This window comes from Thioclava kandeliae (assembly GCF_040297545.1).
Classification (GTDB): domain Bacteria; phylum Pseudomonadota; class Alphaproteobacteria; order Rhodobacterales; family Rhodobacteraceae; genus Thioclava; species Thioclava kandeliae.
Map to the genome: position 1 here is coordinate 1 of NZ_JAYWLC010000002.1, position 56717 is coordinate 56717.

Annotated in this window: 50 protein-coding genes, 2 pseudogenes and 1 riboswitch (1 of these 53 running past the window's edge); of the genes and pseudogenes, 31 read left to right on the forward strand and 21 right to left on the reverse strand. The window is 62.1% G+C overall.

The features are described from left to right. Nucleotides 1–159 (reverse strand): annotated as a pseudogene (locus tag VSX56_RS02670) (IS256 family transposase); the annotation flags it as partial. 809 nt (nt 160–968) lie between these two features. Here VSX56_RS02670 and VSX56_RS02675 point away from each other — a divergent pair. Further along, a pseudogene (locus VSX56_RS02675) lies at nt 969–1151 on the forward strand (IS256 family transposase); the annotation flags it as partial. A gap of 214 nt (nt 1152–1365) precedes the next feature. Here VSX56_RS02675 and VSX56_RS02680 read toward each other — a convergent pair. Beyond that, nucleotides 1366–4470 (reverse strand): valine--tRNA ligase, encoded by a 3105-nt coding sequence (locus VSX56_RS02680; protein WP_339113722.1) that lies wholly within the window; start codon nt 4468–4470, stop codon nt 1366–1368. A gap of 79 nt (nt 4471–4549) precedes the next feature. Then, a complete protein-coding gene (locus tag VSX56_RS02685; protein WP_350934670.1) occupies nt 4550–6511 on the reverse strand; it encodes a bifunctional 2',3'-cyclic-nucleotide 2'-phosphodiesterase/3'-nucleotidase in 1962 nt (653 codons plus the stop codon). A gap of 374 nt (nt 6512–6885) precedes the next feature. Here VSX56_RS02685 and VSX56_RS02690 point away from each other — a divergent pair, with 374 nt between their 5' ends. After that, on the forward strand, nt 6886–8028 hold the full coding sequence (locus VSX56_RS02690) for a type III PLP-dependent enzyme domain-containing protein (RefSeq protein WP_350934672.1): 1143 nt from the start codon (nt 6886–6888) through the stop codon (nt 8026–8028). On the opposite strand, the gene ubiG is transcribed toward VSX56_RS02690, so the two are convergent. Next, entirely contained in the window at nt 8029–8772 is a 744-nt protein-coding gene (ubiG, locus tag VSX56_RS02695; RefSeq protein WP_339113719.1) for a bifunctional 2-polyprenyl-6-hydroxyphenol methylase/3-demethylubiquinol 3-O-methyltransferase UbiG, read from the reverse strand. 67 nt (nt 8773–8839) lie between these two features. Here ubiG and pip point away from each other — a divergent pair, with 67 nt between their 5' ends. The 5 genes from pip to infB all read left to right on the forward strand — a co-directional run bounded on the left by pip (nt 8840) and on the right by infB (nt 15369). Beyond that, nucleotides 8840–9811, forward strand: coding sequence for a prolyl aminopeptidase (pip, locus tag VSX56_RS02700; RefSeq protein WP_350934676.1), 972 nt, complete (start codon nt 8840–8842; stop codon nt 9809–9811). A 170-nt stretch (nt 9812–9981) separates the two neighbouring features. Continuing rightward, the gene (gene rimP / locus VSX56_RS02705; protein WP_339113717.1) at nt 9982–10575 is read left to right on the forward strand and encodes a ribosome maturation factor RimP; all 594 of its coding nucleotides are present in this window, start codon (nt 9982–9984) and stop codon (nt 10573–10575) included. Beyond that, nucleotides 10575–12188 carry a transcription termination factor NusA gene (gene nusA, locus VSX56_RS02710; RefSeq protein ID WP_339113716.1) on the forward strand — a complete coding sequence of 538 codons (1614 nt, stop codon included), beginning with the start codon at nt 10575–10577 and terminating at the stop codon, nt 12186–12188. Before rimP ends, nusA begins: the two co-directional genes overlap by 1 nt. 23 nt (nt 12189–12211) lie before the next feature. Then, a complete protein-coding gene (locus VSX56_RS02715; RefSeq protein WP_339113715.1) occupies nt 12212–12844 on the forward strand; it encodes an RNA-binding protein in 633 nt (210 codons plus the stop codon). Further along, nucleotides 12841–15369, forward strand: coding sequence for a translation initiation factor IF-2 (gene infB / locus VSX56_RS02720; protein WP_339113714.1), 2529 nt, complete (start codon nt 12841–12843; stop codon nt 15367–15369). The genes VSX56_RS02715 and infB overlap by 4 nt, the downstream gene beginning before the upstream one ends. 60 nt (nt 15370–15429) lie before the next feature. Here the strand turns inward: infB and dapB are convergent, their stop codons facing one another. After that, the gene (gene dapB, locus VSX56_RS02725) at nt 15430–16236 is read right to left on the reverse strand and encodes a 4-hydroxy-tetrahydrodipicolinate reductase (protein ID WP_350934680.1); all 807 of its coding nucleotides are present in this window, start codon (nt 16234–16236) and stop codon (nt 15430–15432) included. Nucleotides 16237–16369: 133 nt separating this feature from the next. Here dapB and rbfA point away from each other — a divergent pair, with 133 nt between their 5' ends. The 12 genes from rbfA (at nt 16370) to VSX56_RS02785 (ending at nt 28412) form a co-directional block, all read left to right on the forward strand. After that, on the forward strand, nt 16370–16795 hold the full coding sequence (gene rbfA, locus VSX56_RS02730) for a 30S ribosome-binding factor RbfA (protein WP_339113712.1): 426 nt from the start codon (nt 16370–16372) through the stop codon (nt 16793–16795). Continuing rightward, nucleotides 16773–17543, forward strand: coding sequence for a phosphodiester glycosidase family protein (locus VSX56_RS02735; RefSeq protein ID WP_406871132.1), 771 nt, complete (start codon nt 16773–16775; stop codon nt 17541–17543). The genes rbfA and VSX56_RS02735 overlap by 23 nt, the downstream gene beginning before the upstream one ends. A gap of 90 nt (nt 17544–17633) precedes the next feature. Further along, nucleotides 17634–18536, forward strand: coding sequence for a tRNA pseudouridine(55) synthase TruB (gene truB / locus VSX56_RS02740; RefSeq protein WP_350934684.1), 903 nt, complete (start codon nt 17634–17636; stop codon nt 18534–18536). 56 nt (nt 18537–18592) lie between these two features. Next, nucleotides 18593–19111, forward strand: coding sequence for a DUF1643 domain-containing protein (locus VSX56_RS02745; RefSeq protein ID WP_339113709.1), 519 nt, complete (start codon nt 18593–18595; stop codon nt 19109–19111). Nucleotides 19112–19216: 105 nt separating this feature from the next. Then, nucleotides 19217–20164 (forward strand): calcium-binding protein, encoded by a 948-nt coding sequence (locus VSX56_RS02750; protein ID WP_350934687.1) that lies wholly within the window; start codon nt 19217–19219, stop codon nt 20162–20164. 140 nt (nt 20165–20304) lie between these two features. After that, complete coding sequence (rpsO, locus tag VSX56_RS02755) at nt 20305–20574, forward strand: 30S ribosomal protein S15 (protein WP_339113707.1); 270 nt, start codon at nt 20305–20307, stop codon at nt 20572–20574. Between the two features lie 288 nt (nt 20575–20862). Next, nucleotides 20863–22314: a sodium/proline symporter PutP gene (gene putP, locus VSX56_RS02760; RefSeq protein WP_339113706.1), complete on the forward strand. Its 1452-nt coding sequence runs from the start codon at nt 20863–20865 to the stop codon at nt 22312–22314. A gap of 288 nt (nt 22315–22602) precedes the next feature. Further along, entirely contained in the window at nt 22603–24747 is a 2145-nt protein-coding gene (pnp, locus tag VSX56_RS02765; RefSeq protein WP_339113705.1) for a polyribonucleotide nucleotidyltransferase, read from the forward strand. Between the two features lie 78 nt (nt 24748–24825). Beyond that, nucleotides 24826–25890, forward strand: a complete 1065-nt coding sequence (locus tag VSX56_RS02770; RefSeq protein ID WP_350934690.1) for a stealth family protein — start codon at nt 24826–24828, stop codon at nt 25888–25890. Between the two features lie 103 nt (nt 25891–25993). Further along, on the forward strand, nt 25994–26776 hold the full coding sequence (locus VSX56_RS02775; RefSeq protein ID WP_339113703.1) for a hypothetical protein: 783 nt from the start codon (nt 25994–25996) through the stop codon (nt 26774–26776). A gap of 18 nt (nt 26777–26794) precedes the next feature. Beyond that, complete coding sequence (locus VSX56_RS02780) at nt 26795–27580, forward strand: hypothetical protein (RefSeq protein ID WP_350934692.1); 786 nt, start codon at nt 26795–26797, stop codon at nt 27578–27580. Then, on the forward strand, nt 27573–28412 hold the full coding sequence (locus VSX56_RS02785; RefSeq protein WP_350934695.1) for a glycosyltransferase family A protein: 840 nt from the start codon (nt 27573–27575) through the stop codon (nt 28410–28412). Before VSX56_RS02780 ends, VSX56_RS02785 begins: the two co-directional genes overlap by 8 nt. Before the next feature lie 33 nt (nt 28413–28445). On the opposite strand, the gene VSX56_RS02790 is transcribed toward VSX56_RS02785, so the two are convergent. Beyond that, entirely contained in the window at nt 28446–29102 is a 657-nt protein-coding gene (locus VSX56_RS02790; protein WP_339113700.1) for a peroxiredoxin, read from the reverse strand. 189 nt (nt 29103–29291) lie between these two features. On the opposite strand from VSX56_RS02790, the gene VSX56_RS02795 reads away from it, so the two are divergent. Next, nucleotides 29292–30731, forward strand: a complete 1440-nt coding sequence (locus tag VSX56_RS02795) for an aldehyde dehydrogenase family protein (protein WP_339113699.1) — start codon at nt 29292–29294, stop codon at nt 30729–30731. Nucleotides 30732–30789: 58 nt separating this feature from the next. Here the strand turns inward: VSX56_RS02795 and VSX56_RS02800 are convergent, their stop codons facing one another. From VSX56_RS02800 to VSX56_RS02815, 4 genes are all read right to left on the reverse strand, one after another. Further along, nucleotides 30790–31974 carry a DegT/DnrJ/EryC1/StrS family aminotransferase gene (locus tag VSX56_RS02800; protein WP_350934698.1) on the reverse strand — a complete coding sequence of 395 codons (1185 nt, stop codon included), beginning with the start codon at nt 31972–31974 and terminating at the stop codon, nt 30790–30792. Between the two features lie 87 nt (nt 31975–32061). Further along, nucleotides 32062–33366 (reverse strand): NAD(P)/FAD-dependent oxidoreductase, encoded by a 1305-nt coding sequence (locus VSX56_RS02805; protein WP_350934700.1) that lies wholly within the window; start codon nt 33364–33366, stop codon nt 32062–32064. 12 nt (nt 33367–33378) lie between these two features. Next, nucleotides 33379–34731 carry a glutamine synthetase family protein gene (locus VSX56_RS02810; RefSeq protein ID WP_339113696.1) on the reverse strand — a complete coding sequence of 451 codons (1353 nt, stop codon included), beginning with the start codon at nt 34729–34731 and terminating at the stop codon, nt 33379–33381. Next, entirely contained in the window at nt 34728–35420 is a 693-nt protein-coding gene (locus VSX56_RS02815) for a type 1 glutamine amidotransferase (RefSeq protein WP_350934702.1), read from the reverse strand. The genes VSX56_RS02810 and VSX56_RS02815 overlap by 4 nt, the downstream gene beginning before the upstream one ends. A 142-nt stretch (nt 35421–35562) precedes the next feature. Here VSX56_RS02815 and arfB point away from each other — a divergent pair, with 142 nt between their 5' ends. Genes arfB through VSX56_RS02835 form a run of 4 tightly spaced genes read left to right on the forward strand, consistent with a single transcriptional unit; the run spans nt 35563 to nt 38403 of the window. Beyond that, on the forward strand, nt 35563–35985 hold the full coding sequence (gene arfB / locus VSX56_RS02820) for an alternative ribosome rescue aminoacyl-tRNA hydrolase ArfB (RefSeq protein WP_339113694.1): 423 nt from the start codon (nt 35563–35565) through the stop codon (nt 35983–35985). After that, nucleotides 35978–36361 (forward strand): hypothetical protein, encoded by a 384-nt coding sequence (locus VSX56_RS02825; protein WP_350934705.1) that lies wholly within the window; start codon nt 35978–35980, stop codon nt 36359–36361. The genes arfB and VSX56_RS02825 overlap by 8 nt, the downstream gene beginning before the upstream one ends. Before the next feature lie 34 nt (nt 36362–36395). Continuing rightward, the gene (locus tag VSX56_RS02830) at nt 36396–36857 is read left to right on the forward strand and encodes an NUDIX hydrolase (RefSeq protein WP_339113692.1); all 462 of its coding nucleotides are present in this window, start codon (nt 36396–36398) and stop codon (nt 36855–36857) included. A gap of 58 nt (nt 36858–36915) precedes the next feature. Next, entirely contained in the window at nt 36916–38403 is a 1488-nt protein-coding gene (locus tag VSX56_RS02835; protein WP_350934708.1) for an inorganic phosphate transporter, read from the forward strand. A gap of 92 nt (nt 38404–38495) precedes the next feature. On the opposite strand, the gene VSX56_RS02840 is transcribed toward VSX56_RS02835, so the two are convergent. From VSX56_RS02840 to pncA, 3 genes are all read right to left on the reverse strand, one after another. Beyond that, nucleotides 38496–38927 (reverse strand): 6,7-dimethyl-8-ribityllumazine synthase, encoded by a 432-nt coding sequence (locus VSX56_RS02840; RefSeq protein ID WP_350934710.1) that lies wholly within the window; start codon nt 38925–38927, stop codon nt 38496–38498. Nucleotides 38928–38997: 70 nt separating this feature from the next. After that, nucleotides 38998–39140, reverse strand: a riboswitch (FMN riboswitch). Between the two features lie 79 nt (nt 39141–39219). Beyond that, nucleotides 39220–40527: a nicotinate phosphoribosyltransferase gene (pncB, locus tag VSX56_RS02845; protein ID WP_350934712.1), complete on the reverse strand. Its 1308-nt coding sequence runs from the start codon at nt 40525–40527 to the stop codon at nt 39220–39222. A gap of 80 nt (nt 40528–40607) precedes the next feature. Next, on the reverse strand, nt 40608–41201 hold the full coding sequence (gene pncA / locus VSX56_RS02850) for a bifunctional nicotinamidase/pyrazinamidase (RefSeq protein ID WP_339113688.1): 594 nt from the start codon (nt 41199–41201) through the stop codon (nt 40608–40610). Nucleotides 41202–41335: 134 nt separating this feature from the next. Here pncA and trhO point away from each other — a divergent pair, with 134 nt between their 5' ends. The 5 genes from trhO (at nt 41336) to VSX56_RS02875 (ending at nt 45787) form a co-directional block, all read left to right on the forward strand. Further along, nucleotides 41336–42259 (forward strand): oxygen-dependent tRNA uridine(34) hydroxylase TrhO, encoded by a 924-nt coding sequence (gene trhO, locus VSX56_RS02855; RefSeq protein ID WP_350934715.1) that lies wholly within the window; start codon nt 41336–41338, stop codon nt 42257–42259. Between the two features lie 85 nt (nt 42260–42344). After that, nucleotides 42345–43322 (forward strand): iron exporter MbfA, encoded by a 978-nt coding sequence (gene mbfA / locus VSX56_RS02860; RefSeq protein ID WP_339113686.1) that lies wholly within the window; start codon nt 42345–42347, stop codon nt 43320–43322. Between the two features lie 93 nt (nt 43323–43415). Then, nucleotides 43416–44330: an AEC family transporter gene (locus VSX56_RS02865; RefSeq protein WP_339113685.1), complete on the forward strand. Its 915-nt coding sequence runs from the start codon at nt 43416–43418 to the stop codon at nt 44328–44330. Nucleotides 44331–44342: 12 nt separating this feature from the next. After that, nucleotides 44343–45173, forward strand: a complete 831-nt coding sequence (fghA, locus tag VSX56_RS02870) for an S-formylglutathione hydrolase (protein WP_339113684.1) — start codon at nt 44343–44345, stop codon at nt 45171–45173. After that, entirely contained in the window at nt 45170–45787 is a 618-nt protein-coding gene (locus VSX56_RS02875; RefSeq protein WP_350934718.1) for an HAD family hydrolase, read from the forward strand. Before fghA ends, VSX56_RS02875 begins: the two co-directional genes overlap by 4 nt. Before the next feature lie 53 nt (nt 45788–45840). Here the strand turns inward: VSX56_RS02875 and dxs are convergent, their stop codons facing one another. The 7 genes from dxs to VSX56_RS02910 all read right to left on the reverse strand — a co-directional run bounded on the left by dxs (nt 45841) and on the right by VSX56_RS02910 (nt 53161). Further along, nucleotides 45841–47769 (reverse strand): 1-deoxy-D-xylulose-5-phosphate synthase, encoded by a 1929-nt coding sequence (gene dxs, locus VSX56_RS02880; protein WP_350934720.1) that lies wholly within the window; start codon nt 47767–47769, stop codon nt 45841–45843. Between the two features lie 19 nt (nt 47770–47788). After that, nucleotides 47789–48655 (reverse strand): polyprenyl synthetase family protein, encoded by an 867-nt coding sequence (locus tag VSX56_RS02885; RefSeq protein WP_350934722.1) that lies wholly within the window; start codon nt 48653–48655, stop codon nt 47789–47791. Then, entirely contained in the window at nt 48656–48904 is a 249-nt protein-coding gene (locus VSX56_RS02890; RefSeq protein ID WP_339113680.1) for an exodeoxyribonuclease VII small subunit, read from the reverse strand. 363 nt (nt 48905–49267) lie between these two features. After that, nucleotides 49268–49903: a queuosine precursor transporter gene (locus VSX56_RS02895; RefSeq protein ID WP_339113679.1), complete on the reverse strand. Its 636-nt coding sequence runs from the start codon at nt 49901–49903 to the stop codon at nt 49268–49270. A 108-nt stretch (nt 49904–50011) separates the two neighbouring features. Next, on the reverse strand, nt 50012–50905 hold the full coding sequence (locus VSX56_RS02900; protein WP_339113678.1) for an esterase-like activity of phytase family protein: 894 nt from the start codon (nt 50903–50905) through the stop codon (nt 50012–50014). Further along, nucleotides 50902–51804 carry a penicillin-insensitive murein endopeptidase gene (gene mepA / locus VSX56_RS02905; RefSeq protein WP_350934725.1) on the reverse strand — a complete coding sequence of 301 codons (903 nt, stop codon included), beginning with the start codon at nt 51802–51804 and terminating at the stop codon, nt 50902–50904. Before mepA ends, VSX56_RS02900 begins: the two co-directional genes overlap by 4 nt. A 16-nt stretch (nt 51805–51820) precedes the next feature. Continuing rightward, complete coding sequence (locus VSX56_RS02910) at nt 51821–53161, reverse strand: MFS transporter (RefSeq protein WP_350934727.1); 1341 nt, start codon at nt 53159–53161, stop codon at nt 51821–51823. Nucleotides 53162–53333: 172 nt separating this feature from the next. Between VSX56_RS02910 and VSX56_RS02915 the strand changes: the two genes are divergently transcribed. Further along, complete coding sequence (locus VSX56_RS02915; protein WP_339113675.1) at nt 53334–53627, forward strand: YggT family protein; 294 nt, start codon at nt 53334–53336, stop codon at nt 53625–53627. 19 nt (nt 53628–53646) lie between these two features. Continuing rightward, nucleotides 53647–55689, forward strand: a complete 2043-nt coding sequence (gene recQ / locus VSX56_RS02920; RefSeq protein ID WP_350934729.1) for a DNA helicase RecQ — start codon at nt 53647–53649, stop codon at nt 55687–55689. A gap of 16 nt (nt 55690–55705) precedes the next feature. Here the strand turns inward: recQ and VSX56_RS02925 are convergent, their stop codons facing one another. After that, nucleotides 55706–56717 carry the end of a response regulator gene (locus tag VSX56_RS02925; RefSeq protein ID WP_350934731.1) on the reverse strand. It continues 1202 nt past the right edge of the window, so 1012 of the gene's 2214 nt are visible here — the last part of the coding sequence; its start codon lies beyond the right edge, outside the window; its stop codon occupies nt 55706–55708.

The window sequence follows — 56717 nt, forward strand, 5'->3', positions numbered from 1 at the left end:
CAGTCGTTCGGCACTCTTCTCGCCATAGTCCGCGCCGGTCTTGGCGCCAACCTCGAGCTCCATTAGTCGCTCGGCGGCAAAGCCAATCATCTCACGCAGTAAATCTGCATCGCCGCTCTGTTCGACAAGCGCGCGAAGGTCCATCATAGGTTTGGTCATCGGGTGTCATCCTTGGATCAGATTGAGTCTAGCAACCCGACCTTACTAAGAAACCCGATGGCCACCTGAGCTACACCACCCCGTGGGACACGATCGCTTGAATATCTGGTGGTTACGACACTGGGGTGCGGTTAGGGTTTGGCTCGCCCAGGTGGGACCGCAAAGCGACGCATGAGGCGCCGAAGGGCAGGCATCCTAACTCCCCCGGGAACACCCACCCGCTCCGGATCAACGCTTCTGTGGACCTCCCCTCACTTTGCTGCGCCTCCACCAGTCCGATTGTTTGGGCGCAGCACAGCCCCCGCGCAGATGCAAGAGCGCCTGAGACCGGCGGGCCGTCGCGACATGGCTGGTCCCGGTTTCTGACAACCAATCAGGACTACGGTGCCGGCACCAACCAGGAATTCCATTGGGAACGTTGCCGCATATGGTCCTTGTTGATCCCGCTCGCTGCGAAAGTGATGCCAGACAGGTCTTTGTTAGACGGGACAAGATTGACCCGCCCGCCCGAGGTTTGGTGGAATACGAGATGGAAGAGACCTTACGTTCTGACATATCGGCCTTCGGTAGCTGTAAAAGGGTGGGGCATGTTAAAGGGCGCCTGCATCATCTTGATGGTATGCGTCCGGCATGGCGTGATGCGGTGCCAAGGGCAGGATTTCTCCTCTCCCTCGATCACTGCCTCGCGCCCAGGAACCGATTTATCCAGCAACTGGCGGAATGCCCCCGGAATCTCGAAATATGGGGAGCCATTGTGCGCAGCGCATCCGGTTGCGAGCCTGAACCTGAACCGGGAAAGCTACCAGAGGATCAAACCCGTGGTGGATCTTCGCGCTTGCCGACCGGAGTGGCGATGCGGATTTGTTGCGCGAGATGATCGGCTTTATCGCGGAGCACCTGATGGCTCGGAGGTAGGCGTGGACCAGGGAGACATCAGGGCTGAGCGGCTGGCTCCGCGCAATGGCCCCAGAGAGCGGGATCGGCAGATCCGCGTATCCCGACATATCCGGTCTGGGGAAGGGAAGCGGGGAGGCTGTTCTCAGCGACACCCAGTAACGATCTTCCAGAACGTCAAGCAGCGCTGCTTTTTCAGCGGGGGTTTGCGGAGAGCTGTCGATGTGTCTCTGGTGGTCGGCCGGTTTGGTGATCTCGGCGCATAGGGGCATGAAAAAAGGCCGGGAAGATGTCCCGGCCTTTCCATCGTTATCAGCCCAGCTCTGCCAATCGTTTGACGGCAGCGGCGATCTTGTCCGCCTCTTCCTGACGAAGTGCCAGATTGCCGCGAGTTTCCTCGATCACCTCGGCCTCGGCTTTTTCGAGGAATTTCGGGTTCTTCAGACGCCCCTCCATTCCGCCGATCTCCTTCTGGATCTTGGCCAGAGCTTTCTCCAACCGAGTCTTCTCGGCTTTGACGTCGATCACCCCTTCGAGCGGCAGGCCGAAGAGCGCGCCATGGGCAGGGATCGAGATCGCCCCTTTCGGGATCGGCCCTTCGGTGATGCTGTCCACGCGCGCCAGTTTCAGGATCAGCGCCTCGTTATTGGCAAGCGCCGCACGCGCCGCCGCATCGGCCTCGGCCAGGATCATCGGCAGTTTCAGTCCCACCGGCACGCCCATCTGCGCCCGCGAGGAGCGGATTTCCTCGATCAGCGCGATCACCCAGTTCATCTCGGCATCGGCTGCCGGGTCAACGAGTTCCGCTGCCGTGTAAACGGGCCAATCGCCATGGGCCAGAAGCTTCGTGCGCTCGCCGGTCAGCTCCCAGAGCTCTTCGGTGATGAAGGGCATGATCGGGTGCAGCATGGTATAGGCCTGATCCAGCACCCAGCGCATGGTCTCGCGGGTTTCCTGTGCATGCTCGCCGTCAAACAGAGGCTTGGCGAATTCGACATACCAGTCGCAGACCTTGCCCCAGACGAAGCCGTAAAGTGCGTTGGCGGCGTCATTGAAACGATAGGTGTCAAAGGCCGCATCGACCTCTTCGCGGACCTTGGCGACCTCGCCCACGATCCAGCGGTTTACCGTATGGGTGGGCGCGGGCATTGCGACAGGTGCGCCCTCGAACACCCCATTCATCTCTGCGAAGCGGGTCGCGTTCCAGATCTTGGTGCCGAAGTTGCGATAGCCCGCGATGCGGTCTTTCGAGAGTTTCAGCACGCCGCCAAGGGCCGCCATCGACGCATTGGTGAAGCGCAGCGCGTCGGCCCCGAACTCGTCGATGATTTCCAGCGGATCGATGACATTGCCGGTGGTCTTCGACATCTTCTTGCCCTTCTCGTCACGCACGAGCTGGTGCAGGTAGACGGTGTGGAACGGCACCTGATCGACAACGGCGAGCTGCATCATCATCATGCGCGCCACCCAGAAGAACAGGATGTCAAAGCCGGTGACCAGAACATCGGTCGGGAAGTATTTCTTGGTGCTCTCGTCCCAGTTCGGCCAGCCCAGCGTGCCGATCGGCCAGAGGCCCGAAGAGAACCAGGTATCGAGCACATCGCCGTCGCGCCAGACCGGATAGACCAGATGGGTCGGGTCCTGAGACAGGTTATACTCGGCCAGAGATGCCGCCAGCGTTTCCATTGCGGCCTTCCGGTCGGCCACCTCGACGATACGGGCCGCCGAGAGCGGCACGGGCAGAGCGGCATTCGCATCGCGGAACATCTCGGTCACCGAGTCGAAATCGGCGGCGCAATGGTGGATGTCACCACGGTGCAGCATGCCGCCTTCGTTCAAGAGACGGCCCAGTTCGACCTCGTCCAGATCGCCATTGTTCTCGTCATCGGTGAAACCCGTCACCGACAGGTCCAGGCCATACCATACAGGGATCTGATGCCCCCACCAGAGCTGGCGCGAGATGCACCACGGCTCGATGTTTTCGAGCCAGTGGAAATAGGTCTTCTCGCCCGATTCCGGCATGATCTTGGTGCGGCCATCGCGCACGGCATCCAGTGCCTTGCCCACGATCTTCTCGGCATCGACGAACCACTGGTCGGTCAGCATCGGCTCGATCACCACCTTCGAGCGGTCGCCGAAGGGCTGCATGATCGGCTTGTCCTCGACATAAGGCACCCAGATCGCGGCTTCGTTATCCTCGTCATCAGTGATGATCTTCTCGATCGTCACCGCAAGCCCGGCGGCATTGATATCCGCGATCACCGCCTTGCGGGCCTCGAACCGGTCCATGCCGCGATATTTCTCGGGCACGAGGTTGAGGCTGTCGATCTCCATCTCGCCCGCTTCGGCGCCTGCCGCGATCTCGCGGGCACGCGCCACGCAGTCCTCGTAAGGCAGGCCATCGGCGCGCATCGCGCCCTGCATGTCCATCAGGCGATACATCGGCAGGTTGCAGCGTTTGGCGACCTGATAATCGTTGAAATCATGCGCGCCGGTGATCTTCACGGCGCCCGAGCCGAAGGTCATGTCCGGATATTCGTCCGCCACGATCGGGATCAGACGGTCACAGAGCGGCAGATGCACCATCTTGCCGACGATGGGCGCATAACGCTCGTCTTTGGGGTTCACGGCCACCGCGCCATCGCCCAGCATGGTTTCGGGGCGGGTGGTCGCGATGGAGATATAGTCGCGCACCTCCTCGAAGGTGACGTTGCCGTCCTCGTCCTTCTCGCGGTAGGTATAGGTCTCGCCACCGGCCAGCTTGTATTTGAAGTGCCACATATGGCCCGCGACTTCGATATTCTCGACTTCGAGGTCCGAGATCGCGGTCTCGAAATGGGGGTCCCAGTTCACGAGACGCTTGCCGCGATAGATCATGCCCTTGTTATACATATCCACGAAGACCTTGATGACGGCATCGTGGAAATTCGGGCTATTTTCGTGGCCGGTGCGCGGATCGCCCGGTGCGCCCGCCATGGTGAAAGCATTGCGCGACCAGTCGCAGGACGAGCCAAGTCGCTGAAGCTGGCCCACGATGGTCGAGCCGTATTGGCCCTTCCAGTCCCAGACCTTCTCCAGGAATTTCTCGCGGCCCAGCTCGCGGCGGCCCGGCTGGCCGGTCTTGGCCAGTTCCTTTTCCACCATCAGCTGGGTGGCGATGCCGGCATGGTCCTGACCCGGCTGCCAGAGCGTGTCAAAGCCGCGCATCCGGTGCCAGCGGACCAGAATATCCTGAATGGTGTTGTTGAACGCATGGCCCACATGCAGCGCGCCGGTCACGTTCGGCGGCGGGATCATGATGGTGAAGGTTTCGGGGCGCGAGGCATTGGCGCCCGCTTTGAAGGCCCCTGCCTCTTCCCATTTGGCGGAGATGCGGGGTTCTGCCTCGGCGGCGTTGAAGGTCTTTTCCATCGGCATGCGTCTGATCCTTGTAAGGCTTGGCCCTCTTTAACGTGGGCCAAGCGCGAGGAAAAGCCTTTGGAGCAAGGCAAATGTGTCAGAGCGTGATCCGGTAGAGCGCGAATCCGTCTTGGGCTTCGCCCGCATCCGCGATCTGCACACCCTTCACGGCCTCCATGAAGTCCCGTCCAGCGGGGCCGGAGGCGAAGGTCACCGTGGTGCCTTCCATTGGCGCAAAGCTCCAGTTGCCATCCGCCGCGGGGTTGATCGTGCCTTGCTCCTGAATAAACCGCACGATGATATCGCGATTGGTATCAGGCCCTTCGAACACGATTTTCGAGGCATCCACGCCCGGGAAATGGCCACCGCCGCCAGCGCGGTAATTGTTCGACGCCACGATGAACTCCTGATCAGGGTCAATGGGTTTGCCCTCGAACATCAGATCCACGATCCGCCCGCCCTCGCTGACCTGTTTGCCCTCGCTGTCGAATTTGGCGGGTTTCGAGAGGTCGATGCGGTAGCTCACCCCGTCGATCACGTCGAAATTATAGCTCGGGAAATCGGGGTTGAGGAGGGGCGCATCCTTGGCCCCCACCTCGATCTGGTTGAACGCCCCCGCCGAACGCTCGAGCCAGTCGGCCACGGTGGCACCCGTCACCTTCAGCGCGCGGAAGGTGTTGGGATAGAGATAGAGATCGGCCACATTCTTGATGGCAACAGGGCCTTTGGCGACATTGGTGTAATAGTCCGGCCCGCCACGCCCGCCGCATTTGAAGGGTGCCGCCGCCGAGAGGATCGGCAGACCCTTATAGGCGGTTTCCTTCAGCATATCCTTGGCATACCAGCTCTGCGCCTGCGAGACGATCTGCACCGAAGGGTCATCGGCGACCAGTGCGAAATAGCTGTAGAGCGGGGCCGAGGTCTCGCCCACCGGTGAGCGGATATAGGCCAGCGTCGCCTGATGGTCCGGCTCGACGGCCTCGGTGATGGGTGCGAAGCTCTCGGTCAGGGCGATGGCCTTGCGGTCCTCGCGCTTGTAGATGGGGCGGGCCTCGGAAGTATGGCTCACAATCCCCCATTTGCCGTTCTGCTTCTCCAGCATCAGGTCGATCAGCCCCATATGCGAGCCCCAGAACCCTGCCATCACGGCGGGCTTGCCGGCGAGCGTGCCCTTCTCGGCATCCACGCCCTCGATGCCCTCATAATCGGGGCCGGGCAGGACACGGTGCTGGTGGCCGGTCAGCACGACATCGATACCCTCGACCTCGGCCACATAAAGAGCCGCGTTTTCCATGCCTTCGGTGTAACCGCCGCCCTCGATGCCGGTATGGGCCAGCGCGATCACCAGATCACAGGCCTCGTCGCCTTTCAGCTTGGGCACCCATGCCTTGGCCGCCGCCACGATATCGCGCGTCGAGACTCGGCCTTTCAGATTGGCCTCGTCCCATTGCATGATCTGTGGCGGGACGAAACCGATCACGCCGATCTTCACCAGATGCGCCTCGCCCGAGCCATCGGTCAGGGCGCGCTCCATCACATAATAGGGCGGGAAGAGTGTCTGGTCCTCCAGCGGATCGGCGCTTAGCTCGGGGCCCGAGACGACATTGGCGCAGACGAAGGGGAAGGCTGCCGCCTCGAGGGATGCCTGCAGGAATTCGAGCCCGTAATTGAACTCGTGATTGCCGAGCGTCGCGCAATCATAGCCAAGGATGTTCATCGCCTTGACCATCGGGTGCACGTCATCGCCTACACCTTTCTGATGCGCGATGTAATCACCCAGAGGATTGCCCTGCAGCAAGTCGCCATTATCCAGCAGAAGCGTGTTCTCGGCCTCGTCGCGCAAGCCCTCGATCAGGGTCGCGGTGCGGGCCAGCCCTTGGGTGTCGTCGGGCTTGTCGCCGTAATAGTCATAGGGGTCGAGCGCCACATGGATATCGGTCGTCTCGATGATGCGCAGATGGATCTGGCCCTCGGCGGCCTCGGCCTTGAACGGATGCACCAGATAGGCGCCGGTGGCGGCGGTAGCCGACAGAAAGAAGCGGCGAGAAATGCCCGACATGAAAATCCCCTTCATCAGTTTTTTCCAAATCTGGCGCAGATCCCCGACAGTTTCACGACAATTGCGCAGGGCACGTCGGGTCAATCCGCCGCAACCTGCCGAAATGCGCGAAAATTAGACCACACGATCAATTCCTATCAACGAGCGGAGGACGGCTTCGGGGTTGATTTGGGTGGTTCAGCTGGCACTTTGGGGACGTGACGCGGTAATTTGCCCTTTTCAGGGCAGGGCTTTGGCCCCATATCGCAGCTCTGGAAAGGCAGGAAGGGCGGACAGCCTCACCTGAGAACGAATTGCGTAAGCGCTTTCCCATCCGCAGGGCGGTTCCTGCATTGGGGCAAGAGGTGGCTGCCACTATGATGGGAGGAAAGCCGATGGGCGTTTCGAAGACGATCTGGATGAACCCGTCCGAGATTATCCGTGTGAACCGGCCCGATCATCCGGTGCTGGTCTTCTCTCCTGCGGTGCTACAGCAGACGGCGGTGCGCTATATCCGCGGCTTTCCGGGGCTTGTGACCTATGATGTCAAATCGAACCCCGCCGAAATGGTGATCGAGAATCTCGCCGCCGCCAGTATCCGCGGCTTCGATGTGGCCTCGCCCGACGAGATCGATCTGATCCGCCGCCTCGCGCCCAATTGCGCGCTCCATTACCATAATCCCGTGCGCGGGCGGGCCGAGATCGCCCATGCGGTCGAGGCCGGCGTGAAGGTCTGGTCGGTCGATAGCCGGAGCGAATTGTCGAAGCTGGTCGATCTGGTGCCCTATGAGGGCTGCGAGATCTCGGTGCGCTTCGAGCTGGCCGACGAGACGGGGGCCTATGACGCAAGCGCGAAGTTCGGCGCGACCGAGGATCTGGCGGTTGCTCTTCTGCGCGATGTGGATGAGGCGGGCTTCAAGCCCTCGCTCACCTTCCAGCCCGGATCGCAGGTGACCGACCCGATGGTCTGGGACCGCTACATCCGTGCCGCGGCGCGCATTGCGGAGCAGGCAGGTGTCAGGCTTCACCGGCTTAACGTGGGCGGGGGATTCCCCAATCACCGCAAGGCGGGTCCTGCGCCCAAGGTCGAGGAGATCTTCACCACCATTGACCGCGTGGCAGGCGAGGCCTTTGGCGAGGCGCGTCCCGCATTGGTCTGCGAGCCGGGGCGGGGGCTGGTGGGCGATGCCTTCACCCATATCACCCGCGTGAAATCGCTGCGCGATGGCGGTGACGTGTTCCTCAATGACGGGATCTATGGCGGGCTGGCCGATCTGCCGCTGGTGGGCAATATCGAGCGCCTGACCTGCTACGGACCTGATGGCCGCAAGCGCGAGGGCGCAACGCTCCCGCGCACGGTCTTCGGTCCGACCTGCGATCCGGTGGACCGCCTACCCAGCCAGCTGGCGCTCCCCGAGGATCTGGAGGAAGAGGATTACATCGTCTTCCACGGCATGGGGGCCTATAGCGCCGTGACCAACACCCGCTTCAGCGGTTTCGGCAAGATGGAGATCGTCACGGCGCTCAGTCTTGTGTGATCAGGGCTTCAGGCTGGTGGTGACGTAATTCACCGACAGATCGCGCGCCGAGGTGGACCAGCGCCATGTGATGGGGTTGAGCACCATGCCCTTGCGGTCGACCATATCCAGCTGGGCGTTCAGGACCATGTCCTCCAGCTCGTCGGGGGTGATGAACTTTGCCCAGTCATGGGTGCCGTTGGGGAGCCATTTCAGGATCCGTTCGGCCCCGATGATGGCGAACATATAGCTCTTGGCATTGCGATTGAGGGTGGAGACAAACATCATCCCCCCCGATTTCACCAGCGCCGCACAGGTCTCGATGAACTCTTGCGGCACGGCCACATGTTCGACGATCTCCATCGCCAGAACCACGTCGAATGTCTCGCCATCTGCGGCCAGCGCCTCGGCGGTGCCGTGGCGGTAATCGATCTCGAGCCCCGATTGCTCGGCATGCAGCCGCGCCACCGGCAGGTTGCCTTCAGCGGCATCCACACCGACCACGGTCGCGCCGAGCCGCGCCATCGGTTCCGACAGGAGCCCGCCGCCACAGCCGATATCCAGAATGCGCAGCCCTTCAAAAGGTCGTGCGTCGCGCAGGTTGCGGCCGAATTGCGCTGCGATCTGTGTGGTCAGATAGTCGAGGCGGCAAGGGTTCATCTGGTGCAGCGGGCGGAACTTGCCGTTCGGGTCCCACCATTCGGCGGCCATCGCCTCAAATTTGGCGACTTCATCGGGATTGATCGTCGATTTCGCGTCTGACATGCTTTGCCCTCGAAATATCTGCCTCTGCCCCGTGGTGGAGCACCGTTTTGCGCTATATAGTCTGATCATGGATAGAACTGCAGGTCAAAAACGTCAGCCGACATCATATCTTTACCCGCCGATCGAGCCTTTCGACCGGCGGATGCTCGATGTGGGCGATGGCCATCAGCTGTATGTCGAGCAATCGGGCAATCCGCATGGCGTGCCCGTGGTAGTGTTCCATGGCGGTCCGGGGGGCGGGTGCAGCCCCGCGATGCGCCGGTTCTTCGATCCGGCCCATTACCGGATCGTGCTCTTCGACCAGCGTGGTTGCGGGCTGTCCAAGCCGCAGGCCTCGGTGGAGCATAATACCACATGGCATCTGGTCGCCGATATCGAGCTGATTCGTCAAACCCTCGGGATCGAGCGCTGGATCGTTTTCGGCGGCAGCTGGGGGGCAACGCTGGCGCTGATCTATGCCGAGGCGCATCCGGACCATGTGCAGGCGCTGGTGCTGCGCGGTGTGTTTCTGGCGATGCAGCGCGAGATCGACTGGTTTTACGGGGGCGGCGCGGGGCAGTTCTTCCCCGATCTGTGGACGCGCTTTTGCGAGCAGATCCCCGAGGAGGAACGCGACGATCTCGTCGGGGCCTATCACAAACGCCTCTTCTGCGGCGATTATGTGACCGAGGCCCGCCATGCCCGCATCTGGACGATGTGGGAAAACGCTCTGGCATCGGTGGATACTGACGGCCATATGGGCGAGGCGCCGGCGGATTATGCCCGTGCGTTCGCGCGTCTGGAAAACCACTATTTTACCAACAGGGCCTTCCTTGACGAGGATGGCCAGATCCTGCGTGACCGTCACCGGATCGAGCATATCCCGACCATGATCGTGCAGGGGCGGATGGATATGATCTGCCCGCCGCTTTCGGCATGGCGTCTGGCGCGGGACTGGCCGCTGGCCGAACTGCAGATGGTGCCAGCCTCGGGGCACGCGCTGTCGGAGCCGCGTATCACGCAGGCGCTGGTGGGGATCATGGACAGGCTGCGTCGCTGAGGCTCCGAAAGCGGGGCCTGCGCGAAACGCTTGCAAACAGGCGTTCTGTAAGCTATAGACAAGGCCAACAGCGGCGTGTCGGGCTTGGCTCGGCATCCACCGAACCTATGTAACGGGCCGCTTGGCCCGTTTTTTGTTATACGGGTCAAGGCATTCAACGAAGGACGGACATGACCGACCTCATCGCAAAGACCGCCATCGACCGGCGTTTGGCAGATATTGTTCAGCCCACCATTGAGGGGCTGGGTTTCGAGTTGATTCGTATCCGCCTGCAGGGCGGCAGGACGGCAACGCTCCAGATCATGGCTGATCGCCCCGAGGGCGGTATCATCGTGGATGATTGCGCCAAGATCTCGACCGCGGTGAGTGCCGTTCTGGATGTGGAAGACCCGATCGAGGAGAATTACCATCTCGAGGTCTCCTCGCCGGGTATCGACCGCCCGCTGACGCGTCTGAAGGATTTCGACGCATGGGAAGGCTACGAGGCGAAGATCGAGACCTCCGAGATGATCGACGGCCGCCGCCGCTTCAAAGGTTTTATCCGTGGCACGGAGGGCGAGGAGGTCCTTCTCGAGCTGGAAGAACAGGGCGAGACGGTGACCATCGGTCTGCAATTCGACTGGCTGTCGGATGCAAAGCTCGTGCTGACCGACGACCTGATTGACGAGATGCTGCGCCAGAAGAAAGCCTCTGGTGCGATTGATGAAACCCAATTCGACGAGATCGAAACGGATACGGATGCTTCCGACGAGGAGAAAGAGTGATGGCAATCACCTCTGCCAACCAGCTTGAACTGCTGCAGACCGCCGAGGCCGTGGCCCGCGAAAAGATGATCGACCCCGATCTGGTGATCGAGGCGATGGAGGATTCGCTGGCCCGTGCGGCAAAGTCCCGTTACGGCTCGGAAATGGACATCCGCGTCCATATCGACCGCAAGACCGGTCGTGCGACCTTCACGCGGGTGCGCACCGTCGTGGCCGACGAAGATCTGGAAAACTATCAGGCAGAGCTGACCGTCAAGCAGGCCAAGCAATACAAGGCAGAGCCGGAGATCGGTGACGAGATCATCGACGAGGTTCCCCCGGTCGATCTGGGCCGCATCGCCGCGCAATCCGCCAAGCAGGTGATCCTGCAGCGCGTGCGCGAAGCTGAGCGTGACCGCCAGTTCGACGAGTTCAAGGATCGCAAGGGCACCATCATCAATGGTGTGGTCAAGCGCGAGGAATACGGCAATATCATCGTCGATATCGGTCGTGGTGAGGGTATCCTGCGCCGCAACGAGAAGATCGGCCGCGAATCCTACCGCCCGAGCGACCGCATCCGCTGCTTCGTGAAAGACGTGCGCCGCGAGACCCGTGGCCCGCAGATCTTCCTGTCGCGCACCGATCCGCAATTCATGGCGGAACTGTTCAAGATGGAAGTGCCGGAGATTTATGACGGCATCATCGAGATCAAGGCCGTGGCCCGTGATCCGGGCTCGCGCGCGAAGATCGCCGTGATCTCGCATGACAATTCGATCGACCCCGTCGGCGCTTGCGTCGGTATGCGCGGTTCGCGTGTGCAGGCCGTCGTGGGCGAGCTGCAGGGCGAGAAGATCGACATTATTCCGTGGAACGAAGATACCGCGACCTTCCTCGTGAACGCGCTGCAGCCGGCAGAAGTGTCGAAAGTGGTCTTCGATGAAGAAGCGCAGAAGATTGAAGTGGTTGTGCCCGACGAGCAGCTGTCGCTGGCCATCGGCCGTCGCGGCCAGAACGTGCGTCTTGCCTCGCAGCTGACCGGTCTCGATATCGACATCATGACCGAGGCCGATGAATCGAGCCGCCGTCAGGCCGAATTCGCAGAGCGGACCAAACTGTTCGTGGATGCACTTGATATCGACGAGTTCTTTGCCCAACTTCTGGTTTCGGAAGGCTTCACCACTCTCGAGGAGGTGGCCTATGTCGAGAGCGACGAGCTGATGTCCATCGAAGGTATCGATGATGGCACCGCCGAGGAACTCCAGGCCCGCGCCCGCGATTATATCGAGGAGCTGAACCGCAAGGCCATCGAGAGCGCTCGCGCGCTCGGTGCCGAGGACAGCCTCTTCGAGGTCGAAGGTCTGACCGCACCGATGGTCGAGGCGCTGGCAAAAGACGGCGTGAAGACGCTGGAAGATTTCGCGACCTGCGCCGACTGGGAGCTGGCCGGTGGCTGGACCACCGTCGATGGCAAGCGCCAGAAAGACGACGGTCTTCTGGAGGCGTTCGACGTCTCGCTGGAAGATGCGCAGACAATGGTTATGACCGCACGCGTTCAGCTGGGTTGGGTTGACCCGACCGAGCTGGAAGCAGCGGCAGACGTAGAAGAGGCCGAGGGCGAAGAGCCCAAGGCCTGAAAGAGAAGGGGATCGGACCGATCATGAGCCGTGGTGGGCGAGACAAAACAAATGACGAGTCGGAACGGCGCTGCATCGTCACGCAAGACGTGCAGCCCAAGGCCGGGCTTGTGCGTTTCGTGCTGGGGCCGGACGGTCTGATCTATCCCGACGTGGCAGAAAAACTGCCGGGTCGGGGGATCTGGGTGACCTCGGATCGCGAGATCATCGAGAAGGCAGTTGCCAAGGGATTGTTCTCCCGTGGCGCAAAAACCAAGGCGGAGGCGCCGGATAATCTGGCGGATCTCGTCGATCAGGCTCTTGCACAACGCGTGGTCGAGCTTATCTCCTTGGTCAGGAAATCTGGCAAAGCCGTATGTGGCTTTGAAAAGGTCAAGGGCTGGCTCGCGGAAGGTCGGGCAAAGGTACTCTTCCAGGCGACCGATGGATCGGAACGCGGGAAGGGCAAGCTCTGGACCCCCGAAGGCAGCCGTTGGTTCGGTTGCCTGACCAGCGCGGAATTGGGTTTGGCTTTTGGGCGTGATCGTGCAATACACGGCGCGCTTGGTTCTGGTGGACTCACTCCGCGTGTCATAACAGAAGCGGCAAGGCTTGCGGGGATGCGCAAGCAGGACGGCGGCAAAGCGGCTGCCAGTAAGGATACGAAGACGGCATGAGCGATACGGACGGCAAAAAAACCCTCGGTCTTGGTGGCGCACGCCCCGGTTCGGTGAAGCAGAGCTTCAGCCACGGGCGCACCAAGAGCGTGGTGGTGGAAACCAAGACCAAGAAACGGGTCGTGAACAAGCCTGCGGCCGGTGCGGCCGGCAAGCCCTCCGGCTCGCGCCCGAATTTGGGTGACCCTAAAAAACGCCCTGCAGGCATCTCCGATGCCGAGATGGAGCGCCGTCTGAAGGCGCTCCAGGCTGCAAAAGCACGCGAAGTCGAGGAAGCTGCAACCCGTGAGGCCGAGGAAAAGGCCCGCGAGGAAGAGCGCGAGCGTCGTCGCGCCGAGCAGGAAGCAAAAGAGAAAGAAGAGCGTGAGCGCGAAGAAGCGCTGCGCCTGAAGGCAGAAGAGGACGAGCGCAAGGCGCGCGAGGCCGAACTGCGTGCGAAGAAGAAGGAAGAGGTCCGCAAGGCTCCCAAAGCCGACGCACCTGCCGCGCCGCAAGACCGCGCCGCTGCAGAGGCCGCTGCTTCGCGTGCCGAGACCAAAGGGGTTTCGGCCTCGGGTCCGCGCAAGACTGATCGTGAGCGTGATCGCAGTAGCGACCGCGATTCGCGTGGCAAAGCTGCCAAGGACGAGAGCCGCCGTTCGGGCAAGCTGTCGCTCAATGATGCGCTGACCGGCCGCGAAGGGCGCCAGCGCTCGCTCGCGTCGATGAAGCGCAAGCAGGAGCGTCAGCGTCAGAAGGGCATGGATAGCGGTCGCGCCGAGAAGCAGGTGCGCGATGTCCAGCTGCCGGAAACCATTCTGGTCGGCGAGCTTGCCAACCGTATGGCCGAACGGACTGCGGATGTGGTGAAATCGCTCATGAAAATGGGCATGATGGTGACCGCAAACCAGCCGCTTGATGTCGATACCGCAGAGCTGGTGATCGAGGAATTCGGCCACCGCGCGGTGCGCGTATCGGATGCGGATGTCGAGCAGGTGATCGACACGGTTCAGGACAAGGATGAAGATCTTCAGCCGCGTCCGCCGATCGTGACCATCATGGGCCACGTGGACCACGGCAAGACCTCGCTTCTGGATGCGATCCGTAAGGCGAATGTCGTTTCCGGTGAGGCCGGCGGCATCACCCAGCATATCGGCGCCTATCAGGTGACCACCGATAGCGGGGCGGTTCTGACTTTCCTCGACACCCCCGGCCACGCGGCGTTCACGTCGATGCGGGCACGCGGTGCCAATGTGACCGACGTTGTCATCCTGGTTGTGGCGGCAGACGATTCGGTCATGCCGCAGACGATCGAGGCGATCAACCACGCGAAAGCGGCGAATGTGCCGATGATCGTGGCGATCAACAAGATCGACAAGCACGAGGCAAACGCACAGCGCGTGCGCACCGAGCTTCTGCAGCATAACGTGGTTGTCGAAGAGATGGGCGGCGACGTCCAGACCGTTGAAGTGTCGGCCAAATCGGGCAAGGGGCTTGATACCCTGCTGGACGCCATCGCGCTTCAGGCAGAGATCCTCGAGCTGAAAGCCAACCCGAACCGTCAGGCGCAGGGTGCGGTGATCGAAGCCAAGCTCGATGTGGGTCGTGGCCCGGTTGCCACCGTTCTGGTGCAGCACGGCACGCTCAAGCGCGGCGATATCTTCGTCGTGGGCGAGCAGTGGGGTAAGGTCCGCGCGCTGATCAACGATCGCGGTGACCGCGTCGATGAAGCCGGTCCGTCGGTTCCGGTCGAGGTGCTCGGCCTCAACGGTACGCCCGAAGCAGGCGACGTGTTGAACGTGGTTGAAACCGAGGCACAGGCCCGCGAGATCGCGGATTACCGTATCTCGGCCGCCAAGGACAAACGTGCGGCTGCCGGTGCGGCGACGACGCTGGAGCAGCTGATGGCGAAAGCCAAGGCCGACAAGAGCGTTTCGGAACTGGCCGTTGTGGTCAAGGCCGACGTGCAGGGGTCGACCGAGGCGATTGTTCAGGCGCTCGAGAAGATCGGCAACGAGGAAGTGCGCGTGCGCGTCATCCATTCGGGTGTGGGTGCGATCACCGAATCCGATATCGGTCTGGCCGAAGCAAGCCAGGCGCCGGTCATCGGCTTCAACGTCCGTGCCAACGCTCCGGCGCGCAGCTCGGCCAACCAGAAAGGTGTCGAGATCCGCTATTACTCGATCATCTATGATCTGGTGGATGACATCAAAGCGGCCGCATCGGGCCTGCTGTCGGCCGAGATCCGCGAGAACTTCATCGGCTATGCCGAGATTCGCGAAGTCTTCAAGGTTACCGGCGTCGGCAAGGTTGCAGGCTGCTTGGTCACCGAGGGCGTTGCCCGCCGTTCGGCAGGCGTGCGTCTGCTGCGCGAGGATGTGGTGATCCACGAAGGCACCTTGAAGACGCTCAAGCGCTTCAAGGACGAGGTCAAGGAAGTCATCTCCGGTCAGGAATGCGGTATGGCCTTCGAGCGTTACGAGGATATCCGCCCCGGCGATGTCATCGAGATCTTCGAGCGCGAAGAGATCGAACGCTCGCTCTGATCACACACAAGAAAAGGCGGCCCGCGAGGCCGCCTTTTTTATTGCGCGAAAGGGCGGGGCTCAGAGCCCCAGCACATCCATCATATCATATTGCCCGGGGTCCTTGTCCTGACCCCAGAGCGCCGCTTTCACAGCTCCGCGGGCGAAGATGCCGCGATCGGTCGCCATATGGCGCAGGATGATCCGCTCGCCCATGCCCGCAAACAGCACATCATGTTCGCCCACGATATCGCCACCACGGATGGCGGAGAAGCCGATGGCGCCTTTCTCGCGCGCGCCGGTGATGCCGTCGCGACCGGCTTCGCGGTGATCGGCAAGCCGGATGCCACGGCCCTCGGCTGCGGCCTCGCCCAGCATCAGTGCGGTGCCCGAAGGCGCATCGACCTTGCGGTTGTGATGGGCCTCGATCACCTCGATATCCCAATCCTCATCCAGCGCTTGGGCGACTTTTTTCGTCAGCTGGGTCAGCAGGTTCACGCCAAGGCTCATATTGCCCGCGCGCACCTGCACCGCATGGAAGGCCGCGGGTTTCAGCGCCTCGAGCTGCTCATCGGTGAACCCTGTCGTGCCGATCACATGGGTGGCGCGTGCCTGCGCGGCGAGTTCGGCAAATTCCAGCGTGGCTTCGGGGGTGGTGAAGTCGATCACCGCCTGGGCCTTGGCAAAGGCCTCGAGCGGGTCATCGGTGACCACGACGCCATGGCCCAGCCCCATCAGCTCGCCCAGATCGCGGCCGGCCCAACCGTTGCCCTGCCGCACGACCGCGCCGGCCAGCTGCACTTTGTCGGAGGCCACGACGCTGCGGATCAGCATCTGCCCCATACGGCCCGAGGCCCCTGTGATGACGATTCCGGGAAGTTCACCCATGGTTCTCTCTTTCGTTATTGGCCTTTCAGTTGCGACCCTGCTTATCCTGAGTGCCAAGTGTTGGCAAAGCCTCATGCGCCCCTGTCTATCAGGGGCATTGCGTGACGGGCTGCAAATGTCTATGTGCGGAAGTATGGCAAAGAACCGCTTCAATTCGGCCGAAGGGCCCTCTCAACGGCAGCTCCGCGTAGGCGAGCTGATCCGTCGTGCATTGTCTGACATCCTGCTGCGCGGCGATGTGCATGATCCCGATCTGTCCGGCGTGTCCGTGACGGTGGGCGAGGTGCGCTGTTCGCCCGACCTGAAGGTCGCCACCGCCTATGTCACCCCTCTGGGCGGCAGGGGCGAGGAGGGGCTGATCAAGGCTCTGGCCCGCAACAAGGGCGAGATCCGCCATATGGTGGGCAAGAGCCTGACCCTGAAATTCACTCCCGATCTGCGGTTCCGCCTGGACGAGACCTATGACCGTATGGATGAAACCCGCCGTCTGTTCTCGGACGAGACGGTGCAGCGTGATGTGGCCCGTCATGATGACGATGATGACGAAGATCTGGACTAATTTCCTGATCCTTGGCCTTCTGGCTCTGGTCTCGCGCCCACTCTGGGCGCAGACCGCTGATGACCCTTGCCATCGGGTCGATTTCGATGGCGCGGCCTTTACCGTATGCGAGGCCGATGCAGGCGATGATCTGCGGCTATGGTGGAACGATCCGTCCGGACAGCTGATCGGCACCCCCGAGCGCCTGGAAGGTCAGCTGGGCTCCGACGAAGTTCTGGGCTTTGCGATGAATGCGGGGATGTATCACTCGGATCGTCGCCCCGTGGGGCTCTATGTCGAGAAGGGACAGCAAGAGCGCCCGATTGTCACCTCCGAAGGGCCGGGGAATTTCGGGCTGCTGCCCAATGGCGTGTTCTGTATTGCACCCGACCGTCTGACGGTGATGGAATCGCGCAGCTTCAACGCCGATCCGCCCACCTGCACCTATGCGACGCAATCCGGCCCGATGCTGGTGATTGACGGAACGCTTCATCCGAAATTCCTGCCCGATAGCGACAGCCTGAACATCCGTAACGGAGTGGGCGTGTCGGCGGATGGCAAACACGCATGGTTCGCGATTTCCGAGACACCGGTGAATTTCCACCTCTTCGCGCGGCTCTTCCGTGACGAGCTGGGTGCACGCAATGCGCTCTATTTCGATGGCAAGATCTCGCGGTTGGTCGATCCGTCCGAGAACCGCGCCGATTTCGGCCTGCCGATGGGGCCGATTGTCGGGCTTGTGCGCCCCAAGCCCGCGCCTGCCGAGTGACCCTGTCGATACTCGCGACGGCAGGTTGACCGGATGACGCCCTTGAGCTAGCAGGGCGCCTTGCAGATCTGGTCAAGCGAAGGACGGGCAATGGCACGCAAAAAAGGTCGGGATGTTTCGGGCTGGCTGATTATCGATAAGCCCGCCGGCATTACCTCGACATCCGTTGTCAACAAAGTGCGTTGGGCGCTTGGCGCCAAGAAGGCTGGCCATGCGGGCACGCTGGATCCGGCAGCAACCGGCGTGCTGGCCGTGGCCTTGGGCGAGGCCACGAAGACCGTTCCCTATATCACCGATGCCGACAAGTGCTACCGTTTCCAGGTGCGCCTGGGGGCTGCCACCAATACTGATGATGCCGAGGGCGAAGTCATCGAGACTTCGGACAAGCGTCCGAGCGATGACGATATCCGCGCAGCACTTCCGCAATTTGTGGGCGATATCATGCAGGTGCCGCCGCAGTTTTCTGCCGTGAAGGTGGATGGCGAGCGCGCCTATGCCCTGGCCCGCAAGGGCGAGGAAATGGAGCTGGCCGCACGCCCCCTCGGGGTCGAGAGCCTGACGCTGGTCTCGCGGGTCGATGTCGATACGGTCGAGCTGGAAATGGTCTGCGGCAAGGGCGGTTATGTGCGCTCGATCGCCCGTGATCTGGGGCAGGTGCTGGGGTGCTTGGGCCATGTCCTGTGGCTGCGCCGCGAATGGTCCGGCCCGTTCGAGGCCTCACAGGGGATCAGCCTCGAGACGCTGGATGAGCTGGCCAAGACGCCCGAGCTGGATGCCCGCGTGCAGCCGCTGGAGATCGGTCTGGCGGATCTGCCCGAGCTGAAATGCACCCCCGAGGGCGCGGTGCGCCTGCGCAATGGCAACCCGGGAATGGTGCTGGCCTCGGCCTGCGAGTATGGCGATGAGGCATGGGTGTCCTATGAGGGGGTGCCGCTGGCTGTAGGCACCTACAAGGCGGGCGAGTTGCATCCGAGCCGCGTCTTCAATCTGTAATCCTTGACGGGCCGGTGGATTTCCTCCGGCCTTTGCCTTGGCGAAAGGACGGCCTCATGGTCACGCGCGAGTTTCTCAAGGGCGATGCGGCTTCCATCGCGGTCTATTCCGATGACGAGCAGTTCCGGTATCTGCTGACCCGTGTATGGGACCCGAAAGGCCCGCGCGCGCTGTTCATCATGCTCAACCCCTCGACCGCGACCGAGGTGCAGAACGACCCGACCGTGGAGCGCTGCGAGCGCCGTGCACGGGTGTTGGGATTCGGGGCGTTCCGCGTGACCAATATCTTCGCCTATCGCGCCACCGACCCCAAGGTGATGCGGGCCCAGCCAGATCCGGTCGGCCCCGAGAACGACCGCGCCATCCTCGAGAGCCTCGATTGGGTGTCCGGCCCCGAGGATCGGGTGATCTGCGCATGGGGCGCACATGGGGCACATCTGGGCCGTGGCGCGGTTGTCGAGGCGCTTTTGCGCGGGGCCGATCGCCCGCTCTACCATCTGGGCCTGACACAGGCCGGCGCGCCCAAACATCCTCTTTATATCAGCTACGCGCAGCAGCCGGTGCTCTGGGGGTGAGTTTACCATAGCACCAGAAAGCCTTCCCATTTCGCGATTGCCCTTAGGGAATCTTGTGATGTTGCTGTAATGTTCTTCCTCGCTGGGGGGCGCGAGGAGAGTGGAATGTTGTTTCTGACGGGATTGGTCGGGCTGCTGGTGGCGGGGGCGGGTGCGGCCTTTGCGGGCGGTTTCCGCACCGATGAGGCCGATGACGAAGAGGATGCACAGGAGATAAGCCCCGATATGGAGGACAGTCCCCTGACGGAAGCGGGGGACCGGATTATCGGTGGTGGTCCTACGGATGAGGTGATCACGGGCGGCGCAGGCGATGACCAGATCAACGGCTACGGGGGCGATGACAGCCTGACGGGGCGCGCGGGCGATGACCAGCTCTGGGGCGCGGAGGGCGATGATACGCTTCTGGGCGGGACGGGCGATGATACGCTGAGCGGCGAATGGGGCGAGGACTTCCTTGTCGGAGCGGAGGGCGATGATCTTCTGCGGGGCGGAAGTGGCGATGACAGCCTGACGGGCGGGGCGGGCGATGATAGCCTGCAGGGCGGCGAGGGCGCAGACACCCTGTCGGGCGGCGCAGGAGATGATGCGGTGCAGGGCGGGGCGGGCGATGACAGACTGTCTGGCGGTCCGGGCTCGGACGAGCTGGATGGCAATGGCGGCGATGACCTCCTATGGGGCACCAGCGATTTGGAAGAGGATCAGGATACGGGCGATTACCTCAACGGGGGCACGGGAGCCGATACGCTGATTGCAGGACATGGCGATTATCTTTCGGGCGGCGAGGATGGCGATGCCTTCGTGCTGGGGGCATGGCAAGGGGATGCGCCTGCCGTGATTGCCGATTTCAATCCTGCCGAGGACCGCATCGTTGTCGTCTATGACACCGTGCTGGTTGCCGACCCGGAACTCGGATTGGAAGAGGATGACACGGGCGCATGGATCACGCTTGACGGGCAGCGGCTGGCGCAGGTGCACTCCGAAGAGGGCGTGACGCTGGAGGATCTGCAACTGGTCGCGCGCGCGGCGTTCGAGGCGCAGATGACGGCCCAGTAACCGGGTCCGGTGATTGGGGCTTTATTTTTGGTGCGATTCGGTGTAACTGCGCCCATCGCTTCCCTGAGGGAGGCGTGTTCTATGGACCCTGCTGGACGACATCCCGGCTTGTGCCCCAACCCTTAACCAAGGAGATTCCGATGTCGATCACCGTCGAAGACAAGAACGCCCTGATCAAAGAATTCGCAACCAAAGAAGGCGACACCGGTTCGCCCGAAGTGCAAGTTGCGATCCTGACCAAGCGCATCTCGAACCTGACCGAGCACTTCAAAACCCACAAGAAGGACAACCACTCGCGTCGTGGCCTTCTGATGCTGGTTGCTCAGCGCCGTAAGCTGCTGGACTATCTGCGTGGCAAGGAAGAAGCACGTTACCAAGCGCTCATCGCGCGTCTGGGTATCCGTCGCTAAGCGCATCCGCGCATCGTCAGAATAGATCGGGACGCCCGCTGATTTCAGCGGGCGTTTTGTTTTTTCGTCCTATGTAGAATCAATATGTGACAATTTGCCGCTTTTTCGGGCATAATTTTAAAAACACAAATCGTCTAAATCGCGGGTATTTCTGTTCGTTTAGGCTGTTTTTTTCTGTCCATTTGGTCGGTTTGACTTATTTCGAGATAAGCACAATGTGATCCGTCTTTTTTCTTCGTTTTCGGGGCGGTCCGTGCCACAGACCGCACAAACAAAACAGAGGGGGAAATGATGAGTATCGGTATCTGGATCAGTCTCATCGCCTATTTCATCTTGATGCTGGGCATCGGTGTTTACGCCTGGCGCAAGTCCACATCGAATTCCGAGGAATACATGCTGGGTGGCCGCAGCCTGCCGCCCTCGGTCGCCGCCCTTTCGGCGGGCGCCTCGGATATGAGCGGCTGGCTGCTGCTGGGCCTGCCGGGCGCGCTTTATGCCTCGGGTCTCGTCAGCGCATGGATCGGGATCGGTCTGTTCATCGGCGCGCTGTTCAACTGGATCATCGTGGCGCCGCGCCTGCGCGAGCAGACCGAGCGCTATTCCAACAGCCTGACCATTCCGGCCTTCCTGGCTAACCGCTTCCCGTCCTATGCCACCGCGTTGCGGATGGTGTCGGCGGTGATCATCGTGGTGTTCTTCGCGGTCTATACCGCCTCGGGCCTTGTGGGGGGCGGCAAGCTCTATGCCAGCGCCTTTGGCGGTGATTATATGGTGGGCGTCTGCCTGACCTTGGGCATCGTGCTGGTCTACACGGTCATCGGCGGCTTCCTCGCCGTGTCGCTGACCGATTTCGTGCAGGGTTTCATCATGATGCTCGCGCTGATCATCATGCCTGCCGTGATCCTGTACATGGGGCAGGGCAATGGCGTGGATCAGGCAACCGCTCGCCTGTCCGACATGCAGGAAGGCTATCTGTCGCTGACCCATGGCCTGACCGCGATCGGCTGGATTTCGGCGATGGCGTGGGGGCTTGGCTATTTCGGCCAGCCGCATATCATCGTGCGCTTCATGGCGGTGCGCTCGGTCGCCGATGTGCCAAAGGCGCGTAATATCGGCATGGGCTGGATGGCGATCTCGCTTCTTGGCGCGATCGGTGTGGGCATCTTCGGCCGCGCCTATGTCGAGCGTAACGGTATCTCCGTGGAAGATCCCGAGACCATTTTCATCCTCTTGGCGAACCTGCTGTTCCACCCGCTGGTGACCGGCTTCCTCTATGCAGCCCTTCTGGCGGCGATCATGTCGACGGTCTCCTCGCAGCTTCTGGTGGCGGCCTCCTCGATCTCGGAAGATTTCTACCGCATCGTGCTGAACCGCAAGGCGTCCGATCGGGCGCTGGTGAATGTGGGCCGTATCGCGATCGTGCTGGTCGGCGTTGTGGCGATCTGGATCGCGGCGGACCCGAATTCCGAGGTGCTGGGGCTTGTGTCCAACGCATGGGCCGGTTTCGGTGCCGCCTTCGGCCCGCTGGTGATCCTCGCGCTGACCTGGCCGCGGATGAACGGCGCAGGCGCGCTGGCAGGTCTGATCGTGGGGGCGGGCACGGTGATCTTCTGGATCTATTCTGGGCTTGCCGCCTCTACCGGCCTCTACGAGATCATCCCGGGTTTCGTCGCGGCCTTCATCGCCATCATCGTGGTGACGCTGATCACCCGCGATTCCGGCGAGTTCCGCGCGAAATAAGCGCCACATCTCCAACACAGAAAGGCCGCAGCCCCCGCTGCGGCCTTTCTTGTTGCGGGCAATGATTCACGGGAAACGCTAACGGGGCCGTTAACCAAAGAGGTGACGCGATGTCGCACAGTTTGCTTTCCCTGAGCCGCATTTTCCTGTATGAGCCGATGCATCTGAGACGTGACGCCCGAGCCCCCGGGGCACATGCACAGGATAGAGGGGCGGCGGCAATGGGGCCGCCATGCAAACGGGAGCCCACGGGATACGCCTGTGAGGTTTCCAGACAGGATACGCTGAATGTTCAACGTTACTAAAAAATCCATCCAGTGGGGCGAAGAGACCCTGACGCTGGAAACCGGCAAGGTGGCACGTCAGGCCGATGGGACCGTGATCGCCACGCTGGGCGAGACCTCGGTCATGGCCAACGTGACCTTCGCCAAAGCACCGAAGCCGGGTCAAGATTTCTTCCCGCTCACGGTTCACTACCAAGAGAAATACTACGCAGCCGGTAAGATCCCGGGTGGCTTCTTCAAACGCGAAGCACGCCCGACGGAAAAAGAGACGCTGACCGCGCGTCTGATCGACCGTCCCTGCCGCCCGCTCTTCGTTCCGGGCTTCAAGCATGAAGTTCTGGTCATGTGCACCGTGCTCAGCCACGATCTGGTCAACGAGCCCGATATCGTCGCGATGATCGCGGCTTCGGCAGCCCTGACCATCTCGGGCGTGCCCTTCATGGGTCCGATCGCGGCTGCCCGCGTTGGCTTCGTGGATGGGGAATATATCCTCAACCCCGAATGCGAGGACATGACCCAACTGCGCAACAACCCCGAGCAGCGCCTCGATCTGGTTGTCGCCGGCACCAAAGACGCCGTTATGATGGTGGAATCCGAAGCCTACGAGCTGTCGGAAGAAGAAATGCTCGGCGCGGTCAAATTTGGCCATGACGCGATGCAGCCAGTTCTGGACATGATCATCGATCTGGCCGAAGCCTGCGCGAAAGAGCCCTTCGATTTCGTTCCGCCGAACTATGACGAGCTGTATGGCAAGGTCAAAGCTGCTGGCGAGACCCAGATGCGCGCCGCTTTCGCGATCAAGGACAAGCAGGAGCGCACCAATGCGATCTCCGCTGCCGTGACCGCGATCAAGGAAGCGCTGTCGGAAGAAGATCTGGCAGATGCCAATCTCGGCTCGGCCATCAAGAAGCTGGAATCGGGCATTCTGCGCGGTGACATCATCAATGGTGGCGCCCGTATCGACGGCCGCGACAACACCACCGTGCGTCCGATCACCTCGGAAGTGGGCATCCTGCCGCGCACCCATGGTTCGGCGCTGTTCACCCGTGGCGAGACCCAAGGTCTTGTTGTGACCACGCTGGGCACCGGCGATGACGAACAGATCATCGACGCGCTCGAAGGCAACTACCGCTCGAACTTCCTGCTGCATTACAACTTCCCCCCCTATTCGGTGGGCGAGGTTGGCCGCGTGGGCTCGCCCGGCCGTCGTGAAATCGGTCACGGCAAGCTGGCATGGCGCGCGCTGCAAGCGGTGCTGCCGGCTGCGACCGACTTCCCCTACACCATCCGCGTTGTCTCCGAGATCACCGAATCGAACGGGTCTTCCTCGATGGCTTCGGTCTGCGGCGGTTCGCTGTCGATGATGGATGCGGGCGTTCCGCTGAAAGCTCCGGTGGCAGGTGTGGCCATGGGTCTGATCCTCGAAGACGACGGTCGCTATGCGGTCCTCACCGACATCCTCGGTGACGAAGACCACCTGGGCGATATGGACTTCAAAGTGGCGGGCACCGAGAACGGCATCACCTCGCTGCAGATGGACATCAAGGTTGCAGGCATCACGCCCGCGATCATGGAGCAGGCTCTGGCACAGGCCAAAGACGGCCGGATGACCATTCTGGGCGAGATGAACAAGGCGCTGTCCACCGGCCGCACCGAGTTCTCCGAGCACGCACCGCGCATCGAGACCATGCAGATCCCGACCGACAAGATCCGTGAAGTGATCGGCTCGGGCGGTAAGGTCATCCGCGAGATCGTGGAAACCTCGGGCGCGAAAGTCGACATCAATGACGACGGCATCATCAAGATCGCCTCGGCCAATGGTGAAGCCATCAAGAAGGCCTATGACATGATCTATTCGATTGTGGCAGAGCCGGAAGAAGGCAAGGTCTACACCGGTAAGGTTGTGAAGCTCGTCGATTTCGGCGCCTTCGTGAACTTCTTCGGCAAGCGTGACGGCCTTGTTCACGTGTCGCAGATTGCCAACAAGCGCCTGAACCACCCGTCGGACATCCTCAAAGAGGGTCAAGAGGTGAAGGTCAAGCTGCTGGGCTTCGACGATCGCGGCAAGGTGCGCCTTGGCATGAAGATGGTCGACCAAGAAACCGGCGAAGAAGTCGCACCGGAGAAGAAAGAAGAAAAAGCAGACTGATCCCAGCGATCTATGCTAAAAACTTTAGTCAGGCGGCCTCCTTGCTGGGGCCGCCTGATTTTTTGAGATGGATGCTGAATGCTGGAAGCCTCAATGCCTGAATTGGACGCTGTTATTTCTTGGGTTGATGGAAATGACCCGAAGCACCTGCGAAAGCGGGCGCAGTTTAGCGAGGATGCTGCAAAAGCACATCCTAAAGGCCTTTTGCCGACACGCTTCCAACAAGTTGGCGAGATCTATTTCTGTATAGCCTCGATCCTGAAATTCTGTCCGGATGTGCGGACGATCTGGCTTGTTACGGATGATCAGACGCCAGAGTTTTTGGGCGATTTTGTCAAAGAGGGCCTCTGTCCACCGGGCAAGATCCGTATCATCGATCACAAGGATATTTTTGCAGGGCATGAGAATTGTCTTCCAACGTTCAATTCGCGCTCCATCGAAGTCATGTTGCACCGCATTTCGGGATTGGCTGAGAAATATATATTTCTCAACGACGATTTCTTCCTGACGCGCGAGGTGACGGTTGAGGATTTCTTCAAGGATGGAAAACCCGTTATCCACGCCGATTACGTCTTGCAGCACCGGAAGAGTTTCAAGGTGCGCTGGCGCCGGTTCTTGCGTAAGATCACATTCCGGAAACAACGTGAGAAGACCAATACGCATATCTGCGCGTCTATCTCGGCGCAGCTGGTCGGCGAAAAGACATATACTGTCAATCCGCGTCACCAACCGCATCCCTTGCGCGTGTCCACGCAGCGAAACTTCTATGAGCGGCATCCCGAGATCCTCCGTGCCCAAATGAAATTCCGCTTCCGCAACCATACCCAGTTCCAAGTTGCAGCTTTGGCTTATCTTCTTGAGTTACGGGCAGATCCGGCGCTTACGATCCACAATGAGCGTGTCCATTACGAGGTAGATTGTGGCTGCGGCGAAGGGGCTGACAAGATCAGGGCCAATATGGAGCCGGCGGTTAAATTCCTCTGTGTCCAGAGCTTAGACTGTGCGGCGGAAGATGATCGGGCAGCGGTGATCGACTGGCTCGTCGAGCGCGTCGGCTCGCACTGTCCCGCGGCTGTTTTGCGGCAGAATGGCAGGGCGCCAGATGATATCCGAACCGCAGCACTGCACCGGGAGAGCGCCTGAACCCGCAGACCATGGCGCGATGCGCACCCATTGCGTCCGGAGGTGGAGTATGGGAAGTCGGAACTGTCCCGTTTTTCGATGAAAGCAGAACAAGATGACGAAAATGGCGACCCTTTGGGTTGGTGAATTAGGTCCTATGGAGCGGGCAAGTCTGGCGTCTTTTGCGCGGTTCGATCAGACCGTGACGGTCTTCAGTTACACTCCTCTGGCCGATATGCCCAAAGGGTTCGAGAACCGCGACGCCAACGAGATCCTGCCGACCGAGACGATTTCCTATTACGCCAAGGAAAACAGCCCCTCGCTGCATTCCAACTTCTTCCGCTATCACATGATGGGACGATCCGAGTTCATGTGGGTGGATCTCGATGTGATCGCGCTGCGTCCTTTCGTCTTTGACAGTGAATGGGTCTACGGGCTTCAGCAGCCGGATTCGGTGAATTGTGCCGTAATGCGGGTGCCTTCCGACAGCGCCGTCACGCGCGAGCTGATGCAATACAAGGCGGGGTTCAGAGGAATCCCTCCGCAGGTGACGGGCCTGCGACGCCTGAAATACCAGATCAGAACACTGGGGCGGGGCCTGCCCATCGAGGAATGGATCTGGGGATCGACCGGTCCGCGTGCCTTTACCGCCGCTCTGCGTAACCATGGCGCATTCGAGCGCGCCTTGCCGATCGACGCATTCTATCCCGTCGCGGTGCGGGATGTGCGCCAGTTCATCGAGCCGGGACGTCTGGATGACAGCAGTTTCGGCCCCGATACCTATGGTGTGCATCTGTCGAAAAGTGTGGTCGAGCGCCATGCCAAACGCGATTTCGAGGGAAAGATCCCGTCCGGTAGCTATCTCGATCTGCAGATCGCGAAAGCTCGGGCGCAGGGCTTCCTATAGGGCCGAAAGGGGGCTGTCATGACCAAACCGGTTCTTATCCTCACCATGAAATGGGGCACGCTTTACGGGCCCGAATATGTGAACCGTCTGGCGGCAGGGGTGCGCAAACACCTTGGCCGGCCGCATCGCTTCATCTGTTTTACCGATGACGCCACGGGGCTGGACGCATCCGTCGAGGCGCTGCCGCTGCCCGAGCTGGGGCTGGCCAAGGGCAAGACCGACACCCGCTGGCGCAAGCTGGCTTTGTTCCGCGAGGATCTGGCGGGGCTGTCGGGGACGGCGCTGTTTCTCGATCTCGATCAGGTGGTTGTCGGTGCGCTGGAGCCGTTTTTCGAGGTGGAGGGCCCGTTCCGTATTATCCGCGATGACGATCTCTTCCGTCACAAGCCCCTGCGCAAGGTGAATAGCGCACGGGATGCTTTCCTGCATTCGGTCGGCAACAGTTCGGTCTTCCGCTACGAGATCGGGGCGCATAGCTATATCCTCGATGCCTATCTGGCCGATCCCGTGGCCGCGACCCGCGATTACGAGATCAGCCAGCAGTTCCAGTCGGCGCAGCTGGCCAAGCACGGGCATCTGGCCTATTGGCCCAAGGGCTGGTGCGTAAGTTTCAAGAATGACTGTGTGCCGCGGGGGCTGAAGAGCTATCTGGCCGATCCCTCGCTCCCCGCAGGTGCGAAGATCGTCTGTTTTGCCGGTAATCCCAAGATGACCGATGCGCTGAACGGGCAGGGGGGGAAATGGTATCGCCGGATCGGTGATGTCTCGTGGCTGAAGCGGGCATGGGAGCAGCCCGATGGCTGAGCCGAACTGGTTCCGCTATCTGAAATGGCGCAGGCGCGTGGCAAAAGCACGGCGCGAGATCGCGTCGCGCACAGGGCAGGGGACACCGCATGGCCTGCCGCACCGGCTTGTCGTGTCGCTTACCAGCTTCCCGCCGCGCTATCCGGCGCTGGTGCTGGTGCTGCGCTCGCTTCTGACCCAGAGCATTACGCCCGATGAGGTGGTGCTCTGGCTGGCCGAGGGCGACGAGACAGCCTTGCCCGACGAGATCCGTGCGCTCGAGGCGAAGGGGCTGACAATCCGCACCTGCGCGGACTGGCGGTCCTATAAAAAGCATATCCCCGCTCTGCTGGCCTATCCGGAGGCGGCCGTCGTTACCTTCGATGACGATGTCTATTATCCGCGCGACTGGCTCGAACGGCTGGTGCGCGCGTCTATCGCCCATCCGGGAGAGGTGATCGCCCATCGGGCGCATCGCTTCACGCTATGCGGCGGGCGGCCCGCACCCTATCTCGACTGGCCTAAAAATATAGGCGAGGCCGGATGCGGGGCGGATATCTTCCTGACCGGTGTGCATGGTGTGCTCTATCCGCCCCGTAGCCTGCATGAGGATGTGACCCGCGAGGATCTGTTTTTGCGGTTGGCGCCGACGGCGGATGATGTCTGGATGTATTGGATGGCGCGGATGCAGGGCACGTTGATCCGCCATGCGGGCGGGCGCACCCGTGTGATCGAATGGCCCGGCACGCAGGAGGTCAGCCTCAAATCGATCAATCGCAGCGATCATTCGCAGGGCAATGACGAGGCGATTGCCGCTATGATGGCCCATTACGGATTGCCCGAGCCGAAATGAAAAAGCCCGCGACAGGCGCGGGCTTTCCGGGGATTACTTCGGCTGTTTGGCGAAGCGCAGATAGGGTAGCTTGATGTCCAGATCGCCGTATTTGGCTTTGGCATCCTCATCCGACACCGACAGAGCCACGATCACGTCCTGACCGGGCACCCAGTTGGCGGGGGTGGCGAAGGGCACGCCATCGGTCGCCTGCACGGCATCGAGCGCGCGCAGGATCTCGGCGAAGTTGCGGCCCACCGACATCGGATAGGTCATGGTCAGGCGGACCTTCTTGTCCGGCCCGATGATATAGACGGTGCGCACGGTCGCCGTGTTGGCGGGGGTGCGGTTGGCCTCGGGCAGGTAGAAATCGGCCGGCAGCATGTCATAGGCTTTCGACACGGTCAGCGAGGTGTCGTCGATGATCGGGAAGCCGGCCTTGGTGCCTGCGAAGCTCTCGATATCATTCTTCCATTTGGTGTGTTCCTCGACCGTATCGACCGAAACACCCAGAACCTTGGTATTGCGCTTGGCCCATTCCTCGGCCAGTTGCGCGACGGCGCCAAATTCGGTCGTGCAGACCGGTGTGAAATCGCGCGGATGCGAGAAGAGAACGACATAGCCGTCGCCGATGAAATCGTGGAATTTGATCTCGCCATCGGTCGAGGGTGCGGTAAAATCGGGGGCGATATCGTTGATGCGCAGTCCCATAAGATCCTCCATCTGAAAATGCTGCCAAAGATATAAGCCTGCCGGAAGGGTTTGCCCAGTGGAGGGCAGGAAAATGCCCCGATTTGTGCGGGTACATTATATTCCGTTTCGGCATACCGGTATGTCATTGTGACGCCTTGCGTCCTCGGGATCTTTGCGACAGGCTGCGCCCCAAACAGGAGTCTGCTTATGATCGAAAAACGTCAGTTTTACATCAATGGCGAATGGGTTGCGCCGCTGGCCCCGCGCGACCACGATGTCATTGACCCGTCCACCGAAGAGGCCTGCGCCGTGATCAGCCTCGGCACGTCCGAGGATGTCGATATCGCGGTGAAGGCCGCCAAGGACGCGCTGCCCGCATGGCGCGCGACCCCGCCTGCCGAGCGCATCGCCTATGTCGAGCGCCTGCTCGAGGTCTATAAATCCCGCCAGCAGGAGATGGCCGAGGCGATCAGCCTCGAGATGGGCGCGCCCATCGATCTGGCCTTCGCCTCGCAGGCCGGTGCCGGGATCAGCCATATCACCAACTGTCTGACGGCCGCCAAATCCTTCGAATGGCTGCATCCGCTGGGCGATGGCACGCCGGGCGCGATGATCGGCTACCAGCCGATCGGTGTCGTGGGGCTGATCACGCCGTGGAACTGGCCGATGAATCAGGTCACGCTGAAGGTGGCCCCCGCGCTTGTGGCCGGCTGCACGATGGTGCTCAAACCCTCCGAAGAGGCGCCGCTCAGTTCGATGCTCTTTGCCGAGTTTATCCACGAGGCCGGTATTCCGGCGGGCGTGTTCAACCTCGTGAATGGCGACGGTATGGGCGTGGGCTCCGCGCTGTCGGGCCATGTCGATATCGAGATGATCTCCTTTACCGGCTCGACCCGCGCAGGCCGTGCGATCTCCAAGAATGCCGCTGAGACGCTCAAGCGCGTGGCGCTTGAGCTGGGTGGCAAGGGCGCGAACCTTGTGTTTGCCGATGCCGATGACAAGGCCGTGGAACGTGGCGTGAAGCACATGTTCAACAATTCGGGCCAAAGCTGCAACGCGCCCTCGCGGATGCTGGTCGAGCGTTCGATCTATCCGCAGGCGCTCGAGATCGCCAAGAAGGTTGCGGACGAGACCAAGGTCGGTAGCCCGCGTGAGCATGGCAAGCATATCGGTCCGGTGATCAACAAGTCGCAATATGACAAGATCCAGGGGCTGATCGAGAAGGGCATTGCCGAGGGCGCGACCCTTCTGGCCGGTGGTCCGGGTCTGCCCGAGGGCGTGAACCGTGGCTATTTCGTCCGCCCGACGATCTTTGCCGATTGCACGCCGGATATGACCATCATGCGCGAGGAAATCTTCGGGCCGGTGCTGTCGATCATGCCCTTCGATACGGAAGAAGAGGCTGTGCAAGTGGCCAATGACACCGAATACGGTCTGACCAACTATGCCCAGACCCAGGATCCTGCGCGTCTGCGCCGGATGGCCACGCAGCTTCAGGCCGGTATGGTCGAGCTGAACGGCCAGTCGCGTGGCGCGGGCTCGCCCTTTGGGGGCGTGAAAGCATCGGGCCGCGCGCGTGAAGGTGGTCGTTGGGGCATTGAAGAGTTCTGCGATGTGATCGCGATCTCGGGTTATGCTGCCGAATAACCGGGCCGGATAAAGACTTAAGTAACAAAGCCGGAGCGTGAGGCTCCGGCTTTTTTCGTCAGGCGGGTTTGACTTGCGCCACGGCCTCGAGCAGCGCATCCGCGATGAACTCGAGATCGGGTTGCGTCAGCCTTGCGGGCAGGCGGATGTCGCAGGCGCGCATCAGCATGGCGCGGGTCTTGGGCAGATCGGGTAGGTCGGTCAGAAACTGCCAGTTCCAGAAGGCGCGCGCATTATCGGTGGACAGTCCGAAGACCGAGACCGACACGCCCTGCGCCTTGGCCTCGGCCTGGAAGGCGCGGGCCTCCTCGTCGCTCCAGTCGCCAGATAACAGAAATTGCAGCGAATCCGGCGCGCGGGTTTCGGGCGGCAGGGCAGGCGGCACCGAGAGCCAGCGGCTCTCGCCCAGACGCTCTGCCACATGGTCATGGTTGCGCAGACCGTCCGCCGCACGGCGGCTGATCTCGCCCAGCTGCGGCAGCAGGATCGCCGCTGAAAGGTTCTGCATCCGGCAGTTATAAAGCGGCAGCCGGTTCTGCCATGCCTCGCAGCGCGCGGTCAGGCCCGGGTGCTTTTTCCAGTTATGCTCGTAGGCGCCCGACATGATGATGGCACGCGCCGCCAGTTCGGGATCATCGGTGATCATCACCCCGCCTTCGCCCGCATTCAGCAGCTTGTAGCTCTGGAAGGAGAAACAGCCGATACGACCGATGGTGCCGATCTTGCGGCCATGCCATGTGGTGCCAAGACTATGGGCGGCATCCTCGATCACCGGCAGGCCACGGGCCTCGGCCTCGTCCATGATCATATCCATGTCGGAGGTATGGCCGCGCATATGGCTGATCAGCACGGCATCGGCCCCCTCCAGCTTAGCGCGGAAATCCAGAGGGTCGATCCGCAGGCTGTCATCGACCTCCACCAGAACCGGCACACAGCCCGCATGGACAATCGCGGAAGGTACGGCGGCAAAGGTGAAGGCCGGCACCAGAACCCGCGCACCTGCCGGCAGGTCCAGCGCCTTCATCGCCAGAAACAGCGCCTGCGAGCAGCTGGAGACGGCGATGGCGTAGCTGACCCCCATATGGGCGGCAAACTCCGCCTCCAGCCGCGCAACGGGCGCGTCCTCGGAGGTATAGCGGAAGAGATCGCCGGTGCTCAGCAGGCGCTCTATTTCGGCGCGGGCCGCCTCGGGGATCGGCTCGGCATCGTAGCAGTTTGGGGCGATCCGTGCATCGCGTGGCATGAGACTCTCCTGACACAATTTGCAGCTTCATTGCCCCGGCAGTATGCTAAGGGCGCGTGAAACTAATGTGTCAACAGATAGGCCTGCTTACAACCCTAAGCGGTCGCGCATCGCATACCACGTCATGGCCGCCGCCAGAAGCGGGCTGCGCAGCAGCGCGCCGCCGGGGAATTTGGGCACATCGAGCGAGGCGAAAAGATCGAACTTCTCGGCCTGACCGCTGATGGCTTCGGCCATGATCCGCCCCGCCAGAACGCCCATCGCTACCCCGTGCCCGGAAAACCCCGAGGCCGAGAGGATATTGTCTCCCGCCGGCCGGATGAAGGCTGGCATGCGGTTCATGGTGATGGCCAGCGTGCCGCCCCAAGCGTAATCGATCCTCACATCCTTGAGCGAGGGATAGATCTCCAGCATCGGTTTGCGCACGGTCTTCACGATATCGGGGAAGCGGTAGCCGTAGCTCTCGCCCCCGCCGAACAGCAGCCGGTTGTCTTCCGACAGTCGCCAGTAATTGACCACGAATTTGGTGTCGGCCACGGCCACGTTCTCGCGCAGCACCTCGGCGGTACGGGTGCCCAGCGGCTCGGTCGCGACGATGAAATTGTTGATCGGCATGACGCGGGCCGCGACCTTGGGCTTGAGATCGCCCAGATAGCCGTTGCAGGCCAGCACCAGATAGCTTGCCTTCAGCACGCCATTATCGGTGGTGATGGTGACCTCGGGGCCGGTCTCGACCTTCTGCACATGGCTTTTCTCGTAAAGCACCGCCCCCGCCTTCTCGGCGGCCAGCGCCAGCCCCTGCGCGAAGTTCAGGGGATGTAGATGCCCCGCGCCACGGTCGATATCGCCGCCCTTGTAGCGGTCTGAGGGAAGGATCTCGTGCAGCTCTTCCCTGGAAAGCGGCTCGACCAGATTATAGCCGTAGTCGCGGGCCAGTTTCTCGGCCATGTGATGCGAGTGCCGGACCTCGTGCTTGTTCAGGCAGGCATGCACGATCCCCTCATGGAAGGTGACCGGAATGTCATGCGAGGCGATCAGGCATTTGATCAGCCCCTTGGCCTCCTGCCCGAACTCCCAGAGCCTGTGGGCCATCTCGCGCCCGTAGCGCAATTCCAGCTCGTCCTGCTCGAGCCGCTGGCCGGAGCCGACCTGCCCGCCATTGCGCCCTGAGGCGCCAAAGCCTATCCGATGTGCCTCGAGAAGCCTGACCGAATAGCCGCGCTGCGCCAGATGCAGCGCGGTCGAAAGCCCCGTGAACCCGCCCCCGATGATCGCCACATCCGCGCGCGCCTCGCCCGTAAGGCTGGGGCGGCGTTTGTCGGAATAGGCGGTGGCGGCATAGTAGCTAGGCGCATGCTCGCCGGTGGTATCATTGGCAAAGAGCAGGTTCATCGGGTCTCCGTCTTACACGTTCAGCAGCAGGTGCTCGCGCTCCCACGGGCTGATGACCTGTAGGAACTCTTTGTATTCGTTTCGCTTGACCGCTTCATAGACCACGCAGAACTGTTCGCCCAGCACATCGCGGATCGGATCGTGACCGGCCAGAAGATCCAGTGCATCGCCCAGGTTGGCGGGCAGCTCGTCCGTGCCGGAATAGGCGTCGCCCAGATATTCGGGGCGCGGCATCTGCTTTTCCTTCATGCCCAGATAGGCGCAGGCAAGCGTTGCCGCAAGCCCCAGATAGGGGTTGCAATCCATTCCCGCCAGCCGGTTTTCGATCCGCCGCGCCGCGGGGCTCGAGATCGGCACGCGCAGGCCCGTGGTGCGGTTGTCGCGGCCCCATTCGAGGTTGATGGGGGCGGCAAAATCCGGAATGTAGCGGCGGTAGCTGTTCACATAGGGCGCAAGCAGCCCGATCACCGCAGGCAGGTGGCGCTGGAGCCCGCCGATACAATGCAGGAAGGTCTCGGTTTCGGCGCCATTGGCATCCGAGAAAATATTGTCGCCGTTCTCGTCGATCACCGACTGGTGGATATGCATCGCCGATCCCGGCTCGCCCTCGATGGGCTTGGCCATGAAGGTGGCGAAACAGTCATGGCGCAGCGCGGCCTCGCGGATCATCCGTTTGAAGAAGAAGATCTGGTCGGCCAGCTGGATCGGGTCGCCATGGGCGAGGTTGATCTCGATCTGGCCCGCGCCGCCTTCCTGCAGGATACCGTCGATCTCGAAGCCCTGCATCTCGGCGAAATCGTAGATATCGTCGATCACCTTGCCGTATTCATCCACAGCCGACATCGAATAGGCCTGTTTGGCGGCCGCGCGCCGCCCCGTGCGGCCCATCGGCGGGATGATCGGCTGGTTGGGGTCGGTATTGCGGGCCACGAGGAAGAATTCCATCTCGGGCGCGACGATCGGCGTCCAGCCCTCGGCCTTATAGAGGTCCACCACGCGTTTGAGCACGTTGCGCGGTGCGATCGGCACCAGATTACCCGCCTGATCCTTCACGTCATGGATGACCTGCATCGTCCAGTCCGCAGTCCAGGGGGCGGCGGTGGCGGTCGAGAAATCGGGTTCGAGGATCATATCCGGCTCGGTGAAGGCCCCCGCGGGGTTATCGGTCCATTCGCCGGTGATGGTCTGCAGGAAGATCGAGTTCGGCAGGTAGAAATGCGATTGATGCGCGAATTTCGACGCGGGCATGGCTTTGCCGCGCGCCACGCCTGCGATATCGGGCACGATACATTCGACCTCGTCGAGCCGCCGGTCGACGAGGTAATCCTGCGCCGCCTGCGGGCATTTCTTGATCCAGTCGCTCATGCGGTTTTCCTTTCAGCGGCAAGGAACATCCGCGCGATACGCTCGCCGATCACGTTTGATGTCTTGCGTTCAGTCAGTTTTGTCTCGGCGGCATCGATCAGCGCATTCGGGATCGGGCCGTCTCGGCGGGTGGCCAGCATGTCGCCGATCAGGGCGTCGTCGAATTCGGGATGTGGCTGGATGGTGAAGATGTGATTGCCTTTCACCATCGCGCCATAGCGGCAGAAATCATTGCCGCCCACACAGTCGAAGCCCTCGGGCATCTGCGTGACCTGATCCTGATGCCAGGCGTTCAGCACCATGGGCTGGCCGTCGATAGTGTAGTTCTGCGCGCCCACGGCCCAACCGCCCTTGAATTTCTCGACATGGCCGCCGAGCGCCTGTGCGATAATCTGGTGGCCGAAGCAGATGCCGGCCATCGGCACCTCCGCCTTGGCCACTGCGCGGATAAAGGCCTCGAGCGGCGGGATGAAGGCGTGGTCTTCATAGGCGCCATGTTTGGACCCGCTCAGGATCCAGCCTTCGCATTCATCGGGCGTGGCAGGTATTTCGCCTTTTTCGTCAACGTCATAGATGCGGTAGGTGAAGCCGTGTCCGGAGAGAAGTCGCTGGAACATGTCCGAATACTGGCCATGTTTTTCGCGGAGCGGCTCGGCCATGGGGCCAAGCTTGAGGATGCCGATCAGCATATAGAAACCATTCTTTGAGGCGAGATCGCCGATGACAGGAGCCTAGTGCTGCATGCCCCGCGCGACAAGGGGGTCCGGGCGGGGGAGACCGGAGGCACGAGAAGACCCTTTCTATTACCGTCAGGCGCGTTACTTTCCGCCCATGCTGAGAATCACCGACACCATCTCGATCGCCGATTGGGAGATCACCGAAAGCTTCACCCGCTCGCAGGGGCCGGGGGGGCAGAATGTGAACAAGGTCTCGACCGCGGTCGAGTTGCGGTTCGAGGCCGAGCGCTCCCCGCATCTGCCCGCGCCGGTGAAGACGCGGCTGCGTCAGCTTGCCGGACGACGCTGGACGCAGGACGGCGCGCTGCTGATCCGCTGCGAGGAAACCCGCTCGCAGGCGCGCAACCGCGAACTGGCACGCGAGCGGTTGGCCGAGCTGATCGTGGCGGCGACCCATCGCCCCAAACGCCGGATCGCCACCAAGCCCACCAAGGGCAGCCAGCGGCGCCGGCTGAAGGCCAAGACGATCAGGGGCGAGGTGAAATCATTACGTGGAAAGGTGGATGGCGATGACTGAGGCAGTTGTTCTCGAGCGGCGGGACGGCCCTTGGGGCTGGGACGCGGCTGGCGCGCGCTATCTTTGTGCCGATGGCGGCGAGGCGGGCGCGCCCGATCCCGAGATGATGGCGTTCCTTCAGTCGCGGCTTGCGGCACTTTCCGCGCCACAGGTGGCCGTCCATGACGACCGGATCGTGCTGGTCTTCGACACCTCCGACACCGCGGGGCGCGCGCGTGACGCGCTTGCGGGGCATCTGATCCTGCTGGCGGAGTGTGAGGAGAACCGGTTGCCGGTCCGTCCGGGTGCGGGGTTCTCGCGGCAGAATGCGGCGCTTCTGGTCGAGATGCTGTCGGAGGTGATGTTGGATCTCTCGCCCTCCGCCCCCATGTGGTAGGGGACCGCTCTGTGCCCCCGACAAAGGATCAAGGATGATACGCCGACTGCTGGATGTGATGCAGAGCCTGCTGGGCCGCCGTCCACCTGCGCTGCAGGTGGCCGCGCTATGCACCCGCAAGACGGGCGAGGCTACGGAGGTGCTCTTGATCACCTCGCGCGGCACGGGGCGCTGGGTCACGCCCAAGGGCTGGCCGATGCGCGGGCGCTCGCTCTCGGGGGCGGCGGCGCAGGAAGCCTGGGAGGAGGCGGGGGCGACGGGCCGGATCTCCGAACGGCCCGTCGGGTATTTCAACTATGACAAGGCGCTCGAGAGCGGGCTGGCCATCTCGGTGGATGTGGCGGTCTTTCATATGGGCAAGGCAGAGCTTTCGGAGGACTATCCCGAAAAGGGCCAGCGCCGGCGCCGCTGGTTCAGCCCCGAAGACGCTGCAAAAGCCGTTGCAGAAGAGGGTCTGGCAGACATAATTCTGTCATTGCAGCCCATCAAACGTTGATCTTTAAACGCGTCCCGCTTATGGCCGCCACCGGATGTAACAGTTTTGTGGCGGATTCATGTCGACGGAAGATCAGAACGGCAAGCCGGTGAACCAGTGGAAAACGCTCGACCGCGACCTGAAGCGGATCGGGCGGCTGGAATATGGCGCGCAGCACCTTTCCCGTAGTCTTGTGGCGCCCGGCATCGCGCTGGCCTTCATTGGTCTGGCGGGGCTCATGGCCGCCCTTCTGATGGGGGCAGGTCCGGGGCAGGGCGTTGTGGTCATCGGGGCGGCGATCGGTGCCTATATGGCGCTCAATATCGGCGCCAATGACGTGGCCAACAATATGGGCCCTGCGGTGGGCTCCAAGGCGCTGCCGATGCTGGGTGCATTGGTGATCGCGGCCGTCTGCGAGACCGCGGGTGCTCTGCTGGCGGGGGGCGATGTGGTCAAGACCGTGGCCACCGGCATCGTGGACCCCTTCGCGCTGCAGGACCCCGCAAAATATATCTGGGTGATGATGGCTGCCGCGCTGGCTGCGGCCCTCTGGCTGAACCTTGCCACATGGATCGGTGCGCCGGTATCGACCACCCATTCCATTGTGGGCGGCGTGTTCGGGGCGGGCGCGCTTGCGGCGGGCTTCCATGCGATCGAATGGTCGATGCTGGGCCGGATCGCGGCCAGTTGGGTGATCGCGCCTGTGCTGGGCGGGGCGATTGCGGCGAGTTTCCTTGCGGTGATCCGTCGCCAGATGCTGGATGTGGAGGACCGTATCGGCGCCGCGCGGCGCTGGGTGCCGGTCTGGAACGGGATCATGGGTGGCACGTTCGGCGCCTATATCCTGTTCAAGGGGCTCAAGCATGTATTCCCGATCCCGCTCGGCGCGGCCTGTCTGATCGGCCTGTGCTTCGGTATCCTGTGCTGGCTGGTCAGCGTGCCGCTGATCAAGCGCAAATCGCAGGGGCTGGAAAACCGTAAGAAGTCGGTGAAGACGCTGTTCTCGCTGCCGCTGATCGTGGCTGCCGCCCTTTTGTCCTTTGCCCATGGTGCCAATGACGTTGCCAATGCGGTCGGTCCGCTGGCGGCCATCGTGCATGTGGCCGAGGTGGGCTCGATCACGGATTCCGTGGGCCTGCCGCTCTGGGTGCTCTTGGTGGGCGCGATGGGGATCTCCTTCGGTCTGTTGCTGTTCGGGCCGCGCCTGATCAAGCTGGTGGGCTCCGAGATCACCAAGCTCAACACCGTGCGCGCCTTCTGCGTGGCGCTCTCGGCGGCGATTACGGTGATCGTGGCCAGCTGGCTGGGGCTGCCGGTCAGCTCGACCCATATCGCCGTGGGCGGTATCTTCGGCGTGGGCTTCTACCGCGAATTCCACGCCCAACGCCGCGCGTCCCGTCCGGGCGCCATCCAGAAAGGCAAGCCCGTGCCGCCCGAGGAGCGCAAGCGCCGCCTGCTGGTGCGCCGGTCGCATATCCTTCAGGTGGCGGCAGCATGGGTCATCACCGTGCCCTTCTCGGCCTTCCTCGCGATGGCGATTTACTATCTCCTGACGCTGGTGGCCTGAGCTTCGAGGCTGCGGACAACAAAAAAGACGCAAGCGGGTTGCTTGCGTCTTTTTCATGTGCGGGACCTGTTATTCAGGCGACCTGACAGGGGTCAGGCCAGCATCGCATGCAGCGCCGTCACGCCAAGCGCGGCCTGGGCGGCCTCGCGGCCCTTCTGCACGAAATGCTCCTTGTAGATCCGGTTATGGTGATCGGTTTCCTGATAGTGATGCGGCGTCAGCGACACCGACAGCACCGGAACGCCGGTGTCCAATCCTGCTTTCATAAGGCCATCGACCACGGCCTGCGCCACGAAATCATGGCGATAGATGCCGCCATCGACGACAAAGGCCGAGCAGGCAATCGCCGCATAGCGGCCGGTCGCGGCAAGCTTCTTGGCCACCAGCGGCAGCTCGAAGGCGCCGGGGACGTCAAAGACATCGACCTGATCCGCGGGGATCAGCTCGCAGAAGCCTTTATAGGCCTGATCAACGATATCGGCATGCCACTGGGCTTTGACGAAGGCGTAACGGGTGGGTGTCATCTGGATCTCCTTTCGCAACAACACGTCACCCAAGGCGATCACATGCCATACCGCCCGCAGGCGGGAGTTGGCACATTCTCTTCCATCCGGACTATGACCGTCGGCCCGGGAGTTTCACCCGATCTGCTGACCCCTCATGTGGAGGGCGCTCGCGGGCTTGCAGTCATCCTGCTTACCGCCGGTGGGGAATTCCGCCCCGCCCTGAGAACCGCGCGAAACTGGCGCGTTTTCAGGGCAGGTGCAAGAGGCGGGGATAGGGCAATTTTGCACAGCTCCCATGCAGTTCGGGCCCTTAGACGATTACCTCGCGCGCAACCTGTCCGGTGGCCCCGAAGACGCGGCGGTAGCGCTCGATCTCGGATTGCGGGCCCATTGCCTTGTTGGGGTTATCCGACAGCTTGACCGTAGGGTGACCATTGGCCGAGATCGCCTTGCAAACAAGGCTGAAAGGCTCGAGCCGGCCATCGGGTTCGAAGCCGCGGAAATCATTGGTCAAGAGCGTGCCCCAGCCGAAGCTGCATTTGACCCGCCCATGGAACTGCGCATGCAGCGCCTTGATCTCTTCGACATCCAGCCCGTCGGAGAAGATCACCAGTTTCTCGCGCGGATCCTCGCCACGCGCTTCCCACCATTTGATCGCTTTCTCCGCCAGGGGCGCTGGATCGCCGCTATCGATACGGATACCGGTCCAGCCGGCGAGCCAGTCGGGCGCGTCATTGAGGAATCCTTCGGTGCCATAGGTGTCGGGCAGGATGATGCGCAGATTGCCTTCATGCTCCTCGTGCCAGTCGGCCAACACCTTGTAGGGCGCTTGCTTGAGCGCCTCGTCATTCTCGGCCAGCGCGGCATAGACCATCGGCAATTCATGCGCATTGGTGCCCACGGCCTCGATATCGCGGCGCATGGCGATCAGGCAGTTGGAGGTGCCGGTAAAGGCCCCGCCATTGGCGCTATCACCCAAGCCCTCCAGCATTGCCTGCACGCACCAGTCCTGCCAGAGGTGGCTATGGCGGCGGCGGGTGCCGAAATCGGCGATCTTGAGGCCCTCGAGCTCTTTGAGGACGTTGATCTTTTCCCAGATGCGGGTCATCGCGCGGGCATAGAGCACCTGCAGCTCGAAGCGGCGCATCTGGTTAACTACCGCGCGCGAGCGCAGCTCCATCAGGATGGCAAGGGCAGGGATCTCCCAAAGCATGACCTCATGCCATTTGCCTTCGAAGGTCAGCTCGTATTGACCATCCTTCACCTGCAAATCGTATTCGGGCAGCTGGTAGTTATCGAACCACTCCATGAAATCGGAGCGGAACATCTGGCGTTTGCCATAGAAGGTATTGCCGCGCAGCCATGTGCTTTCCCCGCGCGAGAGCTTCAGCGAGCGGGCATAATCGAGCTGCATCCGCAGGACATTCTCGTCGATCATCTCGGCCAGACGGATATCCTTGGAGCGGTTGATCAGCGAGAACTGCACCACCGTATCGGGGCTGTTGCGGAAGATCGACTGGCACATCAGGAGTTTATAGAAATCGGTATCGATCAGCGAGCGGATGATCGGATCGATCTTCCACTTGTGGTTATAGACGCGTGTCGCGATGTCGACCATGGCTGGCCCCTCCCTCTCGTTGCGGGGACTAAACCTATAAATCAGGCACTTGGCAAGGGCAGAGCCCTTGTCTTCTCCGCTCAGATAAGGCGGATGCCGGCCGCGTCCATCTTGGTCAGTGCCGCCTCGAGCGACCCGTCCAGATCGATGCCACGGCAGGCAGAGCGTTTGACAGCAACCTTATAGCCCAGCTTCACCGCATCGAGTGCGGACCACGCCACACAGAAATCGAGCGCGAGACCGCAGAAGGTGAGATCCGTCACACCGCGCTCGCGCAGATAGCCATGCAGCCCCGTGGGCGTGGTCTGGTCATTCTCGAAGAAGGCCGAATAGCTGTCGATTGCGGGGCGGAATCCCTTGCGCAGCACCAGATCGGCGGGATCTGTCGCCAGTTCGGGGTGGAAGGCCGCTCCGTCTGTCCCCTGCACACAGTGGTCCGGCCAGAGCACCTGCGGACCGTAGGGCATCTGGGTGAGGGAATAGGGATCGGCCCCGTGGTTCGAGGCAAAGGATTGATGGTCGGCCGGATGCCAGTCCTGCGTCAGCACTGTCACCTCATGGCGGCCCATCAGCGCATTGATCTCGCCCACGATCAGGTTGCCCTCGGCCACAGCGAGCTTTCCGCCCGGACAGAAATCGTTCTGCATGTCGATGACGATAAGGGCGGTGGTCATGGGCAGCTCCTGTTGTAACGGGCTCACGCTAGGCGGGCAACGAGGAAGGGTCAACCGACGACGCAAAGCTGTGGCGGGAATGCCGATTATATCGGACTTGCCTGACGGGCACCCGAAGCAGTAAACGCAGGCCCATGTATATCGTAGCCGCACTCTACCACTTCACCCGATTCGATGATCTGGCCGCTATCCGCGGCCCGCTCCTGGCGCTTGCGCAGGAGGCTGGCGTCAAGGGCACGCTTTTGCTGGCGCATGAGGGGATCAATGGCACCATTGCAGGCCCGCGTGAAGGGATCGATGCAGTGCTGGCCCATGTGCGCGCCTTGCCCGGTTGTGCCGGCCTCGATTGGAAGGAAAGCACGGCCGAGGACGAGCCCTTCCTGCGCATGAAGGTGAAGCTGAAGAAAGAGATCGTGACGATGGGCCAGCCGGATGTGGATCCGACGGCCTCTGTGGGCAATTATTGCACGCCCGAGGAGTGGAACGAGCTTATTCAGGCCCCCGATGTGGTAGTGATCGATACGCGTAACGATTACGAGGTCGATATCGGCACGTTCAAGGGGGCCGTGGACCCCAAGACCAAGACCTTCCGCGATTTCCCGAAATGGTGGGAAGAGAACCGTGAGCGCTTCCACAACAAGCGCGTGGCGATGTTTTGCACCGGCGGTATCCGCTGCGAGAAATCCACCAACTACCTGATCGGGCAGGGTGTGGAGGATGTCTATCACCTCAAGGGCGGCATCCTGAAATATCTCGAGGAGATGCCCAAGGAAGAGAGCCTCTGGGAAGGGGATTGTTTTGTCTTTGACGGGCGTGTGGCGCTGACCCACGGGCTCGAGCAGGGCAAGCACCGCGAGGTCTGCCATGCCTGCCGCCGTCCGCTGGCCCCCGAGGACAGGCAGCGCCCTGAATTCGAGCAGGGTGTGCAGTGCCATCATTGCGTGGGCGAATATTCCGAGGAAGACCGCGCCCGTTTCCGCGAGCGCGAGCATCAGATCCAGCTGGCGAAAGCCCGTGGCGAGCGTCATATCGGGCGTGATGAGACGGGTGTGATGTAACCTCGCGTTTAGGATGCGTTTGCAGGGTTGCAAATCGGCGTGGCTCGGGTAGTTTAGAATTATTCTAAACTTGAGGGCCGCGCCTATGTTTTCCTTCCTTGGCAACCGCCGCCGTTTTTCCGATCTCAACGAACAGGAAATCCTCGCATTGGCGATTTCGTCCGAGGAGGATGATGCGCGGATCTACCGCCAGTTCGCCGAGCATCTGCGTGCCGAATTTCCGTCCTCCGCCAAGGTCTTCGACGGTATGGCGCTGGAGGAGGACGAGCATCGCCGCCGCCTGATCGAGGCACATCAGGCCCGCTTCGGCGATGTCATTCCCTTGGTGCGGCGCGAGTTTGTGGCGGGGTTCTATGCCCGCAAGCCGGTCTGGATGGCCGAGACCATGTCGCTCGAGGCTATGCGGGGGGAAGCCGCCGCGATGGAACGTCAGGCCGAACGGTTCTATGTGGCGGCGGCCGCACGCGCGACCGATGCCGCGACCCGCAAGCTTCTGGGTGATCTGGCCGCGGCCGAGGCGGGCCATGAGGCGACTGCCGAACATCTGATGGAAGAGCACCTCACGCCGGATGCCCGCGAGGAAGAGGACCGCGCGGCGCATCGTCAATTCGTGCTGACATGGGTGCAGCCCGGTCTTGCGGGGCTGATGGATGGCTCGGTCTCGACGCTGGCGCCGATCTTTGCCACGGCCTTTGCCACCCAGGACCCCAAGACCACGCTGCTGGTGGGGCTTGCTGCCTCGGTAGGCGCGGGGATCTCGATGGGCTTCACGGAGGCCGCCCATGATGACGGGGTGATCTCGGGCCGTGGTTCGCCGCTGAAACGTGGTCTCGCCTCGGGGGTGATGACCGCGCTGGGCGGGCTCGGCCATGCGCTGCCCTATCTCATCCCCGATTTCTGGACGGCGACGATCATCGCGATGGTGGTGGTGTTCGTCGAACTCTGGGCCATCGCATGGATCCAGAACCGCTATATGGAAACCCCCTTCCTGCGTGCGGTCTTCCAGGTCGTGCTGGGCGGGGCGCTGGTCTTTGCCGCGGGCGTGTTGATCGGCGGCGGTTGAGAGCGCTGCAAAAACGAGCAGTGCGGGGCTATTTGAGCACGCTCACGGAGCCCGCGCTGGCCCTTTCGAAAAAGCCGTGCTAGCGGATTTTCCATGTTCGATATCTTCCTGCAATTGCTTCCGTTTTTTGCCCTGATCGCGCTTGGCTGGTTTGCCGGTAAGGTCGGGTTCTTCCCGCCTGCCGCCACGGCCTATCTCACGAAGTTTATCTTCTTCTTCCCGCTCTCCGCGATGCTGTTCGATTTCACCTCCGGTCTGGAGATCAGCCATGTGTTTCAGGGCCGTTTCATGGCGGCCTATTTCACCGGCTCGCTCTGTATCTGGCTGATGGCTTTTGCGGTGGCCAAGTTCCGTGGCGAGGCCACGGATATGTCGGCGATGGAAGCCCAGACGGCAATGATCGGCAATACCGGCTTTCTGGGTGTGCCGATGCTGGCCGCTGTGCTCGGCCCGCAGGCGGTGGCGCCGATCATCATGGTGCTTTGCGTCGATCTTATCGTGTTCTCGGTGCTGTTCACGGTGGTCCTGAGCGCCGCCCGCACAGGACGGGTGGCAGTCGCGCCGATTGCCTTGGGGATCGTGAAGAATCCGATGATCGGCTCAATGGCGCTGGGGCTCCTGTGGTCGGCTTGCGGCATTCCCATGCCGGCATGGCTGTCGGAGACGGTCAAGATGCTGGCCGCTGCCGCCACGCCCGGCGCGCTTTTTGCTATCGGCGCGAGCCTTGCGGCGCTGACGCTCAACCGGCTGGGGCCGGCTTCGTGGCTTTCGGTCTGCAAACTGTCACTCCATCCGGGCATCGTCGCGCTTTCGGCGTTTTTCGTCTATGGTGTCGACCGGTTCGATGCGGGGGTGATGGTGGCCACCGCGTCCTTGCCTGTCGCGGGAAATGTCTACATGCTGGCGCAGAACTACAATGTCGGCGCGCCACGGGTCTCTGCGGCGATCTTCGTGTCGACTGCCGCCAGTATTCTAACGCTGCCAGTCATCCTGCACTGGATCCAATAACGAGAGGGCATCATGCGCATTATTTCCGAAAACCGCTGCTTCGAGGGCGTTCAGGGCGTCTATGCGCATGATGCCAAGTCCACCGGCACCGAGATGACCTTTGGTCTGTTCCTGCCCGAAGAGGCCGAGGATGGCCCCGTGCCGCTTCTGTGGTATCTCTCGGGGCTGACCTGCACCCATGAGAACGCGATGACCAAAGCGGGCGCGCAGGCATGGGCGGCGGAGCATGGTGTGGGGCTTGTCTTCCCCGATACCTCGCCGCGCGGCGAGGGCGTGGCCAATGACGAGGCCTATGATCTGGGGCAGGGCGCGGGCTTCTATGTGAACGCGACGCAAGACCCTTGGGCCAAGCATTTCCGCATGTGGGATTATGTCGCCGAGGAGCTTCCCGCGCTGCTGATGTCGGAATTTGCCATCGACCCCGATCGCCAGTCGGTCACCGGCCATTCGATGGGCGGGCATGGGGCGCTGACCATGGCGATGCGCCTGCCGGGCCGCTTCCGCTCGGTTTCGGCCTTTGCGCCCATCGCGCAGCCCACCCAGAGCGACTGGGGCCGCAAGCAGCTGGGCGCCTATCTCGGCGCGGATGAGGGCGCGTGGCTCGAGCATGACAGTACCCATCTGATGACGGAGCTGGGCTTTGACGGCCCTGTTCTGGTGGATCAGGGCGCCTCCGACCAGTTCCTCGATCTGCTGCGCCCCGAGGCGCTGGCGGGTGCCATGATGGGGCGCCGTCAGGAAGGCACCTTCCGTATGCAGAAGGGCTATGACCACAGCTATTTCTTCGTCCAGAGTCTCATGGCCGATCATCTGGCCTTCCATGCCGAGGCACTGTGGAAATGATCGAAGCCGTTGTTTTCGACATCGGGAACGTGCTTCTCGAATGGCAGCCCGAGCGGCATTTCGACACGTTCATGGACGCCCAAGACCGCAAGCGTCTGTTTGCGGAGGTCGATCTGCATGCGATGAATGATGCAGTCGACAAGGGCGGCAACCTTCCCGATCTCTGCGCGGCGCTGGCGGAGGCGCATCCCGAATGGCGCGAGCAGATCCTGCGCTGGAATGCCGACTGGCTACAGATGGCCTCGCCCGCAATCCCGCATTCTGTACGGCTCCTGCGGGCGCTCAGGGCCAAGGGCATTCCGGTCTTCGCGCTGTCGAATTTCGGAATCGGAACCTTCGCGATGGCCGAGGGCAAATACGATTTCCTGCAGGAGTTCGATCGCCGCTATATTTCCGGCCACATGGGCGTGATCAAGCCCGATCCCGAGATCTACCGGATGCTCGAGGCGGATTGTGGCGTGGCCCCCGAGGCGCTTCTCTTTGCCGATGACCGCGCCGATAATATCAAGGCTGCTGAAGCGCGCGGGTGGAAGGGGCATCTCTTCACTACGCCAGAGGCTTGGGCCGACAGGCTGGTGGCCGAAGGGCTTTTGACACCCGAAGAGGCGATCTAACGCGAAACGGCACCCGAAAGGGTGCCGCCCGTCATTTGCAGCACTGCTCTGGCTCAGGCGCGTTTGGCCACCGAGATGTTCAGCATCTCCAAGACCTTCGCCTCGATCTGCACGGCATTCATCCCCGCCACCTCATACATCTTCTCGGGCGAGGCGTGGTTGATGAAATCATCGGGCAGCACCATCGAGCGCAGCTTGAAGCCACGGTCGAACACGCCCTCTTCCATCAGGAAATTCTGCACATGGCTGGCAAAGCCGCCAATCGCACCTTCCTCGATGGTCAGGATCGCCTCATGCTCGGCCACAAGGCGCAGGATAAGATCCTTGTCCAAGGGTTTGCAGAAGCGGGCATCAGCCACGGTCGGTTGGATGCCGCGCGCGCGCAGTGCCTCGGTGGCCTTCAGCACCTCCGAAAGGCGCGCGCCATAGCTGAGGATGGCGACCTGCGCGCCCTCTTGGAGGATGCGGCCTTTCCCGATCTCCAGCGGCACGCCCTGCTGCGGCATATCCACGCCCATACCCTCGCCACGCGGGTAGCGGAAGGCCGAGGGGCGGTCGTTGATGGCCGCAGCGGTCGCCACCATATGCACCAGCTCCGCCTCGTCACCCGCCGCCATCACCACGAAGTCGGGGAGGTTGGCGAGGAAGGCTGTATCAAAGGCGCCCGCATGGGTCGCGCCATCGGCGCCCACGAGCCCCGCACGGTCGATGGCAAAGCGCACCGGTAGTTTCTGGATTGCCACATCATGCACGATCTGGTCATAGCCGCGCTGCAGGAAGGTCGAATAGATCGCGCAGAACGGCTTCATCCCCGAGGCGGCAAGCCCCGCCGAGAAGGTCACGGCATGCTGTTCGGCAATGCCCACATCGAACATCCGGCGCGGGTGATGCGCCCCGAATTCCTTCAGCCCCGTGCCATCGGGCATCGCCGCTGTCACGCCCACGATCGTGCCGTCGCGATTGGCCTCGGAGATCAGCGCCTCGGCGAAAACCTTGGTGTAGGAAGGAGCGTTCGAGGGCGCCTTCTTCTGTTCGCCCGTGGCGAGGTTGAACTTGGCCGTCGCATGGCCGCCATCGGGGCGGCTCTCGGCGGGGGCATAGCCCTTGCCCTTCTTGGTCAGCGCATGGATCAGCACCGGTCCGCGGGCGCGCGCCTTCAGCGTGCGCAGAAGCGGCAGCAGGCTCTCCAGATCATGCCCGTCCACGGGGCCGACATAGGTGAATCCCAGTTCCTCGAACAGGGTGCCGCCCATGGCCATGCCCTTGAGCATTTCCTTGGCGCGTTTCGCCCCTTCCTTGAACGGTTCGGGCAGGAAGGTTCGGGCCGCGCCCTTGGCGACCTCCTTGAGATCCTGGAACGGGCTCTCGGAATAGAGCCGCGTCAGATAGGTCGAGAGCGCACCCACGGGCGGCGCGATCGACATCTCGTTATCATTGAGCACCACAAACACGCGGTTCTTCAGGTGGCCGCCGTGGTTGAGCGCCTCGAAGGCCATACCGCCGGTCAGGGCACCATCACCGATCACTGCGATCGCGTCGCCGGTTTCGGCCCCCAGCTCGCGTGCCGCCGAGAACCCCACCGCCGCCGAGATCGAGGTCGAGCTGTGGCCCGCCCCGAACGGGTCATAGGCGCTTTCCGAGCGTTTGGTAAAGCCCGACAGCCCGTCCTCCATCCGCAGGGTGCGGATACGGTCGCGGCGTCCGGTCAGGATCTTGTGCGGGTAGCACTGGTGGCCCACGTCCCAGACGATCTTGTCGCGCGGGGCGTCAAACACGGCATGTAACGCCACGGTCAGCTCCACCACGCCTAGACCCGCGCCCAGATGGCCGCCGGTTTCGGACACGGCGGCAATGGTTTCACGGCGCAACTCGCCCGCCAGCTGGATCAGTTCGCGGTCGCTCAGGCCCTTCATATCGGCGGGCAGGCGTACACGGTCCAGAATCGGCGTGCTCGAAGTTTGGGTCTGCGGGAGGTCGCTCATCTTTGGCTATCCGCTTTCGTCAGTGTTTGCGCGCAATGGTGAAGCGCGCGAGGTCTCGCAATATGTCGGCACGTTCGCCATAGGGCTCGAGGGCCGCAATCGCCTGCTCGCACAACTCGCCGGCGCGGGCTTTCGCGCCTTCGAGCCCCAGAAGCGAGACGAATGTGGCCTTTCCGGCCTCGGCATCCTTATGCAGACGCTTGCCGGTCAGATCCTCGTTGCCTTCCACATCCAAGATGTCATCGGCAATCTGGAAAGCAAGGCCCAAAGCCTCTGCATAGGCGGCAAGTGGCGCAGGATCTTGGTCCGCAATCACGGCCCCCGCACGCGCGGCAAAGCCGATCAGCGCGCCGGTTTTGCCTTCCTGCAGCTTGGTGATCTGTTCAAGCGTCAGTGGGGTGGCGGCGGTTTCCGCGGCGATGTCGAGCGCCTGACCATAGACCATACCTTCCGCACCCGAGGCGCGGGCCAGATCGGCCACCAGCGCCAGACGGGCAGGGGCCTCGCCAAGGGCCGCATCGGTCAGCAACTCGAAGGCCATCGTCTGCAGCGCGTCTCCGGCCAGGGCAGCGGTCGCCTCGTCCCATTGCACATGGACGGTGGGCATGCCGCGGCGCAGGTCGTCATTATCCATGCAGGGCATGTCGTCATGCACGAGGCTATAGGCATGCAGCGCCTCGACGGCACAGGCCGCAGGCATCGCCTGCTCGGCCGGAATGTCGAAAATCGCGGCGCCTTCCAGCACCAGGAAGGCGCGCAGCCGCTTGCCGCCCTGTAACGCGTAATGCATGGCGTCACGCAACTGGCCCGCGGGATATTGCGCCACACGCGCATCAAGCGCGGTCTGCACCGACGCCTGGGCTTCACTCAAACGGGTCTTGAACATTTACAGCCCTTCGGTCGGCACCGTGCCGGTGGGGGTGCCGTCGGCGGCCAGCGTGATCTTCTCGACGCGCTCCTCGGCGGCTTTCAGGAGGGTCGCACAACGCTCTTTCAGCGCCGCCCCGCGTTCGTAAAGCGCAATCGACTGGTCCAGAGGCACATCGCCCCGGTCGAGCTGGTTCACGACCTGCTCGAATTCCTTCATCGCTTCCTCGAAGCTCATCGTCGAAACGTCGCGCATCTGATCCGTCATCGCCCACTCCTTCGTTGAGGCTTGGGATGCCACCAAATGCGGCTTTGGTCCAGCCCTGTTCACGAGAAAGACATGAGGACGGGGCCGTAAAACGCAAAACCCCGCCTGTGGCAAGCCATGGCGGGGAAGCAACTTGAAGGGCCGTCTTAAGAAAGACGACCCTCGAGTTCTAAGGAGATGGTCCGGTTAGGGGTCTGAAGACGATCCAAATCGGAGCCCACCCAGGGTTCAAATTGCCTTAGGGATTGCCCTCAGGCCTCGGCCCCCCTGAATGTCCCGATACCTCTCTCCAATATCACTCTAGACACTGGATCACCTCCTTTCATTGCGTTACCGATACCTCAAAGGTGGCATAGATTTGGTTTATGACAAGTTAATTCTTGCGGATTGAGGTGATAGTTTCGTGACGGCTGCCCGAAACGGCAGCAGTGCGATTAAAGATAAGGCAAACTTTAGCGAACTATCTGCAATTGCAAGCGAAACCCAGAGCGGTGCCAGCGGTCCAAAGCCCAGAACGGGCACGGCGTCATTGGCCCAGGACACGTCATCGGCAGGCCAGATGAAGCTGAGCTGGGTCGCAAAGGCGATCGAGAAGAAGATCGTGGTATCGAGCACGGATCCGACCAGCGAGGAGACCAGCGGCGCACGCCACCAGCGGCCCTCGCGGAGGCGGTCGAAGATGGCGACATCCATCATCTGCGCCACAAGGAAGGCGGTGCCCGAGCCAATGGCCACGCGCACCGAGACGAGCGGGCCGAACTGGCCTTCGATCTGGCTGCCGACCAGCGAGCAGATAACGCCCGTCACGAAACCGGCCAGCACGACGCGGCGCGCCATGGCGGGGCCATAGAACCGGTTCATCAGGTCGGTGACGAGGAAGGCGAAGGGATAGGTGATCGCGCCCCAGGTGAGCCAATCACCCAGGAGGAATTGCACGAGAATATTGGAGGCCACCACGATGATGGCCATGGCGATGACGCCGGGCAGGAAGTGTTTCATAGGTTCTGGCCGTTTTTACATGGTAGCGGAGACATGGTCCGATGCATCGGACGACAGGCGCGGATAACGCCGCGCCGCCCCTCCGGTCAAGTAAAAAAGGCGAAAACGCTATTTCGGCAGCCGGTATTCGACGATCTCGGTCCGTTGCAGGATCTTGCGGAAATTGTCATCCGAGATCATCGTCAACCGGATAAATCCCGCTGCGTCGCGCCAGACCGAAAGCCCTTCGAGATTGTCGTGGTGGCCGGCGGTCGTCTGGAGAAGCACCTCGCCACCGCTGAGTTTGCCGTTTTTCACGTCAAATACCTGCACACGGGTCAGGAAGCCCAACAGCCCCCAGAAATCGCGCTCGAGCAGATAAAGCCGGCCATCCGGCCCGAAATCGGCACCGACGGCTTGCCATTCACCCTCGCGCGGGATGGAAAACGGGCGGCTCCAGCGGTTGTTTTTCAGCTCGAAGACCGGAAAGGCCAGACCCGAGCGGCCCGAGCGTTCGGGCAGGGTGTAGAGCGCTCCGCTCTGGTCTACGGCCAGCGCCTCGAGCGAGGCATTGGCCTGCATATTCTTGAATTCGACTGCGCGGGGCAGCTTGCCTGCCCGACTGGAGCCCTTGGCATAATGATCGACCCGCGGCAGGTCGCCCTCGAAGGACACATAGACCCCGCCATCGGGCGCCAGTGCCAGCCCCTCGGAATCACCGCGCGATACGGTCATCTCGCGGTCGCGGTAATCATGCAGGGTGATCGGGTTCTCTGTCGGGGCGACGGCCGTGATCCGGCCTTGCGCATCGCGGGTGATATGGGCGCGCCACAGGCTCGTGCGGTCCGACAACGTGACCAGATCATTGCCATCATCGCTCAGTTCCAGCCCCGAGAAGCCGCCGAATTGCGGGTGGTCCACATGCCATAGATAGCTTTGCAGAAACTCGGCAGGGCCGGTCGCCTGCGCCATGGCCTGTAAGCCGAAGCACAGTGCAATCATCGTGAATACTAAGGTTCTCATTGGGCGTTCAGCACGTTCCGGCATTGGGCGGGAAGATCCGCCATCACATAGGTTTTGGCCGTGCGCTTGGGCGGGCCCGAGGGCTCTTGCGGTGCGGCGGGTTTGGTCGGGTTCAGTGCTTCGGTGACCCACCAGTTGAGCGTCTCGTCACAGCCGTCACCGCCCTTGGACAGCTCGGCCACGCTGGGCGTCTGTTTCTCGCAGGCGCCGGCACCGGGCGGACATTTCAGCCGCACATGGAAATGCGTGTTATGGCCCCAATAGGGGCGGATCTTCTGGAGCCATGCGCGGTCACCGCGCGGCGCGGCATTGCACATCGCGATCTTGGCAGCCGCCGCCACGAAGATGCGATCCACACGCGGATCCTTGGCTGTCATCTCCATCAGCGCCATATGGGCGGGCGTCCAGTTGGCGTTGATGCGGGTCTGGTCGGCCGTGCGGATGGAGACCGAGGAGATCTTCTCGCGTTCGCTCCGGCTCAGGTCCAGCCGCTTGGGTGGCAGCATCCAGATATCGGCATCCAGCCCTGTCTGGTGGCTGGCATGACCGCCGGTCATCGGGCCGCCACGCGGCTGGGCGATATCGCCGATATAGAGCCCCGCCCAACCGGGGAGGGTGGCGGCCTGACGTGACAGGTCCTGCAGGAAGGCCAGCGTTTCGGGCTGGCCATAATTGCGATTGCGCGAGAGCCGCATCACCTGCCATGTCGGGCCGCTTTCGGGCATGGCCACCATGCCGGCCGCACAGCCTTTGGAATAGAAGCCTACCGCTGATGGGGCTTGCGCGGAGGGCGCCCTTTCCGCCCCGAAAAGCTGGCGTGCCAGTGGCTCTGCCTCGGCCAGAGACGACAAGGCCAGACAGGCGCTCAGAGTGGCGATCACGATACGGGGTAGGGCCAAGGGCGGGTTCCTCTTGTCACATGCGGGGGGCGCAGGATTGCGGGGATCTGACCCAGCCTAGCAGGAGAAGCCCCGCCACGAAAAGCACTAAGACGGGGGTGATGCCCCATGACTGGCTGTCTGTCGCCGATGTCACCAGCCCGATGGAGAGCGGCGCGAGGAAGGCGGTGGCCTTGCCCGAAAGTGCGTAGATGCCGAAATATTCGGTGATCCGGTCGGGGGGAGACTGGTGGACCATCATCACGCGGCTGGCCGATTGCAGCGCTCCGCCCGCGCCACCGATGACGCAGCCCAGCACGAAGAAGGCGATGTCGGGTGCGGAGCTGCCTTCGGTTACAGCCATGCCGAAGACGGATGTGGGCGTGATGGTGATGATGCCGATCACCGCAGCGATCAGGGCCAGCAGGCAGACGGTGATAACCGTTTTCGAGCCGAACCCGTCATCGGCCCGACCGCCCGCCCATGCAAACACCGCCCCCGCGATGATCGACAGGAGGCCGAAGATGCCAATCTGGGTGATTGACCAGCCGAGCACCCCTGCCGCATAGAGCCCGCCAAAGACGTAGACACCGTTGAGCGCATCGCGATAGAGCATCGAGGAGACCAGCCATGCCGCGAGGCTCGGGCGTGCGGGCAGCGACACCAGCGTGGCGCGCAGCGCAGGCCAGCCCTGCGCCATGGCCGCGCGGATCGGCAGCGCATCGGGTTTGGGGCGGTCCTTGACCCAGAGGAAAAACGGGATCATGAAGACCGCATACCAGAGCGCGGTCAAGGGCCCCACGATGCGGGTATCGGCACGGGTGGCGACATCCAGCCCGAGCAGCGGAGCGATCCCGATCATGGTCCGTCCCGTCGCGGGATTGGCCTGGAACAGCGTCAGCATGAGGATCAGCGCGATCAGCCCCCCCACATAGCCGAAGGCCCAGCCCGAGCCCGAGATCCGGCCCAGACAGCTGCGGGGACCAAGCTCGGGCAGATAGGCATTGGTAAAGGTGGTGGCAAATTCCATCCCGATCAGCCCGATCGCAAAGCTCGCCAGCACGAAGATCAGGCTGTAATCGCCCGGAATGGCCCACCACAGGCCCGCAGCCCCCAGCACATACATTGCCGAGAACAGCCACAGGAAGCGCCGCTTGGCGCCGCTGCGGTCGGCGATCGCGCCGAGGAAAGGCGAGGCCAGCGCGATGATCACGCCTGCCGCGCCGATCCCGTAGCCCCAGACCGCCTGCGCCGCACTCCCGTCGCCCATCAGCGTCTTCATATAGGGGCCGAAGATGAAGGTCAGCAGGAGCGTGTTATAGGGCTGGCTCGCCCAGTCGAAGAAATACCATCCCCAAAGGGTCTTGCGATCGCTCATCAGGGACTCTCCTTCTGTTGACCGAAGGATAAGCCCGAAAGCCCACGCCCGTGCAAGCACTTCAAGCCCCGAAATTAACGCTAAAATCGCGATCACTTGCATGCGTTGCAAGGTTGCAAGATGAAAGCGGCTCGCTTAGGTAGGAAGTCACCCAGCCGGAGGTCTTTTACATATGGTCACGCTGTTTCAGGCGCTCAATCTCATACTGGATATTGTCTGGTTCATCATGATCGTCCACATCATCATGAGCTGGTTGATCAATTTCAACGTCCTGAACCTGCGTCAGCCGATTATCGGCCAGATCTGGTATGGTCTCAATTCGCTGCTGGAGCCGATCTATTCGCCGATCCGCCGCATCCTGCCCAATACGCCCGGGCTCGATCTGGCGCCGCTGGTGGCCTTCGTGATCCTGATGATCCTGCAGCGCGCGCTGATCAACAACGCGGGCTTCTTCTACGGGTATTGATCCGGTGGTCGAGGCGACATTGCCCGACTGTCATGCAGTCCTGACCGATATCTTCGGGTTCCGCGAATTCCGGCCCGGACAGGAAGAGATCGTGCGCTCCGTGATGGCGGGGCGCAACACGCTTGCCATCATGCCGACGGGCGGCGGCAAATCCCTGTGTTTCCAGATCCCTGCTTTGTGCCGCGAGGGGTTGACGGTGGTGATCTCGCCGCTGATTGCGCTGATGCGCGATCAGGTGCGCGCGCTGCGCGAGGCGGGGGTCGAGGCCGGCGCGCTGACCTCGGGCAATACCGAGGAGGAGACCGAGGAGGTCTTCCGCGCCATCGACGAGAGCCGGCTCAAGATCCTCTATATGGCGCCCGAACGGCTGGCCTCTGGCGGGGCGGTGCATCTGTTGCGCCGCGCGCGGGTAGGGTTGATCGCCGTGGACGAGGCGCATTGCGTCAGTCAGTGGGGCCATGATTTCCGCCCCGATTACCTGCGGATCGGCGAGTTGCGCCGTGACCTCGATGTGCCGTTGGCGGCCTTTACCGCCACTGCCGACGAGGAAACCCGCGCCGAAATGGTCACTCGGCTGTTTGCTGGCGTGGCGCCCGAGACATTCCTGCGCGGCTTCGACCGGCCAAATATCCATCTGGCTTTTGACCCCAAGAACCAGCCTCGTAACCAGATCCTGACCTTTGCTGCCGCGCGCAAAGGGCAGTCGGGCATCGTCTATTGCGCGACCCGCAAGAAAACAGAGAGCCTTGCGCAGGCGCTCAACGAGGCGGGGCATAGCGCCTGCTACTATCATGGGGGCATGGACCCCGATGACCGGCGTCAGGTCGAGACGCGGTTCCAGCAGGAAGACGGGCTGATTGTGGTGGCGACGGTGGCTTTCGGGATGGGGATCGACAAACCCGATATCCGCTGGGTCGCCCATGCCGATCTGTCGAAATCCATCGAGGCCTATTATCAGGAGATCGGTCGCGCGGGCCGCGATGGCGCGCCTGCCGAGACCCTGACGCTTTATGGTCCCGACGATATCCGCATCCGTCGCGCGCAGGTAGATGAGGGGCTTGCGCCGCCCGAACGCAAGGATGCCGATCACGGGCGGCTCAACGCGCTTCTGGGGCTGGCCGAGGCGACGGCCTGCCGCCGTCAGCGCCTGCTGGCCTATTTCGGCGAGGAATCCGAGCCTTGCGGCAATTGCGATATCTGCGATACGCCGCCCGATCTGTTTGACGCGACCGAGCCGGTGCGGATGGCGCTCTCGGCCTGCCTGCGCTGCGACCAGAGTTACGGGAGCCAGTATCTGATCGAGATCCTGCTGGGGCAGTCGAACGAGCGGATCTCCTCGCGGGGCCATGACCGGTTGCCGACCTTTGGGGTTGGCAAGGCATGGTCACGCCCGCAATGGCAGGCGATCTTCCGGCAGATGATGGGCCATGACCTGATCCGCCCCGATGCCGAGCGTCATGGCGCGCTGTTTGTAACGCAGGCCGCGCATCCGATCCTGCGGGGCGAGCGAGAGATCACCTTCCGTCGTGACCCCGTGCGCAGTTCCAGACAGCAGACGGTGGTCAAGGCGCTGGTGTCCGACGAGGATGCCCCACTGCTTTCGGCGCTCAAGGCCAAGCGTCGGGCACTCTCCGAGGCGGCGGGCCTTCCGGCCTATATGATCTTCCCCGACCGGACCCTGATCGAGATGGTCGAGGCCCGTCCGCAGAGCCTTGATGACATGGCGCGGATCAACGGTGTCGGAGCCAAGAAGCTCGAGAGCTATGGCCGCGCGTTTCTGGATGTGATGGCCGAGGACGGCGTGCAGAAGATGCATCCCGCACGGCGCGCGCTGGCGGGAAAACAGTCCGGGCTGCTATTCGATGCGCTCTGGGCCGAACAGTTACGGCTGCGTAGGGGCGAGACTGGAACAGACCGTATCCTCAGCCTGTCGAGCGGGCTTGTCCGCAAGATCGCCGAACAGGGCCCGACCGATCTCAATGCGCTGGCGCGGCTCGGTCTGGATCAGGCCAAGCTGGAACGGTTCGGCCAGCCCTTCTTGAAGATCATCGCCGAGACCTGAACCGCAATCCTGAACTTCAGGCAGCGCCATCCGTCACCGGCAGCGCCATTTTGGGGCAGTTTGCCGCGATATGTTCCACGATCGCAGCCTTGCGCAGCGGCTTGGTCAGGTAATGGTCGATTCCCGAGGCAAGAATACCCTGACTATCGCCCTCCATTGCATGTGCGGTGAGCGCACAGATCGGCACATGGGTGCCATTCTCGCGGGCACGGATCTGGCGCGTGGCTTCCTTGCCATCCATCTGTGGCATGGAAATATCCATGAAGATCAGATCGGGCTGGAAGCTCTGCCATTTTTCGATCGCCTCGAGACCGTTATTGGCAAAGACCAGCTCGATCGGCAGATCCTTTACCATCTTGCCGAAGACCAACTGGTTGGTGCGGTTATCCTCGGCGGCCAATATCCTCATCTTGCGTTTTGCGGCAGGAGGCGGCGGAGAGGCTTTAAGGGGTTTCGGCGCGGGATGCGAGAGGGTTTGTAGCAAGCTGAACAGATGCGAGCGCAGAACCGGCTTCTCGAGGCAATCGAGCCGTGCCGCACGCGCCAGGTCGGGGGAGACCGCATCCGGGTCCGAACTGAGCAAAACGAGGGGGATATCCACCCCGCGTTTGCGCAAGGCCTGGCATAGATGGAGCCCGTCCATATCCGGCATCCGGAAATCGCTGAGCATGAGATCGAACTTGCCCCCCCGCTCGAAGGCTGCAAGTGCCTCCTGCGCGTTGCGGCATAGCGTGACCTCGAGACCATAGGTCTGGAGCTGGCGTTCGAGGATGACGCGGTTGACCATCAGATCATCAACCACTAGGGCGGCCCGCAGGGTAATCGGCGGGCCGGGATTGGTAATATGCGGGGCGGGTTCAGCCGCTGGCACAAGGATCTTGAAGCCGAAGCACGACCCGCGGCCCAGCTCGCTATCGACCCAGATCTCGCCGCCCATCATCTCGATCAGCTGTTTGGTGATGGCAAGGCCGAGCCCCGTGCCCTCGAATTTGCGGTTGGTCTCGCTCTCGACCTGATTGAACTCGCCG

What these genes read in the sequence shown, in the direction of transcription:
- VSX56_RS02805 (WP_350934700.1), bottom strand. Translation starts at nt 33,366, where the DNA reads ATGAACCTGCTCTTTGCCAATGATACCACCGGCGAGCATGCGCCTAGC.
- VSX56_RS02835 (WP_350934708.1), top strand. Translation starts at nt 36,916, where the DNA reads ATGTCGACGGAAGATCAGAACGGCAAGCCGGTGAACCAGTGGAAAACG.
- pnp (WP_339113705.1), top strand. Translation starts at nt 22,603, where the DNA reads ATGTTCAACGTTACTAAAAAATCCATCCAGTGGGGCGAAGAGACCCTG.
- pncB (WP_350934712.1), bottom strand. Translation starts at nt 40,527, where the DNA reads ATGGTCGACATCGCGACACGCGTCTATAACCACAAGTGGAAGATCGAT.
- rbfA (WP_339113712.1), top strand. Translation starts at nt 16,370, where the DNA reads ATGGCAAAGAACCGCTTCAATTCGGCCGAAGGGCCCTCTCAACGGCAG.
- VSX56_RS02875 (WP_350934718.1), top strand. Translation starts at nt 45,170, where the DNA reads ATGATCGAAGCCGTTGTTTTCGACATCGGGAACGTGCTTCTCGAATGG.
- VSX56_RS02770 (WP_350934690.1), top strand. Translation starts at nt 24,826, where the DNA reads ATGCTGGAAGCCTCAATGCCTGAATTGGACGCTGTTATTTCTTGGGTT.
- pncA (WP_339113688.1), bottom strand. Translation starts at nt 41,201, where the DNA reads ATGACCACCGCCCTTATCGTCATCGACATGCAGAACGATTTCTGTCCG.
- VSX56_RS02690 (WP_350934672.1), top strand. Translation starts at nt 6,886, where the DNA reads ATGGGCGTTTCGAAGACGATCTGGATGAACCCGTCCGAGATTATCCGT.
- nusA (WP_339113716.1), top strand. Translation starts at nt 10,575, where the DNA reads ATGGCAATCACCTCTGCCAACCAGCTTGAACTGCTGCAGACCGCCGAG.
- VSX56_RS02715 (WP_339113715.1), top strand. Translation starts at nt 12,212, where the DNA reads ATGAGCCGTGGTGGGCGAGACAAAACAAATGACGAGTCGGAACGGCGC.
- VSX56_RS02795 (WP_339113699.1), top strand. Translation starts at nt 29,292, where the DNA reads ATGATCGAAAAACGTCAGTTTTACATCAATGGCGAATGGGTTGCGCCG.
- VSX56_RS02810 (WP_339113696.1), bottom strand. Translation starts at nt 34,731, where the DNA reads ATGAGCGACTGGATCAAGAAATGCCCGCAGGCGGCGCAGGATTACCTC.
- VSX56_RS02915 (WP_339113675.1), top strand. Translation starts at nt 53,334, where the DNA reads ATGGTCACGCTGTTTCAGGCGCTCAATCTCATACTGGATATTGTCTGG.
- VSX56_RS02895 (WP_339113679.1), bottom strand. Translation starts at nt 49,903, where the DNA reads ATGAAACACTTCCTGCCCGGCGTCATCGCCATGGCCATCATCGTGGTG.
- trhO (WP_350934715.1), top strand. Translation starts at nt 41,336, where the DNA reads ATGTATATCGTAGCCGCACTCTACCACTTCACCCGATTCGATGATCTG.
- rimP (WP_339113717.1), top strand. Translation starts at nt 9,982, where the DNA reads ATGACCGACCTCATCGCAAAGACCGCCATCGACCGGCGTTTGGCAGAT.
- VSX56_RS02910 (WP_350934727.1), bottom strand. Translation starts at nt 53,161, where the DNA reads ATGAGCGATCGCAAGACCCTTTGGGGATGGTATTTCTTCGACTGGGCG.
- truB (WP_350934684.1), top strand. Translation starts at nt 17,634, where the DNA reads ATGGCACGCAAAAAAGGTCGGGATGTTTCGGGCTGGCTGATTATCGAT.
- VSX56_RS02815 (WP_350934702.1), bottom strand. Translation starts at nt 35,420, where the DNA reads ATGCTGATCGGCATCCTCAAGCTTGGCCCCATGGCCGAGCCGCTCCGC.
- VSX56_RS02790 (WP_339113700.1), bottom strand. Translation starts at nt 29,102, where the DNA reads ATGGGACTGCGCATCAACGATATCGCCCCCGATTTTACCGCACCCTCG.
- VSX56_RS02785 (WP_350934695.1), top strand. Translation starts at nt 27,573, where the DNA reads ATGGCTGAGCCGAACTGGTTCCGCTATCTGAAATGGCGCAGGCGCGTG.
- arfB (WP_339113694.1), top strand. Translation starts at nt 35,563, where the DNA reads ATGCTGAGAATCACCGACACCATCTCGATCGCCGATTGGGAGATCACC.
- VSX56_RS02840 (WP_350934710.1), bottom strand. Translation starts at nt 38,927, where the DNA reads ATGACACCCACCCGTTACGCCTTCGTCAAAGCCCAGTGGCATGCCGAT.
- VSX56_RS02745 (WP_339113709.1), top strand. Translation starts at nt 18,593, where the DNA reads ATGGTCACGCGCGAGTTTCTCAAGGGCGATGCGGCTTCCATCGCGGTC.
- VSX56_RS02900 (WP_339113678.1), bottom strand. Translation starts at nt 50,905, where the DNA reads ATGAGAACCTTAGTATTCACGATGATTGCACTGTGCTTCGGCTTACAG.
- pip (WP_350934676.1), top strand. Translation starts at nt 8,840, where the DNA reads ATGGATAGAACTGCAGGTCAAAAACGTCAGCCGACATCATATCTTTAC.
- VSX56_RS02735 (WP_406871132.1), top strand. Translation starts at nt 16,773, where the DNA reads ATGATGACGAAGATCTGGACTAATTTCCTGATCCTTGGCCTTCTGGCT.
- VSX56_RS02825 (WP_350934705.1), top strand. Translation starts at nt 35,978, where the DNA reads ATGACTGAGGCAGTTGTTCTCGAGCGGCGGGACGGCCCTTGGGGCTGG.
- putP (WP_339113706.1), top strand. Translation starts at nt 20,863, where the DNA reads ATGATGAGTATCGGTATCTGGATCAGTCTCATCGCCTATTTCATCTTG.
- VSX56_RS02800 (WP_350934698.1), bottom strand. Translation starts at nt 31,974, where the DNA reads ATGCCACGCGATGCACGGATCGCCCCAAACTGCTACGATGCCGAGCCG.
- VSX56_RS02775 (WP_339113703.1), top strand. Translation starts at nt 25,994, where the DNA reads ATGGCGACCCTTTGGGTTGGTGAATTAGGTCCTATGGAGCGGGCAAGT.
- VSX56_RS02865 (WP_339113685.1), top strand. Translation starts at nt 43,416, where the DNA reads ATGTTCGATATCTTCCTGCAATTGCTTCCGTTTTTTGCCCTGATCGCG.
- mbfA (WP_339113686.1), top strand. Translation starts at nt 42,345, where the DNA reads ATGTTTTCCTTCCTTGGCAACCGCCGCCGTTTTTCCGATCTCAACGAA.
- VSX56_RS02685 (WP_350934670.1), bottom strand. Translation starts at nt 6,511, where the DNA reads ATGTCGGGCATTTCTCGCCGCTTCTTTCTGTCGGCTACCGCCGCCACC.
- infB (WP_339113714.1), top strand. Translation starts at nt 12,841, where the DNA reads ATGAGCGATACGGACGGCAAAAAAACCCTCGGTCTTGGTGGCGCACGC.
- dapB (WP_350934680.1), bottom strand. Translation starts at nt 16,236, where the DNA reads ATGGGTGAACTTCCCGGAATCGTCATCACAGGGGCCTCGGGCCGTATG.
- ubiG (WP_339113719.1), bottom strand. Translation starts at nt 8,772, where the DNA reads ATGTCAGACGCGAAATCGACGATCAATCCCGATGAAGTCGCCAAATTT.
- VSX56_RS02885 (WP_350934722.1), bottom strand. Translation starts at nt 48,655, where the DNA reads ATGTTCAAGACCCGTTTGAGTGAAGCCCAGGCGTCGGTGCAGACCGCG.
- VSX56_RS02750 (WP_350934687.1), top strand. Translation starts at nt 19,217, where the DNA reads ATGTTGTTTCTGACGGGATTGGTCGGGCTGCTGGTGGCGGGGGCGGGT.
- VSX56_RS02830 (WP_339113692.1), top strand. Translation starts at nt 36,396, where the DNA reads ATGATACGCCGACTGCTGGATGTGATGCAGAGCCTGCTGGGCCGCCGT.
- VSX56_RS02890 (WP_339113680.1), bottom strand. Translation starts at nt 48,904, where the DNA reads ATGACGGATCAGATGCGCGACGTTTCGACGATGAGCTTCGAGGAAGCG.
- VSX56_RS02680 (WP_339113722.1), bottom strand. Translation starts at nt 4,470, where the DNA reads ATGCCGATGGAAAAGACCTTCAACGCCGCCGAGGCAGAACCCCGCATC.
- dxs (WP_350934720.1), bottom strand. Translation starts at nt 47,769, where the DNA reads ATGAGCGACCTCCCGCAGACCCAAACTTCGAGCACGCCGATTCTGGAC.
- rpsO (WP_339113707.1), top strand. Translation starts at nt 20,305, where the DNA reads ATGTCGATCACCGTCGAAGACAAGAACGCCCTGATCAAAGAATTCGCA.
- fghA (WP_339113684.1), top strand. Translation starts at nt 44,343, where the DNA reads ATGCGCATTATTTCCGAAAACCGCTGCTTCGAGGGCGTTCAGGGCGTC.
- VSX56_RS02780 (WP_350934692.1), top strand. Translation starts at nt 26,795, where the DNA reads ATGACCAAACCGGTTCTTATCCTCACCATGAAATGGGGCACGCTTTAC.